Annotated in this window: 36 protein-coding genes and 1 pseudogene (1 of these 37 running past the window's edge); 12 read left to right on the top strand and 25 right to left on the bottom strand. The window is 69.8% G+C overall.

Annotation, left to right across the window (positions count from 1 at the left end; all coding sequences use genetic code 11):
• From NMN56_RS37145 to NMN56_RS37095, 11 genes are all read right to left on the bottom strand, one after another.
• Positions 1-10,213 carry part of the coding region annotated (locus NMN56_RS37145) for a type I polyketide synthase (RefSeq protein ID WP_283742549.1) on the bottom strand (this coding region is incomplete at its 3' end). 2,317 nt of the annotated region lie to the left of the window's left edge, so 10,213 of the 12,530 annotated nt are shown.
• Between the two features lie 334 nt (positions 10,214-10,547).
• Positions 10,548-11,327, bottom strand: coding sequence for an SDR family NAD(P)-dependent oxidoreductase (locus tag NMN56_RS37140; RefSeq protein WP_274047209.1), 780 nt, complete (start codon positions 11,325-11,327; stop codon positions 10,548-10,550).
• A gap of 101 nt (positions 11,328-11,428) precedes the next feature.
• Positions 11,429-11,620, bottom strand: a complete 192-nt coding sequence (locus tag NMN56_RS37135; RefSeq protein WP_274047246.1) for a ferredoxin — start codon at positions 11,618-11,620, stop codon at positions 11,429-11,431.
• A 125-nt stretch (positions 11,621-11,745) separates the two neighbouring features.
• Positions 11,746-12,972 carry a cytochrome P450 gene (locus NMN56_RS37130; protein WP_274047210.1) on the bottom strand — a complete coding sequence of 409 codons (1,227 nt, stop codon included), beginning with the start codon at positions 12,970-12,972 and terminating at the stop codon, positions 11,746-11,748.
• A complete protein-coding gene (locus tag NMN56_RS37125) occupies positions 12,969-14,210 on the bottom strand; it encodes an acyltransferase family protein (RefSeq protein ID WP_274047211.1) in 1,242 nt (413 codons plus the stop codon). Before NMN56_RS37125 ends, NMN56_RS37130 begins: the two co-directional genes overlap by 4 nt.
• 63 nt (positions 14,211-14,273) lie before the next feature.
• The gene (locus tag NMN56_RS37120; protein WP_274047212.1) at positions 14,274-15,911 is read right to left on the bottom strand and encodes a dipeptide ABC transporter ATP-binding protein; all 1,638 of its coding nucleotides are present in this window, start codon (positions 15,909-15,911) and stop codon (positions 14,274-14,276) included.
• A gap of 47 nt (positions 15,912-15,958) precedes the next feature.
• Positions 15,959-16,828 (bottom strand): ABC transporter permease, encoded by an 870-nt coding sequence (locus NMN56_RS37115; RefSeq protein WP_274047214.1) that lies wholly within the window; start codon positions 16,826-16,828, stop codon positions 15,959-15,961.
• Positions 16,828-17,778, bottom strand: a complete 951-nt coding sequence (locus NMN56_RS37110) for an ABC transporter permease (protein ID WP_274047215.1) — start codon at positions 17,776-17,778, stop codon at positions 16,828-16,830. Before NMN56_RS37110 ends, NMN56_RS37115 begins: the two co-directional genes overlap by 1 nt.
• Positions 17,778-19,409 carry an ABC transporter substrate-binding protein gene (locus tag NMN56_RS37105; protein ID WP_274047216.1) on the bottom strand — a complete coding sequence of 544 codons (1,632 nt, stop codon included), beginning with the start codon at positions 19,407-19,409 and terminating at the stop codon, positions 17,778-17,780. Before NMN56_RS37105 ends, NMN56_RS37110 begins: the two co-directional genes overlap by 1 nt.
• 66 nt (positions 19,410-19,475) lie before the next feature.
• Positions 19,476-20,519 carry an LLM class flavin-dependent oxidoreductase gene (locus NMN56_RS37100; RefSeq protein WP_274047217.1) on the bottom strand — a complete coding sequence of 348 codons (1,044 nt, stop codon included), beginning with the start codon at positions 20,517-20,519 and terminating at the stop codon, positions 19,476-19,478.
• A gap of 86 nt (positions 20,520-20,605) precedes the next feature.
• On the bottom strand, positions 20,606-22,081 hold the full coding sequence (locus tag NMN56_RS37095; protein ID WP_274047218.1) for a DHA2 family efflux MFS transporter permease subunit: 1,476 nt from the start codon (positions 22,079-22,081) through the stop codon (positions 20,606-20,608).
• A gap of 79 nt (positions 22,082-22,160) precedes the next feature.
• Between NMN56_RS37095 and NMN56_RS37090 the strand changes: the two genes are divergently transcribed.
• Entirely contained in the window at positions 22,161-22,817 is a 657-nt protein-coding gene (locus tag NMN56_RS37090; RefSeq protein WP_274047219.1) for a TetR/AcrR family transcriptional regulator, read from the top strand.
• Between the two features lie 78 nt (positions 22,818-22,895).
• On the opposite strand, the gene NMN56_RS37085 is transcribed toward NMN56_RS37090, so the two are convergent.
• The 6 genes from NMN56_RS37085 to NMN56_RS37060 all read right to left on the bottom strand — a co-directional run bounded on the left by NMN56_RS37085 (position 22,896) and on the right by NMN56_RS37060 (position 31,297).
• Positions 22,896-24,020: an alpha/beta fold hydrolase gene (locus tag NMN56_RS37085; RefSeq protein ID WP_274047221.1), complete on the bottom strand. Its 1,125-nt coding sequence runs from the start codon at positions 24,018-24,020 to the stop codon at positions 22,896-22,898.
• A gap of 17 nt (positions 24,021-24,037) precedes the next feature.
• Complete coding sequence (locus NMN56_RS37080) at positions 24,038-24,829, bottom strand: 2-oxo acid dehydrogenase subunit E2 (RefSeq protein WP_274047223.1); 792 nt, start codon at positions 24,827-24,829, stop codon at positions 24,038-24,040.
• Positions 24,826-25,053 (bottom strand): phosphopantetheine-binding protein, encoded by a 228-nt coding sequence (locus NMN56_RS37075; protein WP_274047224.1) that lies wholly within the window; start codon positions 25,051-25,053, stop codon positions 24,826-24,828. Before NMN56_RS37075 ends, NMN56_RS37080 begins: the two co-directional genes overlap by 4 nt.
• Positions 25,054-25,213: 160 nt before the next feature.
• On the bottom strand, positions 25,214-27,139 hold the full coding sequence (locus NMN56_RS37070; RefSeq protein ID WP_274047225.1) for an HAD-IIIC family phosphatase: 1,926 nt from the start codon (positions 27,137-27,139) through the stop codon (positions 25,214-25,216).
• Positions 27,136-28,185: a 3-oxoacyl-ACP synthase III family protein gene (locus tag NMN56_RS37065; protein WP_274047227.1), complete on the bottom strand. Its 1,050-nt coding sequence runs from the start codon at positions 28,183-28,185 to the stop codon at positions 27,136-27,138. The genes NMN56_RS37070 and NMN56_RS37065 overlap by 4 nt, the downstream gene beginning before the upstream one ends.
• A gap of 34 nt (positions 28,186-28,219) precedes the next feature.
• Complete coding sequence (locus tag NMN56_RS37060) at positions 28,220-31,297, bottom strand: allene oxide cyclase barrel-like domain-containing protein (protein ID WP_274047228.1); 3,078 nt, start codon at positions 31,295-31,297, stop codon at positions 28,220-28,222.
• A gap of 226 nt (positions 31,298-31,523) precedes the next feature.
• On the opposite strand from NMN56_RS37060, the gene NMN56_RS37055 reads away from it, so the two are divergent.
• Positions 31,524-34,268 carry an AAA family ATPase gene (locus tag NMN56_RS37055; RefSeq protein ID WP_274047229.1) on the top strand — a complete coding sequence of 915 codons (2,745 nt, stop codon included), beginning with the start codon at positions 31,524-31,526 and terminating at the stop codon, positions 34,266-34,268.
• On the opposite strand, the gene NMN56_RS37050 is transcribed toward NMN56_RS37055, so the two are convergent.
• The 4 genes from NMN56_RS37050 to NMN56_RS37035 form a co-directional block, all read right to left on the bottom strand.
• Entirely contained in the window at positions 34,205-34,918 is a 714-nt protein-coding gene (locus NMN56_RS37050; protein WP_274047231.1) for a 4'-phosphopantetheinyl transferase family protein, read from the bottom strand. The two genes, NMN56_RS37055 and NMN56_RS37050, sit on opposite strands and share 64 nt — an antisense overlap.
• A gap of 80 nt (positions 34,919-34,998) precedes the next feature.
• On the bottom strand, positions 34,999-35,760 hold the full coding sequence (locus tag NMN56_RS37045; protein WP_274047232.1) for a thioesterase II family protein: 762 nt from the start codon (positions 35,758-35,760) through the stop codon (positions 34,999-35,001).
• Positions 35,761-35,762: 2 nt separating this feature from the next.
• Positions 35,763-36,575, bottom strand: a complete 813-nt coding sequence (locus tag NMN56_RS37040; RefSeq protein ID WP_274047233.1) for an AfsR/SARP family transcriptional regulator — start codon at positions 36,573-36,575, stop codon at positions 35,763-35,765.
• Positions 36,576-37,165: 590 nt separating this feature from the next.
• Positions 37,166-38,110: a glycine betaine ABC transporter substrate-binding protein gene (locus tag NMN56_RS37035; RefSeq protein WP_274047234.1), complete on the bottom strand. Its 945-nt coding sequence runs from the start codon at positions 38,108-38,110 to the stop codon at positions 37,166-37,168.
• Positions 38,111-38,333: 223 nt separating this feature from the next.
• On the opposite strand from NMN56_RS37035, the gene NMN56_RS37030 reads away from it, so the two are divergent.
• From NMN56_RS37030 to NMN56_RS37015, 4 genes are all read left to right on the top strand, one after another.
• Complete coding sequence (locus NMN56_RS37030) at positions 38,334-39,647, top strand: hypothetical protein (RefSeq protein WP_274047235.1); 1,314 nt, start codon at positions 38,334-38,336, stop codon at positions 39,645-39,647.
• Positions 39,648-39,685: 38 nt separating this feature from the next.
• Positions 39,686-40,732, top strand: a complete 1,047-nt coding sequence (locus NMN56_RS37025; RefSeq protein WP_274047236.1) for a transporter substrate-binding domain-containing protein — start codon at positions 39,686-39,688, stop codon at positions 40,730-40,732.
• A gap of 286 nt (positions 40,733-41,018) precedes the next feature.
• Positions 41,019-41,606 (top strand): hypothetical protein, encoded by a 588-nt coding sequence (locus NMN56_RS37020; RefSeq protein WP_274047237.1) that lies wholly within the window; start codon positions 41,019-41,021, stop codon positions 41,604-41,606.
• A 342-nt stretch (positions 41,607-41,948) separates the two neighbouring features.
• A complete protein-coding gene (locus tag NMN56_RS37015; protein WP_274047247.1) occupies positions 41,949-42,542 on the top strand; it encodes a GOLPH3/VPS74 family protein in 594 nt (197 codons plus the stop codon).
• 672 nt (positions 42,543-43,214) lie between these two features.
• Here NMN56_RS37015 and NMN56_RS37010 read toward each other — a convergent pair.
• Complete coding sequence (locus NMN56_RS37010) at positions 43,215-44,201, bottom strand: NAD(P)-dependent alcohol dehydrogenase (protein WP_274047239.1); 987 nt, start codon at positions 44,199-44,201, stop codon at positions 43,215-43,217.
• 659 nt (positions 44,202-44,860) lie between these two features.
• On the opposite strand from NMN56_RS37010, the gene NMN56_RS37005 reads away from it, so the two are divergent.
• The 6 genes from NMN56_RS37005 (at position 44,861) to NMN56_RS36985 (ending at position 54,163) form a co-directional block, all read left to right on the top strand.
• A complete protein-coding gene (locus NMN56_RS37005; protein ID WP_274047240.1) occupies positions 44,861-45,220 on the top strand; it encodes a hypothetical protein in 360 nt (119 codons plus the stop codon).
• Between the two features lie 1,332 nt (positions 45,221-46,552).
• A complete protein-coding gene (locus NMN56_RS37000) occupies positions 46,553-47,551 on the top strand; it encodes a DUF6461 domain-containing protein (protein WP_274047241.1) in 999 nt (332 codons plus the stop codon).
• 307 nt (positions 47,552-47,858) lie between these two features.
• Complete coding sequence (locus tag NMN56_RS43465; RefSeq protein ID WP_430542812.1) at positions 47,859-48,242, top strand: DUF6207 family protein; 384 nt, start codon at positions 47,859-47,861, stop codon at positions 48,240-48,242.
• A gap of 77 nt (positions 48,243-48,319) precedes the next feature.
• On the top strand, positions 48,320-51,418 hold the full coding sequence (locus tag NMN56_RS36995; RefSeq protein WP_274047242.1) for an amino acid adenylation domain-containing protein: 3,099 nt from the start codon (positions 48,320-48,322) through the stop codon (positions 51,416-51,418).
• Between the two features lie 116 nt (positions 51,419-51,534).
• Entirely contained in the window at positions 51,535-52,947 is a 1,413-nt protein-coding gene (locus NMN56_RS36990; protein WP_274047243.1) for an enoyl-CoA hydratase/isomerase family protein, read from the top strand.
• A gap of 667 nt (positions 52,948-53,614) precedes the next feature.
• A complete protein-coding gene (locus tag NMN56_RS36985; protein ID WP_274047244.1) occupies positions 53,615-54,163 on the top strand; it encodes a hypothetical protein in 549 nt (182 codons plus the stop codon).
• 143 nt (positions 54,164-54,306) lie between these two features.
• On the opposite strand, the pseudogene NMN56_RS36980 reads toward NMN56_RS36985, so the two are convergent.
• The 3 genes and pseudogenes from NMN56_RS36980 to ltrA form a co-directional block, all read right to left on the bottom strand.
• Positions 54,307-55,123: pseudogene (locus tag NMN56_RS36980) on the bottom strand (IS630 family transposase); the annotation flags it as partial.
• Between the two features lie 94 nt (positions 55,124-55,217).
• Entirely contained in the window at positions 55,218-56,087 is an 870-nt protein-coding gene (locus NMN56_RS36970) for a methyltransferase domain-containing protein (RefSeq protein ID WP_274047245.1), read from the bottom strand.
• 16 nt (positions 56,088-56,103) lie between these two features.
• Positions 56,104-57,671, bottom strand: a 1,568-nt coding sequence (gene ltrA, locus NMN56_RS36965) for a group II intron reverse transcriptase/maturase (RefSeq protein ID WP_283742548.1), incomplete at its 5' end; no start/stop codon positions are given.

Here is a 57,671-nt window from a genome sequence, read left to right as displayed (position 1 = left end):
GGGCGGCGTGGAGTTGGGCGCCCATTCCGGGGCGTTGGCTGCCCTGCCCCGTGAACAGGAACGCCGTTCCGCCCGTGTTCTCGGCGCTGCCGCGCACCACAGCCGGGTCCTCGCGGCCTTCGGCGAGGGCCGTGAGCGCGCGCAGCGCCTCGTCCGGATCGGCGGGGAGCACCACCGCCCGGTGACCGAGCGCGGCCCGTCCGGTGGCCAGCGCGTGGCCGATGGCGGCCGGTGGGGCATCCGGACTCTCGCAGAGGAAGGAAGAGAGCCGCCGGGCCTGGTCACGCAGCGCCTGCTCGGTGTGACCGGACAGTGGCCACGGCGTGAGGGGGGTGACAGCGGGCGCGGATTCGGACCGGTCGGAGGCTTCATCCGCAGTGGGTTCGGGTCGGTCGAGGGCTTCTCCGGAGATGGGTTCCGGTTGGTTCGGGGCCTCTTCCAGGACGACGTGCGCGTTGGTGCCGCTGATACCGAAGGAGGAGACGGCTGCGCGGCGTGGGTGTCCGTTTCGTGGCCACTCGCGGGCCTCGTCCAGCAGCTGTACCGCGCCGCTTTCCCAGTCGACGTGGGGTGTGGGCTCGTCGATGTGCAGAGTGCGCGGCAGCAGTTCGTGGCGCATGGCCATGATCATTTTGATGATGCCGGCGACGCCGGCTGCGGCCTGGGTGTGTCCGATGTTGGATTTGAGGGAGCCGAGGTAGAGGGGTTCTTCCGCGGGGCGGTCTTGTCCGTAGGTGGCCAGGAGTGCTTGGGCTTCGATGGGGTCGCCGAGTTTGGTGCCGGTGCCGTGTGCTTCGACGGTGTCGATGTCGGCGGGGTCGAGTCCGGCGTTGTGGAGGGCTTGGCGGATGACGCGTTGCTGTGAGGGGCCGTTGGGTGCGGTGAGGCCGTTGCTGGCGCCGTCCTGGTTGACGGCGGTGCCGCGGACGACGGCGAGGATCTGGTGGCCGTTGCGGCGTGCGTCCGAGAGGCGTTCCACCAGGAGGAGGCCGGCTCCCTCGCTCCAGCCGGTGCCGTCGGCAGCCGCCGCGAACGCCTTGCACCGCCCGTCGGGGGAGAGCCCTCGCTGACGGCTGAACTCCACGAAGGTGTCGGGCCTGGCCATGACGGTCACTCCGCCCGCCAGCGCCAGGTCGCACTCGCCGCTGCGCAGTGCCTGGGCGGCCAGGTGCAGTGCGACCAGCGACGAGGAACAGGCCGTGTCCACCGTCACCGCCGGGCCCTCAAGGTCGAAGGTGTAGGAGAGGCGGCCCGAGATGACGCTCGATGTGTTGCCGGTGAGCAGATACCCCTCAAGCTCTTCCGGTGCCTGGAGGAGTCCCGATCCGTAGTCGCTGTACATGACCCCGGCGAACACCCCGGTGCGGCTGCCCCGGACCGTACCGGGGTCGATGCCCGCTTGTTCGAAGGTCTCCCAGGCCGTCTCCAGCAGCAGCCGCTGCTGTGGATCGGTCGCCATCGCCTCGCGCGGACTGATCCCGAAGAACTCGGCGTCGAAATCGCCGGCTTCGTAGAGGAAGCCGCCCTCGCGGGCATAGCTCTTCCCGGTGCGCTCGGGGTCGGGGTCGTAGAGTCCGTCCAGGTCCCACCCGCGGTTGGCGGGGAACGGGCCGATCGCGTCCGATCCGGAGGCGACCAGATCCCACAGGTCCTTGGGCGACGCGACACTGCCCGGGTAGCGGCAGGCCATGCCGACGATGACCACAGGATCGGCGGAGTCCGCTGCCCCGGCCGTCCCGGTCGGGATCGCGTGCCCGTCCGCGTGCGCAGCTCCGGGTAGCAGGCTGAGCAGGTAGGCGCTGAGCGATGCCGCGGTGGGGTGGTCGAAGACGGTGGTGGCGGGCAGCCTGAGACCGGTGGCCGTGCTGAGCCGGTTGCGCAGTTCGACGCCGGTGAGGGAGTCGAAGCCCAGCTCCTTGAACGCACGGCCGGTGTCGATGGCTGACGGAGCGGCATGCCCGAGCACCGCGGCTACCGTCGTCCGTACCAGCTCCTCCGCCGCGCGGTTCTGCTCAGCGGCGGAGAGTGCGGCGGTCAGCTGAGCCCAGGAGCCGTCCGTGCCGCCCCGCTCATCGGTGCTTCCGGCACGCGGTCGGCGCACGCGGACCAGGTCGCGTAACACGGGCGGCAGCGATTCCGTCTCGGCCCGGACGCCGAGCGCCCCCGGATTGACGCGTACGGGCACCAGGGCGGGCTCGTCCGGCGCGGCCAGCGCCGCATCGAGCAGGTCCAGCGAGGGCTGGACCGCCAGCGGCGCGATTCCGGAACGCGACCAGCGTGCCTGCTCCGTCGCGCTGAGGCCGCCGGCCATGCCGTCCGCCTCCGTCCACAGTCCCCAGGCGAGGGACGTGGCCGGCAGACCGAGGGCGTGCCGTTCCTGGGCCAGGCCGTCCAGGTAGGCGTTGGCCGCGGCATAGTTCCCCTGCCCCGCCGTACCGGTGATGCCGGTGACGGAGGAGAAGAGGACGAAGTCGTCCAGCGCTGGTGTCCGCTCCCGAGTGAGTTCGTGCAGATGGCAGGCGGTGTCGGCTTTCGGGCGCAGCACCGTGTCCAGCCGCTCTGTGGAGAGCGCGGCCACCGTGCCATCGTCCAGGACGCCCGCCAGGTGGAACACCGCGCCCAACGGTTGCCGGTCCGGGACAGAGCCCAGGACGCGGGCCAGGGCGTCGCGGTCTGCGGTGTCACAGGAGACGAAGCGGATCTCCGCTCCCAGCTCGGACATGTCGCGGGCCAGTGCGGCGGCTCCCGGGGCTTGTTCGCCGCTCCGGCTGAGCAGCAGCAGATGCCTGGCACCGTGACGTTCGACGAGATGCCGGACAACGCGGCGGCCGAGCCCGCCGGTGCCGCCGGTGACGAGGACGGTGCGGTCGGTGTATCGGGAGGAGCCCGCGGAGTCCGGTGGCATGGGCGCCGCCGGTCCGGTCGCGGATGTGGCGAGTACGAGCCGGGGAACGAGCAGGTTGCCCGCGCGGACGGCCAGCTCCGGTTCGGCTGCGACGTAGGCGGCGAGCAGGGGCAGAGCCGCCAGGGCGCCGCTGTCAGGGCACGGTGCCTGGTCTGTTCCGCTGCCGGCGGAAGGTGTCGGTTCTGTCCCGTCGGGACCGGCCGCCGCCGCGTCGGGACCGGCCGCCGCGAACTCGTCGAGATCGGCCACCGCGAACCGCGTCGGATGCTCAGCGCGCGCCGAGCGCACCAGCCCCCACACCGCGCTCGACCACGGGTCGGTGACCGCGTCTTCCTCGACGGCGGCCACGGCACCGCGCGTGAGGAACACCAATCGGGCGTCGGCCGACCGCTCGTCGTCCAGCCACTCACGCATCAGACGCAGGACGAAAGCCGTCGCCTGGCGGCCGGCAGGTACCGGCACGGCGACCAGGGAGGCCACGGAACGGCCCTCGCCCGTGCCTTCCAGGAGCGCGCGCACGGCGCAGTCGTCGGGCGCGAGGGCCGTGTCCTGCGGCAGCGGGCCGGCCGGGGGCGTGGCCGGCCCGCCGCTTCCCGTGGTCGGTGCCGGTGTCCGCCACGAGACACGGTGCAGCTGCCCGGTTGGGCCGTGCGTGCCCAACGACTCGGCGGCGAGCGGACGCAGGACGAGGGATTCGGCGGTCAGCACCGGCCGCCCCGCCTCGTCCGAAGCGCTCAGCGCCGTACCGCCGCTGGTCGCCGGGGCCCACCGCACCCGGAGGGTGCGCGCACCGGTGGCCCACAGCTCGACGCCCGACCAGACGAAAGGCAGCGGCCGGTCGGTCTCTGTGGCCTCGCGCATGACCAGCGGATGCAGAGCCGCGTCGAGGAGTGCGGGGTGCAGAAGGAACTCGTCGGCGCCGGCTTCGCCGTCCGGGCTCCGGAGTTCTTCGGGCAGGGTGAGCCCCGCGAACAGTTCTTCACCGCGCCGCCAGGCCGAGAGTGCGCACCGGAAGCCGGGCCCGTAGGAGTAACCGAGGTCGCTCAGCCGGGAGTAGAGCGCGTCCGGTGTGATCGGCTCGGCGCCGCTCGGCGGCCATGCAGCCGGCTCCGTCGTGGTGTGCGCCGCCTCCGAGGCCGGACTGAGCAGCCCCGACGCATGGCGCAGCCACTCGCCGTGCTCTCGTACCGGACGTGAGTGCACCGCGCAGGCGCGGGTGCCGTCCGGTGCGGGAGGGCCGACGGACAGCTGGAGGTCGAGCGGTCCGGCGTCGGCTGACAAGATCAGCGGCGCCTCCAGGGTCAGCTCCTCGACGCGGGGCGTGCCGGCGTGTTCGCCGGCCTTCAGGGCGAATTCGAGGAAGGCGGTGCCGGGCAGCAACACCGTTCCGAGGATCTCGTGATCCGCTGTCCAGGGCTGGGTGTCGGGCGAGATCACTCCGGTGAGCAACATTCCGCCGTCCTCGGCGAGTTCGACGGAAGCTACGAGTACGGGGTGTCCGGCCGCTTCCAGCCCGAGCGCCCCCGGGCCTGAGGACCGGGACGGCGGAAGCATCCAGTAGCGCTGCCGCTGAAAGCCGTACGTGGGCAGGTCGACCGGTGTGCCGGGCTGGCCGAGCATCGTCTCGTGGTCCAGCTCGGCGCCCTGGGCGCAGGCGGTGGCGAGCGCCGTGGCGAGGGTCTTGACCGCGGGGCGCCCCTTACGCAGTACGGGCACCGCTCCGGCGACCAGTGCGGTGAGTGCGGCGTCGGGGCCGAGTTCGATGAGGGTGGTGGTGTGGTGGTTGTGGAGGGTTTGGATGGTGTCGTTGAAGCGGACGGGGTGGCGGATGTGTTGGGTCCAGTAGGTGGGGTTGGTGAGTTGTTCGGTGGTGGCGAGGGTGCCGGTGAGGTTGCTGATGATGGGGGTGTGGGGTGGGTGGTAGGTGAGGGTGGTGGCGGTTTGGTGGAATTCGTTGAGGATGGGGTCCATGTGGGGGGAGTGGAAGGCGTGGCTGACGGTGAGTTGTTTGGTTTTGCGGCCTTGGGTGGTGAGGGTGTGGGCGAGGTGGTGGGCTTCGTCGGTGTTGCCGGAGATGACGAGGGAGTGGGGGGTGTTGATGTCGGCTAGGGTGAGGTTGGGGGTGAGGAGGGGGAGGGTTTCTTCTTCGGTGGCTTCGATGGCGATCATGGTTCCGCCGGTGGGGGCGGTTTGCATGAGTCGGGCGCGGGTGGTGACGAGGGTGGCGGCGTCGGTGAGGTTGAGGACGCCGGCGGTGTGGGCGGCGGTGAGTTCGCCGATGGAGTGGCCGGTGAGGTAGTGGGGGTGGATGCCCCAGTGGGTGAGGAGGTGGTGGAGGGCGGTTTCGAGGGCGAAGAGGGCGGGTTGGGTGTATTGGGTTTGGTTGAGGAGTGCTGCTTTTTCGGTGTGTGGTGGGGCGAAGAGGATGTCGCGGAGTGGGTGGGGGAGGTGGGGGTCGAGTGCGTCGCAGGTGTGGTTGAGGGCGTGGGCGAAGTGGGGGTAGGTGTCGTAGAGTTCGCGGCCCATTTGGGGGTGTTGGCTGCCTTGGCCGGTGAAGAGGAAGGCGGTGCGGGGTGTGGGTGTGGGGGGTGTGGTGGTCTGGATCAGGGCGGGGTGTTCGCGTCCCTGGGTGAGTGCGTCGAGTGCCTCCAGCGCCTGATCACGCTCATCCCCCAACACCACCGCACGGTGGTCGAGGACCGCACGGCCGGCAGCCAACGCGCCCCCGACAGCGGCGGATTCGGTTCCGGGGTGCCGGCGCACATAGGCACCGAGCCGACGGGCCTGCTCCCTGAGCGCGTCCTCGGAGTGCCCCGACAGCGGCCACAGCCGCGGGGCAGCGGCCGGCTCCCGCCGTTCCGCTGAGGGCTCGTCCGCCTCCTCCAGGATGACGTGGGCGTTGGTGCCGCTGATCCCGAACGACGAGACGGCCGCGCGGCGCGGCTGCCCGTTGTCTGGCCACTCGGCCTCCTCGGTCAGCAGCGATACCGCTCCGGTGGACCAGTCGACGTGCGGAGTGGGCTCGTCCACATGGAGGGTGCGCGGCAGCAGCCCGTCGCGCATCGCCATCACCATCTTGATGACCCCGCCGACACCTGCGGCGGCCTGGGCATGGCCGATGTTGGACTTCAACGACCCCACGCGCAAAGGCTGTCCGGCGGGGCGGTCGCTGCCGTACGTCGCCAGCAGCGCTTCCGCCTCGATCGGGTCGCCCAGGCGGGTGCCAGTGCCATGGGCCTCCATGGCGTCGACCTCCGGAGCCGTGAGTCCGGCGTTCGCCAGGGCCTGGCGGATGACCCGCTCCTGGGAAGGTCCGCTCGGTGCGGTGAGCCCGTTGCTGGCACCGTCCTGGTTGATCGCTGAGCCGCGTACCGTCGCGAGTACCCGGTGACCGTTGCGCCGCGCGTGCGAGAGCCGCTCCACCAGGAGCATGGCGACTCCCTCGGACCATGCCGTGCCGTCGGCGGCAGCCGCGAACGGCTTGCACCGGGCGTCCGGGGCCAGCCCGCGCTGCCTGCTGAACTCCAGGAACATCCCGGGGGTGGCCATCACCGTGGCGCCGCCGACGAGGGCCATGTCGCAGTCGCCCTGGCGCAGTGCCTGGGCGGCCAGGTGCAGTGCGACCAGCGACGAGGAGCAGGCCGTGTCGACGGTCACCGCCGGGCCCTCGAACCCGAAGGTGTACGCCAGCCGGCCCGAGGCCACGCTCGTGGTGCCTCCGGTGAGCAGATACCCGTCGAAGCCGTCGGCCGCCTCATCCAGCCGTGGGCCGTAATCCTGTGCGGTGCAGCCGACGAAGACTCCTGAAAGGCTCCCGCGCAGCGAGTCGGGCGCGATACCGGCGTGTTCGAGCGCCTCCCAGGAGGTCTCCAGCAGGAGCCGCTGCTGGGGGTCCATCGCCGTCGCCTCGCGCGGTGAGATCCCGAACGCGGCGGGGTCGAAGTCGCCTGCCGCGGCGAGGAATCCCCCCTCGCGGACATAGGTCGTGCCGGGTACGGCGGGGTCAGGGTCGTAGAGGGCCGCCAGGTCCCAGCCCCGGTCCGTGGGGAACGGGCCGATCGCGTCGGTGCCGGAGCGGACGAGGGACCACAGGTCCTCGGGGGAGGCAACTCCGCCCGGGTAGCGGCAGGCCATGCCGACGATCGCAATCGGATCGTCGGCGGCGGGGACGGGGCGGCCCGGGATGGGCCCCGCGTCGGTGCGGCCCTCGCCTGAGAGCCGCTCCCGCAACAGGCGGACGACGGCGGTGGGTGTGGGGTGGTTGTAGACCAGGGCGGACGGCAGGCTCAGTCCGGTCGCGGTCTGGAGCCGGTCACGCAGTTCGACGCCGGAGAGCGAGTCGAAGCCGAGATCCTTGAAGGCGTGGTCGGCGTCCACGGAGTCGGCCGTCACGTGCCCGAGCACGATGGCCACCTGGGCGAGGACCAGGTCGAGCAGGTCGGTGGGCGTGGCGGCGAGTGACTGTGGGCCCTCCGTGCTGTGGGCCGCAGCGGGTGGAGCCGTATCGGTTCGCGGGGCGGTGTCCGAGTCCGAGTCCGGTCCCGCCGCCGGCGCGGACGTCTCGGAGCGGGTGTCCAGCCAGTGGCGCTCGCGCTGGAAGGCGTAAGTGGGCAGCGCCACCGCCCGGCCGCGCCCCACCTCCGGGATGTTCGACCAGTCGACCGGGGTGCCGTGCGTGTGGGCTCCGGCCACTGCCGCCAGCAGGGTCGACGGCTCGGGCCGCCCCCGGCGCATCGAGGCGAGCAGGGCTTGTCCGGATTCCTGGAGGGAGTCGCGGGCCATGCCGGTGAGTGCGGCGTCGGGGCCGAGTTCGATGAGGGTGGTGGTGTGGTGGTTGTGGAGGGTTTGGATGGTGTCGTTGAAGCGGACGGGGTGGCGGATGTGTTGGGTCCAGTAGGTGGGGTTGGTGAGTTGTTCGGTGGTGGCGAGGGTGCCGGTGAGGTTGCTGATGATGGGGGTGTGGGGTGGGTGGTAGGTGAGGGTGGTGGCGGTTTGGTGGAATTCGTTGAGGATGGGGTCCATGTGGGGGGAGTGGAAGGCGTGGCTGACGGTGAGTTGTTTGGTTTTGCGGCCTTGGGTGGTGAGGGTGTGGGCGAGGTGGTGGGCTTCGTCGGTGTTGCCGGAGATGACGAGGGAGTGGGGGGTGTTGATGGCGGCGATGGTGAGGTTGGGGGTGAGGAGGGGGAGGGTTTCTTCTTCGGTGGCTTCGATGGCGATCATGGTTCCGCCGGTGGGGGCGGTTTGCATGAGTCGGGCGCGGGTGGTGACGAGGGTGGCGGCGTCGGTGAGGTTGAGGACGCCGGCGGTGTGGGCGGCGGTGAGTTCGCCGATGGAGTGGCCGGTGAGGTAGTGGGGGTGGATGCCCCAGTGGGTGAGGAGGTGGTGGAGGGCGGTTTCGAGGGCGAAGAGGGCGGGTTGGGTGTATTGGGTTTGGTTGAGGAGTGCTGCTTTTTCGGTGTGTGGTGGGGCGAAGAGGATGTCGCGGAGTGGGTGGGGGAGGTGGGGGTCGAGTGCGTCGCAGGTGTGGTTGAGGGCGTGGGCGAAGTGGGGGTAGGTGTCGTAGAGTTCGCGGCCCATTTGGGGGTGTTGGCTGCCTTGGCCGGTGAAGAGGAAGGCGGTGCGGGGTGTGGGTGTGGGGGGTGTGGTGGTCTGGATCAGGGCGGGGTGTTCGCGTCCCTGGGTGAGTGCGTCGAGTGCCTCCAGCGCCTGATCACGCCCATCCCCCAACACCACCGCACGATCCTCGAAATGGGTACGCGTGGTGGCCAGCGAATACGCCGTGTCCGACGGACGCGTGGCCGCGCCCTCCACCGAGACCAGATGCCCCAGCAGCCGTGCTGCCTGCTCGCGCAGCGCGGCCCGTCCGCGGCCGGAGACCGGCCAGAGAACCGTACTGCCCACCTCCGCCAGGTCGTTGGCGGACGGCTCCGGCGCCGGCTCGTCCGCCGGACCCGCGAGCACCATGTGGCAGTTGGTGCCACCCATGCCGAACGAGCTCACCCCGGCGATCAGCTCGCCCCCGGCCTCCTGTCCACCGGCGGGTACCGGCCAGGGGGTCTCCTCCGTCACGACCCGCAGGCCGAGCTCCGTCAGCGGGATGTCCGGGTGCGGCGAACGGAAGTTGAGGCTCGGCGGCAGCTTGCGGCGCGCGATGCTCAGCGCGGTCTTCACCAGACCCACCAGCCCGGCGGCGCCCTCCAAGTGGCCCACGTTCGTCTTGGCCGAGCCCACGAGCAGCGGAGACCCGGCGGGACGGTCGTGACCGAGCACGGCGCCCAGTGCCGCGGCTTCCACGGGGTCGCCAACCGGGGTCCCGGTGCCGTGCAGTTCCACGTAGCCGACGGACCGCGGGGAGGTACCGGCGCGGGCGTGGGCGGCCCGCAGCACTGCCTCCTGCGCGGCCCGGTCCGGCACGGTCAGCCCCTGGGAGGCGCCGTCGTTGTTGACCGCGCTGCCGAGGATCACGCAGTGCACCCGGTCACCGTCGGCCCGCGCGTGTTCCAGCGGCTTGAGGACGACGGCCGCGCCACCCTCGCCGCGCACATAGCCGTTGGCACGTTCGTCGAACGTGAAGCAGCGACCGTCCGGGGACAGCGCTCCGAATCCCGCGCTGCGCTCGCTGCTGTCAGGGGAGAGGATCAGATTCACACCGCCGACCACCGCGAGGTCCGTCTCGCCGCGCCGCAGGCTCTCGCACGCAAGATGTACCGCGACCAGTGAGGAGGACTGCGCGGTGTCCACCGTCATGCTGGGACCCGTCAGGCCGAGGGCGTAGGAGAGCCGGTTGGCGAGCAGGCTGCGGTGCAGGCCGGTGACCGCGTACCGGCTCGGGGACCGGCCACGTCGGTGGTGCAGGGCCGCGTAGTCGTCCCAGATGGCGCTCGCGAAGACCGAGGTTCGGCTGCCGGCCAGCCGGGCCGGGACGATGCCGGCCTCTTCCAGCGCCTCCCAGCCGAGTTCGAGCATCAGCCGTTGCTGGGGGTCCATGGCCTCGGCTTCGCGGGGCGAGACCCCGAAGAAGGCCGCGTCGAAGCGGTCGACCTCGTCGAGGAAGGCGCCGAAGCGCGGCGCGTCCTCCGCCCACCGCCCAGCGGGCGGTTCGCCCACCGCGTGTTCCCCCAGGGCCAGCAGCCGCCCGAAGGCCGCCACGTCCGGCGCCTTGGGCAGCCGGCAGGCGAGTCCGATGACGGCGATGGGCCCGGCGGCCCCGAGCGCCGGCGAGGGCGGGTCCCCGGGGCGGTTCCCCGGATCGCCGAGGGTGGCGGGGCGCGTGGACTTGCCGTCGGCAGTGGTGTGGTCGTTGGGCATCGCTGGCTACTGGCTCCCTCGTTGAGGACGACACGGCAGCGAAGGCGGCGTCGCGGTTTCTGGCCTCGCTTCGCGCCGGCTGATGGGCACCTGCCTGCGCCAAGCATCGACAGCTCGGCTAACGGGAGCCTTTGTGCGGTCTAAACCGACGCTGTCGGCGGCGCCGGGCCCGCTCGGCCTGCGGGGTGGCCGACGCGTCGGTGGTGCGGCCCCGACGTGAGGCCGCACCACCGACACTGGTGCCCGGGGGACACGGCGCACCGCGCGGCGGTGCGTCCCCCGGGCCGCGTTCCGAACCCGCTGCCCTGGACGGGCGGCGGGCCCCGCGAGCGTTCTAGAGGGTCTTGATCATCCCGCCGTCCACCACCAGGTCGGAGCCGGTGATGCTGTCCGCCTGGTGGGACGCGAGGAAGGCGGCCACAGCGGCCACCTCCGAGGGTTCAACCAACCGGCCCGTCGAGATGCCCATTTGGGAGAGCAGCGCCTGCAAAGGATCGGAGTCCCTGTCCTCTCCTGAGCCCTGGCTCGCCGCCATGTCGTCGAACGCGGCTTCGAAGGCGGGGGTCCGTGTGACGCCTGGCGTGATGGTGTTGAACCGCACCCCCTGGCTCGCGTACTCCTCGGCCAGTGCCTTGGTGAGACTGTTCAGGGCTGCCTTGGCCGCACAGTAGTCGTAAGTGATCTTTGGTACCCGGCCGCCGACCGAAGAGATGTTCACGACGCTGCCGCCGCCCTCCTCCTTCAGGCTCGGCAGTGCGGCCCGTGTCACGCGCACCGTGGCGAAGAAGTTCAGAGCGAAGGTCGCGTCCCAGTCCGAGACGTCGATGGCCTCGAACCCGCCCTTCATGGTGCCCCCGCCGCCGATGTTGTTCACCAGCACGTCCAGGCTGCCGAGTTCGCGCACGGTGAAGTCGACGCAGCGGGCCGGACCGTCCGCCTCGGTGAGGTCGACAGGGAAGTGCACCGCGTCCAGGTCGGACAGTTCGGAGGAGGCGGACCGCGAGGCCGCCACCACCCGCATGCCCTCGGCGGCCAGGGTGCGGGCGATGGCCAGTCCGATGCCTCGGCTCGCGCCGGTGACCAGCGCTGTCCGGCCTTTGAGTTCCAGGTTCATCTTCGATCCCTTTCCTTCGGATGGGGTGATGCGAACGGTCGGTAGCGGTTCCGCCGACGTGGACCGGTGCCCTGCCGGCCGGCGTCCTCAGCTGTCAGCCGTCAGCCCTCCACTGCGATGGCCTGCGAGGGGCAGAGCGCCACGGTCTCCTCCAGCCGCTGCCTGTCGTCTTCGGCCGCCGTGCCGGCGAGGACGACCACCGTCCCCTCGTCGGACTGGTCGAAGAGGTCAGGTGCGGAGAGCACGCACTGCCCTGCTCCCAGACAGCGGTCGGTGTCGGCGGTGATGCGCATGGTCGGTTCCCCTTCGGTCGCGGGGTGTTCGGCGGTGTGGACGTTCCTTCCGGCACTCGTGTGCGCGGCGTGAGGGCCGGGGTACGAGAGGCTGTGGTGTGCGGTCGCTCGGCGGGCGGTGTGCCTCACCATGTGACGGGGAGTTCCCAGACCCCCTGGACCCCGCCGGCTTCCTTGACCGGCAGTCGGTCGGCAGGTACGGCGAGCCGCAGACCCGGCAGTCTGCGCAGCAGGGTGCTCAGCGCGATCTCCATCTCCGCCCTGGCCAGGTTCTGTCCGATGCACTGGTGGACTCCGTGGCCGAAGGAGATGTGATGGCGGGCGCCGCGCGCTGGGTCGAAGCCCGCCCCGTCGCCGAATGCGCGCTCGTCCCGGTTGGCCGTGGAGATCACGACGATGAGCCCGTCGCCCGCCCGTATCCGGTGGCCTCCGAGCTCGGTGTCCGTGGTGGCGAAGCGGGCCACCCCGTCCGCGATCGCGGTGTAGCGCAGCAGCTCCTCGACGGCGGTGGGCAGCAGCGTGGCATCGGCGCGCAGCGCCGCGAGCTGGTCGGGGTTCTCCAACAGGGTCAGCAGCCCGAGCGCGATGGCGCTGGCCGTCGTCTCGTGCCCCGCGACGAGCAGCAGCAGCGCGATGTCGACCAGTTCCCTGTGAGTCAGCCTGCCCGGCTTGACCTGCTCCTCGATGAGGGTGTCCAGCAGTCCGTCGCCCGGGTCGCTCTCCTTGGTCCGGATCAGCTCCCCCAGATAGCTGCTCAGACCGGCGAAGGCGTCCGCGCTGTCCTGGAGGCTCGTACTGCCGGTGACGACGCGCCGCGACTGCTCCTCGAAGAATTCGTGGTCGCTGTACGGGACACCGAGCAGCCGGCAGATCACGATGGACGGCACCGGCAGCGCGAATTCCGGTACCAGGTCCACCACCGGGCCCTTGGCCTCGATGGCGTCGATGAGTCCGTCGACGATGCTCTGGATGCCCGGCCGCAGTGCCGCCACCTTCTTCACCGTGAAGCTGGTCAGCAGCATCTTGCGCTGGACGGTGTGCTCGGGCGGGTCCATCCCGATGAAGTTGCGTACCTTCCGGGCCGATTCGAAGCGGGGCGCGGTGGCCGGGTAGTGCGGGTGGACCCGGTCGGACGAGAAGGTGACCGCGTCCAGCAGGACCTGCCGTGCCTCGGCGTGCCCGCTCACTGCCCACACCTGGCGGCCGTTGTAGAGCCGCACCGGCGACACCGGTCCGTCTTCGGTGTAGCGGTCGTATCCGGCGGGCGGGTGATAGGGGCAGCCGCGTTGCTGCGGGTACGCGGGGATGTCCTCCGGGGGCGCGGGGAGGTGCACGTCGGCCGTGTCGGTCATTCGCTGGGCTCCAAGGTTCCGGGGCCGGCCGTCACCGGCCTGGTTGGCGGTGCGGGGGCAGCCGGCGGCGGCTCGGCCGACCGTCGGCGTGGGGTGCTGAAGCGTCGTGCGAGGGGGTTCTCCACCCAGGTGAACAGGGCGTGGGCGAGGACGAGGCTGAGGACGAAGGCGGCCAGGCTCAGGCCGGTGCCGGGCAGCAGCGACCAGACCTCGCTCCGGCCGATCAAGCGGTGCCCGTACTCGACCACCAGGGCGTGCACCATGTAGAACGCGAACGAGAGTTCGCCGAGCCGGACCAGGGTCCGGCCGCGGAAGCAGGACCGGTACCCGCGCAGGTCCGCGACGGCACCGGAGGCCACCAGCGGCACCAGCCACAGGGCGGCGGCCCCGGCGATGCTGAAGAGATAGGGGACATTGGACGCCACCACGTAGCCGGCTGCCGCGATGAGAACCGAGGGCGCGAGTCCCAGCCGCGGCCAGCGTCCGGTCTGTACGATCCGAGCGACGATCATGCCCAGGACGAATTCCAGCGCACGGGCCGGCGGGAAGAAGTAGACGGACCACACCTGCTGAAAAGAGAGCGAGCCGTCGCCTATGAAGGGAAGCTTCGGCTGGTCGCTGATGAGGTACTGGCCGACGAGCGGCAGTGTGAGCGCGAGGACGGCGACGATCCCGGCCGCCGTCCACAGACGGTGCACCGGCACGGCGTTGAGCATCCGGAGCAGTAGCGGGAAGCACAGGTAGAAGAACATCTCGCACGCGAGCGACCAGCTCACCGTGTTCATCGAGTTGACGGTGGCCATGTCCGGCGCCCAGGTCTGTACGAGGAAGAGGTTGGCCAGCGCCCTCCAGACGGGAATCGGCTGTGACACGGCGAGCATCAGCAGCCCCGCCAGCACGAGCGTCACGACGTGGTTCGGGAAGATCTTCACCAGACGCCGGCGCCAGACGCGCGGCGCGGTGTCGTCGGCCCGCGCGGACCAGGTCAGCACGAACCCGCTGAGGACGAAGAAGAAGCACACGCCGTAGAAGCCGGCCTTCGCCGCCCAGGTGCCGAGCACGTCGCCCGTGCCCCCGCCGTAGAACCCCGTCTGCGGGAAGGTGACGTGAAAGGCGAACACGAGCAGCGCGGCGATGAAGCGCATCCCGGTGAGGGAGGGCAGCTTCGCGGGGAAGGTGGGCGGTGCGGTCTCCTGGACGGTGGCAGAAGTGGCGGGTATGTGCGGTGGTTGAGGCACGGTGGTTCCCCCGGCTCGATCGGACCTGGCGGGGCGAGGCTCGCAGGCCGTGATTGGCCGGATCTAAAGCCGTCCTTGTGCAGGCTCGGCCGCATCCGCGAGACGGAGCGGGGCCTTCGGGTGCCGGACGGCCCTGAGCCGCCGGGGCACCGCCTCCAGCAGCGCGCGGGTGTACGGGTGCCGGGGCGCGGCGAAGACCTCGGCAACCGGGCCTGATTCCACGATCCGCCCGTCATGCATCACCATCACCCGCTCGCACACCCCCCGGAGCGCGGTCAGGTCGTGCGAGACGAAGAGCGTGGCCAGGCCCAGTTCCGCCCGTAACTTCCGCAGCAGGTCGAGCACTTGGGCCTGTGCGGTGACATCCAGGGCGGAAACCGGCTCGTCGCACACCAGCAGGCGCGGCCCGGAGGCGAGCGCGCGGGCCAGTGCCACCCGCTGCCGCTGCCCGCCGGACAGGGCCCGCGGGGAGTACGTCACATGCTCCGGGGAGAGGCCGACCCGCTCCAGCAGGGCCCGCGTCAGGGCCGCACGGTCCCGGCGCGGTCGCCCCGCCGCGGCGAGCGCCTCTCCGATGACGCGGGCCACCGGCCAACGCGGGTCGAAGGAGCTGAGCGGGTCCTGCGGCACGAGTTGCAGCGCGTGCCGCCGGCGACGCCGGTCGCGCTCAGGTACCGCGCTCCAGGGCTCGCCGGCCAACCGCACGGAACCCGCGTCAGGCTCCAGCAGGCCCAGCACCATCCGGGCGAGAGTGGACTTGCCGGACCCGGACTCCCCGACCAGGCCCAGTGCCTCCCCGTCGCGCAGGCTGAACGACACCCCGTCCACGGCTGTCCTGCGCACGCCCCTGGACTCCTGAAAGGTGCGCACCACATCCGTGACCTGGAGCAGCGGCGTGCCGCCCGTGGCCGGGCCTGGTGGCAGAGCGGTGCGGCGCCGGGCGCCCGTGACGGCCGCCAGCAGTTTCCTGGTGCAGACATGCCGGGGTGCTTCCAGCACGCGCGCCGTCGGCCCGGACTCCACGATCCGCCCGTCCTGTACCACGGCGACCTCGTCCGCCAGCGCCTCGACCACCGTGAGGTCGTGCGAGATCAGCAGCAGCGCCATCCCGTCGCGCGTCAACTCGCCCAGGAGCCTGAGGATGCGTGCCTGTACGGACGCGTCCAGTGCCGTGGTCGGCTCATCGGCGATCAGCGTGTCGGGATCAGCGGCCAGCGCCGAGGCGATCAGGGCCCGCTGCCGCTGCCCGCCCGACAACTGGTGCGGACGGTCCTTGGCCCGGGCCCCCGGCTCCGGCATGCCGACCCGGTCCAGCAGTTCCAGCACCCGGGCTCTCACGGCACGCCTCGGCACGATGTGGTGGGCGAGCAGCGGTTCGGCTATCTCCCGGCCCACGGGGCGCACCGGGTCGAGGGCGGTCAGGGCATCCTGAGCAACGAGCCCGATCCGCCTCCCCCGGACGGCGCGCCATTCGCGGGGCCCGAAGGAGCGGGCGTCGTACCCGGCGATCCGCAACTGGTCGGCCGTGACCGTCGCGTCGGGTCCTGCGAGCCCCAGCAGGGAGCGGGCGAGCACGGACTTGCCCGAGCCGGACTCGCCGACCAGGGCCAGACAGCGGCCGGCGTTCAGTGAGAACGAGGCATCCCGTACGGCGTGGACGGGCGTGGGGCCGTCGTCGAAGCGGACATTGAGTCCTGTCACGTCCAACAGCGGGGGCGGCGCCGTGTTCGTCCGGTCCGAGGTGGCCGTCAAGAGAGAACCCGCCCCCTTGCATGGCCGCCCACGTGCCCGCCGACCGCGGTGACGGCGAGGACCGTGGCCACCAGCAGCAGGCCGGGGAAGAGAGCTGTCCACCAGCCCTGTTGGAGATAAGCCTGGCTTTCGGTCAACATCGTTCCCCATTCGGGCGTCGGCGGCTGGAGGCCGAGGCCCAGGTAGCTCAGGGCGGCCCCGGCGGATATGGACGTGCCGAGAGAGACCGGCGCCAGCACGAGCAGCGGGCTCAGCGCGTTGGGCAGGATGTGCCGCAGCACCGTCAGCGGTGTGCGGACGCCGAGTGCGATCGCCGACTCGACGTAGCCGGACAGCCGCACCACCAGCGCCTGAGCCCTGACGACACGGGCGAGCCCAGGAGCGGTGCCGGCGGCGACCGCCGCCGTGGTGCTCAGGGCGCCCTTGTCCATGACAAGGATCACCATGAGCGCCAGCAGGAGGCCGGGCAGCGCGAGGAACACATCGGCGACGCGCATCAGGACCGCGTCGGCGAACCGGCCCAGCAAGGCCGCGGCCAGTCCCCACACCGTCGCCGTCACCATCGCGATGGCGGTGGCGGCTGCGCCGATCGCGAGGGAGTAGCGGGTGCCGTGCACGCTCCGGGTGAGTACGTCGCGGCCGAGCTGATCGGTTCCGAAGAAGTGCTGGGCGCTCGGCGGTGCGAAGGCGTGCACGGGATCGGTGTCGGCCGGGTCACCGCTGGTGAAGAGCGCGGGGAACAGCGCGAACAGGACGACGAGCGTCAGGAAGGCCGCCGCGAGAAGGACGGCGGGCCGCGACCGGCCCTGTCCTCCCGGCCCCGGCCGGCTGCACCGTCGGCCCGGTCCCCGGGTTCCTGCGGACATCACGCGGCCCGCACCCCCGTCCCTCGGCGCAGCCGGGGGTCCACGGCCACGTACAGCGTCTCCACCACCGCGCTGATGACGACGAACACCACGGCGGAGAGCAGCACCACGCCCTGCACGACGGGCAGATCGCGGTCCCTGACCGCCTGGAGCGTGATGCGTCCGATGCCGGGCCTGGCGAAGACGTTCTCGACGACCACCGCTCCGCCGAGCAGGGTGCCGGTGAACCAGCCGGCGAGCGTCAGCGCGGGAAGCGCGGCATGGCGCAGCGCATGCCGGGACCGCACCGTGTGCTCGGCCAGCCCGCGTGCGCGGGCCGACAGCACGAAGGGCTCTTCCATGGCCGTGAGCAGCCCCTCGCGCATCACTTGGGTGAGCAGCGCAGCCATCGGCAGCGCCAGCGTGACCACCGGCAGGATCAGCGAACGGCCGTCGCCGCTGTCCGAAACGGGCAGCCAGCCCAGCCGGAAGGAGAAGACCGTCAGAAGCATGATCCCGAGCCAGAAGGACGGGGTGGAGATGATGACGAGTTCCACCACCGTACTGATACGACGCGGCCGTTGCGACCGGCCTGAGGTCAGGATCGTCACGAGCACGGCGCCCAGGATCGCCGACAGAGCGGTCCAGAAAGTGAGTTCCGCGGTGGGTGGGAGCTGATGCGACAGCACGGCGGAGACCGGCTGCTGGAGTTGGTAGGAATCGCCCAGTTCGCCGTGTACGACATGACGCAGGTATCCCACGTACTGATCGAACAACGGCTGGTCGAGGCCGTACTGGCGGCGGATCGCGTCCCGTTGCTCCGCCCCGACCATGGCGTCGCTGCCGACGATGGCGTTCACCGGGTCGCCAGGGACGAGCTGGAGGATGAAGAAGGCGCAGCTCGCCGCGCCCCAGAGGACCAGGACGGCAGCCGCGACCCGGCGCGCGACGAGGCGTACGGCTGCCGCCATCAGCGGTCCTCCACCCACACTTCATAGAACTCGGGCCATGCCGAGATGCTCAGCCGGAGACCGTGGACCCGTGTGCTGTGGGCCACCGACCCGGTGGGGATGTAGGCGGGCACCGCGACCGCTTCGTCGAGGACACGCTCTTGGATCTTCGCGTAGTACAGCGTCCGCTGCTTCGCCGAACGTGCGGTCTGGGCGGCTTTGAGCCAGCGGTCGAGGAGGGGGTCGCTGAGCGCGGAGAAGTTGCGTCCGCCGTACGCGGGGTCCGCGGTGGACAGGAGGAACTGGCTGAGGACGTCGCCGTCGCCGCGTGCCCAGGAAGTCTGCACCACGTCGTACCGCCCCTGGCTCAGGCGGGTGGAGACCTCCGCCGCGTCGGCGGACTCGACGACGTCGAGGTGGATGCCGGCCCGCTTGAGGGCACCCTGTACCGCCTGGGTGAAGAGGGATGCCGTGCCGTACACCGGGGCGACCACGGTGAGTCGGTCTCCGTCTTTGGTCCGATAGCCCTCGGCGTCCCGCCCTGTCCAGCCCGCCGCGTCCAGCAGACGTGCCGCGAGCCGCGGGTCGTACGGTCGGCGCCCTGCCTCGGCGGGCGCGTAGCCGTTCGGCGTGGAGGGAGAAAGCAGGGACCAGGCACGAGAGTTGGCGCCCTGGAAGATCGCCTTGGCCAGCGTGCTGAAGTCGATCGCGCGCTGGAACGCCTTGCGCACGCGCGGGTCGGAGAAGGGACTGCTCCTGGTGTTGAGGTAGAAGGCGTTGACGGCTCCGGGTATCGCTTTGCTGACCGTCTTGAGCTGCGCGTTCCTGGTGAGGATGCCGACCTGATGGGGTGGGATCGCCGCCACCGCGTCGACCTGGTCCGAGGTGAGCGCGCCCACACGGGTGGTGTCGTCGGTGAGGAAACGGATCGTCAAAGAGTTCAGCCGGGCCGGGCCGGAGTGGTTCGCGCTCTGGGGAGGCCAGGCGTAACGGGGGTTTCTGGCGTAGGCGCGCTGCTGTCCCCGCACGTAGCGCCCGGCCTTGAACGGGCCGGATCCGACGGAGCCGGTGCCGGCGCACAGCGCAGCCTGACCCGCCTTCAACGAGGCGGGTGAGGCGATGCCCAGATAGGTCGTGCTGGCGGCCTGGAGAAATGGTTCGAACGGCCGGCTGAAGCGGACAGTGACCCGGTACGTGCCCTCCACCGTGGTGCCCTCGTAGGGACCCAGCAGCCCTGCTGCGTACTGGGAGCGGGTGGTCTTGGCGGTGATGTGGTCGAAGTTGGCCTTGACCGCGGCGGCGTCCATCCGCGAACCGTCGTGGAAGATCACATCGCGGCGCAGGGTGAAGGTGTAGGCACGTCCGCCCTTGCCGGTCCGCCACGAGCTGGCCAGCCACGGTTCCAGTGCGCCGTCCGGAGTCTGGTGGACGAGCGAGTCGAAGACGGGGCGCTGGACGAAAGCGGTGCTGTCCTCGGAACTGCTGTGCGGGTCCCAGCAGCCGGGTTCCTGGCTCTCTGCGTAGGTGAGGCTGCCACCGTCGCGTGGCCGCACGGCGTCCGGAGAGCTTCCGGTGCCACCGCTGGAGCCGCACGCGGTGACGGCGAGGAGGGCGAGCGCGACAAAGGTGGACGGGGGCGTGGCTCGTTGCATGGTGCGACACGAGTCCATTCCTGCTCCGGCTGCGCGTGGTGGGGTGCGGCATTGTCACCGGCGGTTCTAAAGCCGCGCTGAAGCGCCCTCGGCAGACACGGGCCGCACTCCGGCGGCGGCTTCCGCGAGGAGGGCGAAGGAGCGCAGTCGGTCCTCCTGGTCGGGGACGATCGTCAGCGCCATCACCTCGTCGGCGCCGGTGTGCTGGAGGAGGGCGGTGAGTTTGTCGCGTACGGTCCGTGGCCCTCCGATGAGTTGTGGCTCGGCGAGGTCTTGGAGGAAGGTGCGCTCCGTGGAGCTGTACGTGTGCGCGGCGGACGTCCCCTCGGAAGGGAAGGCGTCGAAGCGCTGGACCGTCTGCATCCGCAGCTTGCCGAGCAGATAGGGCGAGGCCACCCGCCATGCCGCCTCGTCGGTGTCGGCGACGGTGGTGAGGACGGCGATCAGGTTGCGCGGCCGGTCGAGCTGCGCCGAGGGCCGGAAGGCCATGCGGTAGTGGTCGAGGGCGGTGGCGGTCGCGTGCGGGTTGATCTGATGGGCGAAGGCGTACGGCAGTCCGAGCGCGCCCGCCAGCTCAGCGCTGGACGGGCTCGACCCCAGAACCCACAGGTCCGGCCTGCCGTCCTCTGCCGGGACCGCGGTGATACCGGTGGTTGGGGTGCCGGGGGCGAAGTAGCCGCTTAACTCCCTGATCCGGGACGGGAAGTCGTCGTCGGTGCCCTCCGGTACGCGGCGCAGCGCGCGGGCGGTGATCGGGTCGGTGCCGGAGGCCCGGCCCAGTCCCAGGTCGATCCGGCCGGAGTACAGCGCCTCCAGGGTGCCGAACTGTTCTGAGACCACGAGCGGAGGGTGATTGGGCAGCAGCACGCCCCCGGACCCGACACGCAGCGTGGTGGTGGCGGCTGCGAGGCGCCCGACGAGAATGGCGGGCGCTGAGGTGGCCAGGCTCGGGATGTTGTGGTGCTCGGCGACCCAGTAGCGCAGGTAGCCGAGTTCCTCGATCCTGGGCGCGAGGGCGACGGTGTCTCGCAGCGCGCCGGTCGCCGAGCCTTCCTCGAAGACGGGAACCACATCAAGTACGGACAGGGGGACATCGGCGGATCTGGCCATGCTGGGCTCCTTGGCAAGGGCCGGGCGGCGCCCGGCGGCGTTGGGGGGCGGGGAGAGAGCGCCCCGTGGCGGGGCCGCCGCCGTGGTCAGGTCCGGTCGGGCACCAGATCGTCGTGCGGGGCCGGGGTGTCGGACGGTGCGGGGTCGCCGGACGGGGTGGGGCGGGGTTTGCCGGGGAGGAGCAGTCCGGTGAGGAAGACCACCGCGGCGGCGGCGAAGGGCCACCAGAAGGCGTTGCCGAAGGACTGGACGGTCGGTGCGGTGTGCGTGCCGTTGCCCTGGAGGATCAGCACGATGACGGCGATGCCGAGTGAGGCGCCGATCTGGTTGAGGATGAAGATCGCGCCGGTGGCGCCGCCGACCGCGTCGCTGGGAACGGTGCGGTAGGCCGAGCCCATGGTGGGTGCGCCCACCAGTCCCATTCCGAATCCGGCTGCCAACTGGGCGAGGGTGAGCGGGAGTTGTGAGGTGTCGGGCCCTGACTGGGTGAAGACGAGGGAGCCTGCTGCGATGAGTACGGCGCCGGTCGGGACGAGGCGCCTGGCTCCGTAGGTGTCCGCGAGCTTGCCGGCCACGGGCATGCCGATCAGGGTGCCGAGTCCCAGCGGCGCCAGCAGCAGGCCGGACTCCAGGACCGAACGCCCGTGTACGTCCTGGTAGTAGAGCGGCAGCAGGAAGAGCAGGGAGAACAGTCCGCCGCCGAGCAGGAACATGGTGGTCACGCTGGCTGTGAAGCCCTTGCTGGAGAAGAGCCGCAGGTCCAGCAGCGGGGTCTTGGCAGTGCGCAGTGCGTGGAAGGCGTAGCCGGTGAAGAGCAGCAGGCCGCCGGCGAGCCCGGCGATCACCTGAGGGCTGCCGAAGCCGCCGGCGCCCGCCTGGGAGAGGGCGAAGACGAGTGCGGCGAAGCCGGGGCAGAGCAGCAGCACGCCGAGGATGTCCAGTGGTTCCGGGGTGCCGTCGCGCGGTGGGTCGGCGGGCAGTACGCGGAGTGCGAGGAGGATGGCGGCCAGTGCGAAGGGGAGGTTGACCAGGAACAGCCACTGCCAGGAGAGCTGTTCGAGCAGTACGCCGCCGATGAGGGGTCCGACGACGGGGCCGAGGGTGATGGGGATCGAGATGAGTCCCATCACGCGGCCGATCCGCTTCGGTCCTGCGGCGCGTGCCACCACGGTCATCATGATCGGGTCGACCATGCCGCCACCGAGGCCCTGCAGGATGCGGAAGGCGATCAGGCTCTCGGCGTTCCATGCGAGGGCGCACAGTGCCGATCCGGCGAGGAAGAGCGTGAGTCCCAGCAGCCACATGCGTTTGGCGCCGAAGCGGACGGTGGCCCAGGAGGCGAGCGGGATGGCGAAGGCGACCGCGAGCAGGTAGCCGGTGGTGACCCATTCGATGGTCGCGAGCGGTGCGTCGAATTCCCCGCCCAGAGTGCTGATTCCGACGTTGACGATGGTCGCGTCCAGATACGACATCATCCCGCCGAGCACCATCACGCCGACGACGGTGAGCAGCGCGGCGTCGAGCCGCGCTGGAGCGCTCTCCTCCGCTTGATTTACAGACACGGGGACTCCTTTGTACTTCGCGTCCAGTAAGAATGAACTAGGTAGTTCAATTCCGTTGCTGGGACGGTAGCATGGCGGCATGATTGCTGGCGATCCCGCGAAGCGAAGTGGAACTCCCTCGGCAGAACGGGGCCGACTGGACAAGCGGCGGGCGATCGTGGAGGCGGCGCTCCGTGTCTTCTCGCAGGTCGGCTACGCGCAGGCGAGCGTGGACGCGATCGCGGCCGAGGCGGGGGTCGCCAAGCCCACGATCTACAACCACCTCGGCTCGAAGGAGAACCTCTTCCGCCACGTCATGACCGAGATGGCGGCCAGGGACAACGGCAAGGCGCTGGAGGCCCTGGAGTTCTTCCCGACCGGCCCCGCCGACCTGCGCACGAGCCTGGAGGCGGTCGCCCGCAAGCTGGTCGACTGCTACCGCGACGAGCAGTCCGAGGCGGTGCGCCGACTGCTGTACGCGGAAGTCGTCCGGTTCCCGGACCTGTTCGACGCGGTACAGGCGAGCGGCCCCGACCAGTTCATCGAGGCTTTGGCCGGCCGCCTCGCCCGGCTGGCCAACGCCGGGCTTCTGTCCCTCAAGGATCCGGTGCGCGCCGCCCACCAGTTCATCGCCCTCGTCTACGACGAGTTGCCCCGGATGAGCGCGTACGGCACCCGTTCCCTGGGTCAGACGGAGGTCGACAAGGTCGTGGCGGACGGCGTGGACACTTTCCTGCGGGCCTTCCGCATGCGCTGACGGGAAGACGGCGGGAGAGGAGCAGTGGGCGGCGAGCACGCCACACCCCCGGCGCCGCCGGTCAGCGCCCCCGCTCGTTCACGTGCCGGCCGCCGCGTGGATTCCCTTCGCATGTGCCTCGCGCGCCCCTTCGGGCCGGTACCGCAGGCGGGCGAACTCCCTGTTCAGTGCCGCCCGTTGGTCCGCGTGGCCACCCCTCATGCGCAGCACGGACAACAGGGTCCACAGCCTGGTCTGCGCGAAGTGCGACGGCGAGCCGTGCACGTCGTCATGGGTCAGCAGCCGCACCCCGCGTACCCGCTCGCGCAGCAGCCGCGCATCACCGGGCGGAATGATCTCATCACGCAGGCTGGTCACATGGGCCACCGGTATGCGCAGTGCCGCCAGTTCCTTCCCGGACAGTGCCCAGTCCCGAATGAGGCCGTAGACCGTGTCCGGTCCGGTGCGGGTGATGTGGGCCAGGGTGTCGGTGGTGACCCGGGGCACGCGCCGCTGCCAGTCACTGTCGGTGAAGAAGTGGTGCAGCGGTGCGCCGGCGCTGACCACTCCCTTGATCCGGTCGTCCTCCAGCGCGCAGCGCAGTGCCAGATGCCCGCTGAAGCTGAGCGCCAGCGCGTAGCAGCGCGCGGTGTCCGCGCGGTTCCCGACCGCGTCGAGCACCGCCGACAGCATCCGTGAGCTGTCCGGCCCGTACACCATCGAGTTCTCGCCGACGCCGGGCATCTCGGTGACGACGCCGGCGAACCCCAGTTCGGCGAGCTGTGGCAGAACGGGCGCCCACTGCTCCTTGATGGAGACGATGCCCCCCGTCATCACCAGCAGCGGCCTGGGGGCGGCCGGGTCCAGCCCGGCCGTCCAGCAGCGGACCCGGCCTCCGGGCAGCTCCACGTCGAGCCGTTCGACGGCCGGGAACGACGTACGCCAGCTGTCGAACGCCGCGATGCACCGGTCCAGCGCCCGCTGCCGCGCCGGGCCGTCGACGAACGGGAAGCGCGCCATGTTGTAGTGGGCTCCGGCCTCCAGCGGCTTGCCCTGGTCCGCCAGCCGGGCCGCCTCGTCGCTCCACTCCCGCACCCACGATCCGGCGGTGCCGTCCTCGTCGTTCCGGATACGGGCCAGCAGCGGGTCGTAGTGATCGGGTCGCAGCGCCTGCGATCGGGCGTGTGCCACGACGAAGTTCTTGAGTTCCGCGAGATCGTTCATCGTCTCCCCTTTCGCGCCTACTGGTCCTGGTGGACGTCCTCCAGCGCTTCCTTCACTTCGGTCAGTACGTCAGCGGCCTCTGCCCCGTCGATCACACGGTGGTCGAAAGAGAGGCTCAGCCGCAGCACCGGCGCCACCGCCGGCCTCCCGTCCCGGGCCACGGCCCGGTCCGTGATCCGCCCGACTCCGAAGGTCGTGGTCGTACCGCCCACTGAGTGGAAGGAGTCGACGGCCCGGTGCCCCAGTGAGGTGACGGCGAAGGTGCCGGTCAGATGTGGACGCAGCGCGAGTGACCTGGCCGCCTTGCGGAACCTGGCCCGGCCGCGTGCCCAGGGTGCCCGGTGCAGCGCCCGTACGGCCGCGAATTCCGGCAGCTCCTGCGGGTCGCCGTCCCTGACCCGTTCCAGATGCCGCTGGATGTCGCTGAGTTCTGCGATGTGGAGGTCGGGTATGACCGTACCGAGCACCACACGCCGGCCTCCGAGCGTCCGGTCCAGCGTCAGCTTCCCGTTCACGTACGGATAGTGCGCGATCCGCGGCCGTCGGCTGCCCTGCACAGCGGCGTTGGCGTCGGGGTGCCCGGCCAGCACCCGCCCGGCGGCACGGAGTACGTACGCGGTCATCGCGTAACGCGTCCCTTCGGCCTCCCGGGCTGCCTTCTGATGGGCGAGCACCTGGGTCATGTCGACCTCGGTGTCCAGGAAGACCGGGGAGAAGTCCCTGATGACCTCCAGAAAGAACAGCGTGTGACGGCGTTCCCTGGGGACCGGTGCCGACGTGGACGGCGGTGCGGCGGGCCGCGTGCTCACGACGCGACGGCCAACCGGTAGACCGCTTCCAGATTCGGGGCTTCCAGCACCTCGGAGAGCGGCATCGGGCGTCCGGTCTCGCGCTCCAGGAGAGTGCACAGCGCCAGCATGTGCACCGAGTCCCAGGCTTCCACGGTGTCCAGACCACGGTCGAGGTCCGCGGCGGTGAGAGGGAGGGCGAGCTCGTCACGCAGCAGCGCGACGAAGTCCTCGACGTTCTTCACGGGGTTGTCCTTACGGTCGAAGGCGGTCTGGGAGTGAGGTGGTTCCGGGACCTGGCGAAGCCAGGCGTGATCCTGCGCCGTCGGTCACGAGGCCCGGCCGCCCCGTCACCACCCCCGGGCACGGCTCTGCGGGCGCGGCGTTCGCCCCCTCCGGGGCGGCTCACGCGGACGGCTGGGGAGCATCGTGGAGGGCCCTCTCGAAGCACGCGGTCAGACGGATGTGACCGACGGGGCGGGGGAGGGGGCCCAGCATGTGCCGGAAAGCGGCGTGGGACGCGTCCTCGGCCACCACCTCGAATCCGGCCCGCGGGTAGAACCCGGCGACCTTGCCGTTCTTGGCGGTGCGCCGATATTCGGCCCGCACCTCCTCGGCCCCGCTCTCCCCGGCGTGGCCCAACACCGCGGCGATCACCGCCTGTTCGATCCCGCGCCCGAAGACGCGGCAGCTGAGCAGGAAGTTGTCGATGTGCAGCACCTTCCCTTCCCGGTGCAGCAGGACAGCGCCGACCAGCCCGTTGTCGCCGAATCTGTCGGCCGACACGACCGCGAGCACCAGTGCCGCCGGGTCCTCGGCGAGCGCGTGCGTCTCGGCGGGCTGGAGGCGCTGTCCGGTCAGATTGAACTGGTTGGTGCGCAGGGAGAGCTGGGAGACGCGGGCCAGCTCCTGTGGGCCGGCCGGTGCGAGACGCACCGTGATGTCCAGCTCGCGCAGGTAACTGTCCAGCGAGTCGAAGGTGTGCAGGAATTCCTGCCGGGCATGGTCCTCGCGGTAGCGCCGAGGGCGCACCAGATCGTCGTCCGTGAGCTCCCGTACGTCGAACCAGCCGTCCCGCAGCAGCCGCTCGACATGGAGCGCCGGCTCCGAGCCGACCTGTACGACCGCTGTCCCCGGGAGTTCGCGCCGTACCAGACCGCACTCGAAGGGGCTGTCATCGACGAAGACGAAGCTGTCGGGGGAGAGATTGAGGTCACCGGCCTGCTCGGCGAGGTTGCTGTGCTTGGGCCGCCAGTTGGCGCGTATATGGACGAAGTCCGCCTCCCGGAGCGCCAGTCCGGGATGCTCGCGCAGCGTCTTCACCACCGTTTCCCTGTCGTTCTTGCTGACCGCGGTGAGCAGCACGCCCTGTGAACTCAGCTGTTTCGCCACCCGCTGGAAGCGCTGGAATGCTTCACCCCGGTAACTGCCCTCGGTGGCGATGCCCTCGGGGCCGACCTCGCCGAGCACTCCGCCCCAGACGGTCTCGTCCAGGTCCAGCGCCAGCACCTTCTTCGTGCCGCCCGCGGACCGCCGGGCCAGATGTCCAGCCTCGCGGGCGTACGCCGAGAGCAGACCGTCGGACAGATGTGCCTTGGCGTAGACGCTCTGCCGTACATCCCTGGCGGGTCCGCCCTCGGCCAGCAGCGGATCGAGATCGATGACCAGGGCCTCGGGGACGTCCAGCGACAACCGCAGCAGCCGGGCATTCGCCTCCCGCCACACCGCGCCGAGCTGTGCCCTGGCCTTGAGGTCCACCAGTTGTCCGGTCAATTCGCGGGGCAGCGGCAGCGTGTTGAGGACCAGGGTGCCGCCGGGAGCCGTACGGACGAAGGTGCCGACGAGCCGCTCGGCGAGGGCCAGCTTCTCCTCAAGAACGCGCTCCACGTCCGCCACCCGCCACGGCAACGGCAGTTCGTCCGCCACCACCGCCGGATCCAGTACACACAGGGTGACCGAGGGGCGCGCCGCGTACAGCGCGCTCCCGGGGTCCGCCAGGTCGAGCACCCAGCCGTCGAAGTCCGAGAGATGGACGCGGGCCAGCAGACCGTGCCGGGCCAGTTCCGCCGTGAGCGCGGGCACCAGCGCGGAGAGGGTGCCGTGGCCGGTGACCGCTATCACCGGGGCGGGTGTGTCCGGGTGGGCGGCGAGCACTTCCCCGGGATCGAGTCTGGCCAGCAGCCGGCCCGCCCGCCCCAGTGCGTCGTCGGACAGCCCCGCGAGCAGCCGTCCGACCCGGGGATACTCGGCTGCCAGGGTGCCTTCCCGGAGCAGCGCGGCGAGTTCCTCTGTGCCCTCACCGGGCGCGACGGTGGGCGGTGCGTTCGTCACGGCGCCGCCTTCCTTCCCGCGCCCTCCAGCGCGAACCCGGCCTTGATCCATTTACTGGACTCGATGGAGATGCCCACCGCCCGCTGCTCCGCCTCCAGGGTGGCGAGGGCGCGCTCGATCTGCAGGAAGACGATGGCGTTGCCGCAGTTCCCCGCGTCGTCGACACAGCTGATGTCGAGCGCGCCCGGCAGCGCCAGCCGCTCGGTGATCAGACGGGTCATCCGGCCGGAGAGCTGGGGCGGCAACAGCAGATCGACGTCGGTCTCCTTCCAGCCGGTAGCGTCCAGCAGTTCGTGGAGCACCTCCTCGGTCATGGGGGGCACGTGTGCCTCGATCGCCTTGTAGTCCTCGGTCGCCGCCGGACGGTCCGCGTGCCGGTCGACCGGGCCGAACCACTCAAGTACCGCGCCCGGCTCCCGGCCCCGTCCCACCAGGCGGGTGAACAGCGACCGGACCACGGCGGAGCCGGGCGCGGGGTCGGCGGAGACCACCGCCGCCCCGGCGGCGTCCCCGAACAGCACGAAGCTCACCAGCTCAGCGGGGGCGGCCTTCCGCAGATCGACGGTCAGGTCGTAGAAGCGCGCGATCACGTCGCCACCGAGCACCAGAACCCTGCGGCCGTTGCCGCTGAGCACGATCTGACGCGCGACGTCCAGCGCCTGTACCGCGCCCGAACAGCCCGACTGGAGCTGGAAGGTGCGCACCCCGTCGATGCCGAGCCGGTCCGCCACCATGTTGACCGTGGCAGGCATCAGCCGGTCCGGAGTGGCGGTGCCCAGCACGACAGCGTCCACGTCCTTGGGCCCGAGCCCGGCAGCGGCGAGTGCCTTGCCGCCCGCCTCCTCGGCCAGGTCGGTGAGCGAGGAGCGGATCTCACCGGACTCCAGATCCACCGCGAGATGCCGGGTCTTGGTTCCGATGAAGACATCGACCCACTGCTCCCAGAGCGCGTCCATGCCGAAGCGCCTGGCCAGGGCGGCATTGTCCACGGCAGGCCCGGGGAGGGCGGAGGCCGCTGACAGGATGTGTACGTCAGGACCGGGCATGAACGCCCCTTCCTCGCCAGTGCGTGCGCACCGGTCAGTCGCAGAGCAGGAGCCGGGACTCGGCCGACGCGCGGACACCGGTCATCCGCCACTTGCGGAACCCGCTCAGGCCCTCGTACCGGCCGCTGGTGCCGGTCAGCGGGTAGTAGACCCACACGCTGGTACGGACGTCGTTGAAGTCCGCCCAGCCTTCGGCGTGCAGTGTGCCGTCATCAAGGGTGATGTCCTCGGTGTAGTAGGACATCAGCCCGCCGTCGCCCGGCCGTACGTACTCGATCCGGAAGAAGCCGTGCGAGGTGCCGATCAGCTTTCCGTTCTCGTCGTGCAGTTCATCGTCGAACGTTCCGCTCTGACCCACCTTCGGGTCGGAGACCTCCACGTCGTCGACGACCTTCGTCACGATCTCCTTGGGTACCTTGACCACGATCTGCTTCGGCATCAGGTGTGTGTCCTCTCTGGGTAACGGTGAACTGTCGGATGCTGTGCGGTGAGTGGGCCGGAGGCCGCCGGCGATCAGGGGTGTCCGGTCGGGGGCGACGCCGGGGCCCGTGGAGATCCCGGGTGTCGGTGGCGCCGTCCACTCGGGGGGTTCGGGGAAGAAGGTCGCGACGGCTGTCTCCGGTGGGCCCACCAGCGCCGACCAGAAGTCGTGCCGCGTCCATGTGCCGCTGTTGACGGGGTCGTTGTCGGAGAAGGTGTAGGGCGCGTACTGCCGCCGGGTCGGGTCGGGCTGTGTGAACCGGCCCCAGAACCCGTTGTACAGATGGTGATCCAGGACATGCGCGCTGCGCAGGAGCTGGTACGCGCCGCGGTAGCGGAACGGGTTGGCAGCCGCGGCGTCGCCCGAGGCCGTCACCGCGCCGTGCGGCGTGTAGCGGTAGCGCGCGGCAATGTGCCCGTCCTCGTCGAGCAGCGCCAGCACGGAGCCCTGCTGATCGGTCACCGCCCAGTAGTGCCGCCCCTCCGGAGTGAGGACGGCCAGGAGCGTCCCGGCCGGAGTGCGAACGAAGTCCGTGGGTGAGCCGTCGTCGGCGACCCGCACCACGCCCAGTTCGGAGTGGGTGAGCACGTGGGTGACGCGGCGGCCGTCGAGCGCGGTCTCGGTGATGCGGCGGGGCCTCTCCTGCCCCAACTCGTCGTAGTCGGCTGACACGACCGGCTGTCCGCCGAACACGCCGGTCAGTGTCTGATGGGTGGCGCTGTAGGTGAACGCGCCGGTCGGATTGACCTCTTCGGTGAAGTCGCCCGCACCGTCGTAGGTGAACTCCGTCTCGCCGAACCGCACGACCTGGCCGGCGGAGTTGAGCGTGAAGCGGATGTCGCCCAGCCGTACGAGATGGTGGGCGTCGTCGTACGCGTACTCCGTCTCCCCAGCGCGTCGCAGCCGCTTCAGCCCGTCGTAGGAGAACTCCACGGTCTCGCCGTGCACTTCCGCCGCACGCAGGACGTCGCCGTCCGCTCCGGTTTCCGAGCGGTACTCGTACGTGGCCCGGAGCGACTCCTCGCCTTCAGGGCCGTGCACCGTCAGGGACACCCGGCGGCCTGAGGCGTCGTAGCGGATTTCTTGGGTCGCCTGGCCGCAGTCCACCCGGGTCAGGCGCCCCGAGGCGTCGTGGGACAGGTACGCGATGCGTCCCGAAGGTCCGGTCACCGACGTGGGCCGGCCGGCCGCGTCGTAGGTGTACCCGACAGTGCCGCCCTCGGTCGTCAGCGAGGTCAGCTCTCCTGTGGGGGTGTACGTGTACCGGACCTCCTCCGTGGCGCCGCCCTCGGTCCGTACGGCCGCCGCCAGTCGGCTGCCGCCGCCCGTGCGGATCCACGTGTAGTCGTACGACCACCCCTCGCCCGCCTTGTGGACCACCCGCCCCAGCGGATCGTGGGCCAGGGTGAGCAGGACCCTCCCCGCGGTTTCGTCGGTGACTTCGGTGAGCCTCCCGGCTGGGTCGCGCCGGTATCCGGTGCGGGTACCGTTGCCGCTGGTCACCGCGGTGATCCGGGACAACCCGTCCCGGTGGTAGACCATGGGCCCGAGCGGCCGGGGCGGGGTCACGCCGATCAGATGCCCCGCGTCGTCGCGGTCGAAGTAGGTGGTGTCGCCGTTCCCGTCGGTGAAACTGGCCAGAGAGCCGTGCGAGGGGTCGTACGCGCGGGTGTCCAGCGGGCGCTCCCGGGACGGGGCGCCGACACGGACCAGCCGCCCCGCCGAGTCGTACGACAGCAGCAGTTCGTTGCCCAGCGGGTCACGCAGAGCGGTGGGCACCAGGGGATTGCGGTGGTCCGCGTAGTCGACGGTCGAGTGCGCGGAGGTGGGCAGCCGCAGTCCCACCGGCCTGCCGGCCATGTCGTACTCGTACGTGGTGGTGTGTCCGTCCGCGTCGGTGACGGCCGTGCACAGACCCCGGTCGTCCCAGGTTCTGCGCCACACGTTGGCGGCCGGATCGGTCACCGAGACGAGTCGGTCCTGTGCGTCGAAGCGGAGCACGGTGGAGCGGCCGGACGCGTCGGTGACGGTGCCGGTCCCTGGGCCGTACGTGAACGCGGTCCTTCCGGCCGCGCCGTCGCCGCTCCACTCGACGGCCGCCACGGTCGGCCTGCCCTCGGGCGCGCCTGTCGTGTACGTGAGGGAAACGGCACCGCCGGCCGGGTCGGTGAGGCGCGAGAGCCTGCCCTGCGCGTCCCAGTCGAACGCGGTGAGGCGGCCTGACGCGTCCGTGTGCGCCACCAAACGGGCGGCCCCGTCGTAGCCGAACGCCGCTGCGGTGCTTCCCAGCGGGTCCACGATCTCGGTGACCAGTCCTCGCCGGTCGCGGAGCAGCGTGATGACCCGGCCCTGCGGGTCGGTGACGGTCAACGGCTCACCGTCGCCAGGGGGAGGCGTCGCCCGGCCCACGCCGTGGGAGAGGTGCCAGCCCGGACCGAAACCGACGGTGGCCCGGGAGTGACCGCGGTGTTCCCGTGTGAGTCGCAGGTCCCCACCGGCGTTCTCGATCTCCAAGTCCGTCTGCCGTACGATGAGTTCGCCCTTCGCGAGATCTACCAGCACATCGATGCGGTCCCCGACGGGTAGGGACCACGCGATGGGGTGGGTGCTTGTATCCCGGATAGTGGGCACGGGGAAACTCCTCGGTCAATTGATGAAGTGCCAGGTTCGGCCGTCCTTCTAAAGCCGCCCTTAACCAGTGCTTTGTTCGCATGTGGTGACGGGCGTCCTACCGCTGACGAAGCCAGTTCTGACAAAATCGCTTGCACTATCACATTCAGCGCCTGTTGTGTGTGTGCCTTCTCTTCGACGGCAGGCGCTACCTCGGGGCAGGGAGTGGGGAAGGGGACCCGCAAACATGGCCGCCACTGAGATCTCCGGACAAGTACCGCTCCGAAGCGGGGAGTTGAGTCGACTGGTGTCTTTGGTTGGGGCCGCGGGCACGGGGGCGCGTGTCGCAGCGGAGCTGGCCGGAGGCCCCGGCGCCGGAAAGACGCGTTTACTGACGGAACTGGCCCGGGAGGCCACAGGGGAGGGGAAGTGCGTACTGCGCGGACTCGGCTCGGAAGCCTTCCGTCATGTGCCGTTCCATCCGTTCATCGCGGCGTTCACGAACTGGCGGGACAGCGACTCCGGTACGACCGTGCCGGGCGCGGCGGCATTGATCCGTACCCTGACCACCGGCACTGCCTCGGATTCTCAAATACCGGACGCTGTCTCTCTGTTCACGGAATTCCGTAAGTCTCTGGCCGAGTGCCTGCCCGCTGCCTCCGGCGGACTGCTGCTCCTGCTCGATGATTTCCACTGGGCCGACCCCTGCTCCGTCGAACTGCTCGACATGCTGGTGGGCCACCCCACGGGGGGAAGGCTGTCCGTGGTCATGGCGCACCGTCCGCGGCAGTCGCCCGTGGCGCTGCGCGCGGCTGTCCAGCACGGCGTCGAGTCGGGAACCGTCCGCACCGTGGAACTGGGCCCGCTGACGCTCCGGCAGAGCGCGGCACTCCTCGGCCGGGCCCCCGACAGCTCCGGCCTCGCCCGGCTCCACGAACAGGCCGAGGGGAACCCTCTCTACCTCACCGCTCTGGCCGAGGCAGGAGCGAAGTCCCCGGCCGAACTCCCCGAAACCCTCGCCCGCAGCGGCCCGGGCGCCCGCCTGCTCGCCGAGACCACCTCGCTGGGCGAGCGCACCAGAACGATCCTGCGCGCCGCCGCCGTGCTCGGAAACACCTTCGATGTGACCGCCGTCGCCGAAGTGGCCGAAACCGACCACCAGGAGACGTCCCGGATACTCGACGACCTCAAGCGCAGGGATCTGATCCGCACGGTCCCGGACGGGTGGCGCAGGCTGGGCTTCCGTCACGAGCTGCTGAGGCACTGCGTGTACGGGGACACCGACGCCTCCTGGCAGATCGGCGCCCACCGCAGGGCACTGGCCCATCTGAGCAGTACGGGTGCGCTGCCCACAGAACTCGCGCCGCACATCGAACGCTCCTGTGCCGGAATCGAGCCGTCCGACGCCGCCGTGCTCGCCTCCGCCGCCCGGACGGCGTTGCACGCGGGCCGTCCCGTCGACGCGGCGCGCTGGCTGGCCTACGCCCTTCGGCTGCAGCGTGCGGTGGGCGCCCTCGACAGCCTGGAGTCCGTGGGGCCGGGGCTGTGGCGGCCGGTGGTACAGGGCCTGGCAGCCGAAGGGGAGGTGCGCTGCATACAGGCGCTGGGCAACGAGATCCTCGCCGGCCCGTCAGGCGCCGGTGACGGCACCCGTGCCGACACGGTCGCGTTCCTGGCCACCGTGTCCGCTTCGCTCGGTCACGGCGAAGAGGCCCAGGCCCTGCTCACGGCCGAACTGCCCGCCGATCACAGCAGAGCGACCAGTACGAGGAGGCTGCTACAGGTGCAGCAGCAGCTCACCAAAGTGCTCGCCGGGGCGGCCCTCGCCCGCGCGGACATCGAGATGCTCGTGGTGGACACCGGGCACTCCGACCCGCTGACCGCCGCCGGTGCGCTGGCGCTGCGCGGACTGTGCGCCGTCATGGACACCGATGTCGACATCCGTCTGGCCGAGGGCGTGCTGGACGCTTCGGCGCAGGCGTTGGACGGGTTCACGGCCGGGGGCGCGGCAGCGCAGCACCTGCCGGGTCATCTGCTGGTACTCAGCTGGGCCGAGGCGTTGATCGGGCGCTACGGACCCGCACGCGCCCACGCGGAACGGGCGCTGGCCACGGTCCGCGAACGCGGTGACGCCCACTTGCTGCCCCCGCTGCTGAACACCCTCGGCTACACGCACTACCAGTCGGGGCAGATGGCGGAGGCCCTGACCGCGGTGGACGAGGCACGCACCGCCGCCTTCGCGTTGGGCCGCGCGGATCATGTCGGGCTGGCGGAGGCGGTGAGCGCGGCTGCGTGGTCGCAACTCGGGCGGTCGGGAGAGCCGCCTCGTGAGCAGCACTCCCCGCGCCTGCCCGACGAGGACAGACCCCCCAGGACGTCGCTGGACGCCCTGCTCTACGCCGAGGCAGCCCTCGCACGCGGCGACGCCGAAGCCGCCCTGGCGCTGCTGCTGCCGGAAGGCGACAGCGCCTGGCGGGTCTCCGAGCCGGTGGCGGTGCTGGCGGCCCGTGGCTATGAACTGCTCGCCGCGGCTTCGGCGGACCGGGGGCCGGACGACGCCCGCACCGAGCAGTGGGCGGAACGCGCCGTCGCCGCGGCGGCGGCCGGTGATCTGCCCGAGCAGCGTGGCCACGCACTGCTGGCACACGGTCACGTGCTGCGCTGCAGACAGCTCATCGCGGAGGCCACGCGCTGCTACGAGGAGGCCGAGGAACTGCTCGGAGGCGAAACCCCCGCCGGCACCAGGGCCCGGGAACTGGCCCGAGCACCCGAGCAGCCGGCGGGCCGGGGCGAGGAGGACGCGCTCACCGAACTGACCCAGCGTGAGCGCGAGGTAGCCGGTCTGGCGGGAAGAGGGCTGAAGACGAAGGACATCGCCCAGCAGCTACGGGTCAGCCCGCGCACCATAGACGTACATCTCTCCCGCATCTACGGAAAGTTGGGGGTCAGCTCCCGGTCGGGGCTGGTCCGGCTGATGGCCCGGTCGAACTGAGGGACGAAGGCAGCTGTGATGAGCAAATCGTCGTCGGCGGCCCAGCGTCCGCTGAAGCTCCGCACCTCCACGCCACCGACTCGGGGGCCCGGCGTCAGCAGCCCGGCCTCGAACTCCCTGTGTTCGGCGTCGAAGGTGATGTCGGCCATGGAGAAATCCAGAAATCTGCGGGTCAGAGGGAACCATGCCTTGTAGACGGCCTCCTTGGCGCTGAACAACAGCCGGTCCCACGGCACGTCGGGGTACGCAGCCCCGAGCGCGAGAAGCCTCCGCTGCTCGGTGGGCAGCGAGATCACCGGCAGCATGCCGGTCCACAGCGGCTTGGCGGGCTCGGCGTCGATGCCGAGTGCCGCCAGATCCCGACCGTGGGCGGTCGCGGCGGCCCGGTAGCCGGGGCAGTGCGTCATGCTGCCGACCACCCCCTCCGGCCAGCGCGGCGCACCTCTCTCTCCGGGCACCAACGGCTCGTAAGGGACGCCGAGTTCTCGCAGCGCCGTCCTCGCGCAATGCCGTACGGTCGTGTACTCCCGGCGCCGGGAGGTCCCCGCCAGAGCCACGGTGGGTTCCTCTTCCGGCAGCAGTCGGGCCTCCGGCGGGTCCCCGTGGACCTCGGCCACCGTCACCCACCCGGGCAGCAACTTCCGCATCATGAGACGTGCTTGCCTGCCTGCCTGGGCATCGCCAGGACGTGCCGGAGCCCCGAACCTGTCGCTTCCCACCGCTGTGCCGGTCATGCGGGCGCGGGCAGCAGGCCGGCCACCAGCTCGGCCACAGCGGACAGGTGATCGGTCACGAAGAAGTGCCCCCCGCGGAAGACATGCAGCCGGAAGCTGCCCGTGGTGTGATGCCGCCAGGCGCGGACGTCCTCGACGGACGCTTCGGTGTCCTCGGCGCCCGCCAGTGCCACTACGGGACAGTTCAGCGGCACGCCGGAGGTGTCCCGGTACGCGGCCAGCGCGCCGTAGTCCCCACGCAGCGCCGGGAGGATCATGTCCACGATCTCGGGATCCTCCAGCACATCCGATCCTGTGCCTCCCAGTGACTTCACCTTGTCGATCAACGCCCGGTCGTCGCCGAGGAACCGGGCCTCCGCGCGGCGCCGGGACGGGGCGCGGCGCCCTGAGACGAAGAGGGCCGACGGCCCTCCGCCTGACGTCCGCTCCAGTCGCGCGGCCACCTCGTAGGCGAGCGAGGCACCCATGCTGTGCCCGAAGAACGCCAGCGGCCGGTCACTTCCGCCCGCCAGCGCCTCGGTGATCCTGTCGGCCAGCAGATGCAGATCGCTGACGGGTGCCTCGTGGCGGCGGTCCTGCCGTCCGGGGTACTGCACTGAGGACACGGCGATGCCCGGGCCCACAGCGGCCGACAGCCCATACCAGTAACCGGCGGCTCCACCCGCGTGAGGGAAGCAGATGAGTTCGGTGGCGGCTGCCGGATTCGGGTGGAAGTTCCGCAGCCACCTCTCCCGCGGTTCCGTCTCTTGTCCGGTCATGGTCAGCTCGCCACCGGGAGGTCGAGGGTCCGGTCAGAGGTGAGGATCGCGTGATGCACCCGGCGCAGCGAACGGCAGGGCTCCAGCCCCAGTTCGGCCCTGAGCACCCGTTGCGCCGACCGGTACACCTGGAGTGCCTCGGCCTGTCGCTCGGAGCGGTAGAGCACCAGCATCAGCTGCCGGTAGAAGGTCTCCCTCAGCGGATATTGCGCGATCAGCCCATTGAGCAGACTGAGCACTTCGCGGTGTCGGCCGAGCGCGGTGTGCGCGTCGACGGACAACTCCAGGCACTCCAGGTGCTCTTCCTCGGCCCACGCGGCGAACGAACTCAGAACCTGGCCCTCCGCGAGACCGTCCAGTACCGGCCCGCGGTTCAGCGAGTGTGCCCGGTCGAAACATTCCAACGCTTCCTCGTAGCGGCCCGCTTGCTGGTGCTCCCGACCATTGCGCATTGCCGTACGGAACTCCGCCACGTCGTATTCTGCGCCGTTGAGGTGGAAAAGGTAGCCGGAAGACTTGGTGGAAATGGCCCGCCCCTCTCGATCACCCGCCGACACAAGGAATTTACGTAGCTGTGATATGTACACATGCATGGCGGCGGCCGGCCGCCGAGGGGGGTGCGAGCCCCATATGTCCGCGATTAGCTGCTCTTTGGTGGTTACCCGGCCTGCCCCTATGAGCAAGGAAGCCAGCGTGATCTCGGTTTTGGGGGCGCTGAGCGAATGACTCTCGTGCCCTCTGCGCACCTGCAGGGGGCCCAGCATTTCGTAACGCATCGACACCTCGGGCGATTCGGGAACTTGCTCGCGTTCCAACGTGACGACTCTCATGCCACGACCGACTGATGCGCATCAGGGAAATTACGTACGCGATCCTAAATGGCCGAAACTCCCCCTGACACAGGAGGCGCGGCTCGGACGGGCCGCGCAAGGGCCCCGCGCCACGCTGTCCGCCGTGGCGCGGGGCCCGCACGCACCGGCAGGGCGAGGCCCGGCCTGCCTCGATACGGCGTCGGAGGCGGGCGTGAGACGGCTGCTGTCCCTCTGCGCCGCGGTGACGTCAACCGCCCCCGCTCATCGAGGGCTTGTCTCCGCGCCTTCGTCCGGACGACCGCTGCCGCCGCTGTTGTGTCGCCGGGGGGCGGGGACCGGGGCCTGAAGGCGACTACGTGCCGAGGCTCTCCCTCTCTTCGCTGGACCGTCCGGCCGATGTTCGCCCGAAGCCGTCCGCCCGGTCCTTGGCCTGGAGCCCCAGCTGCGCCATCAGGGAATTGTCGTCTCGGCCCATCGCGTGGGAACCGCGCTGACGAGGCCCCCGCGCGTAACGCCGCGGTGGCATGCGATCGAAGGCCGCGTCGTCCATCCCGGCGCTGATAAAGGGCCCCGTCCGGCTCACCCGGATCGGGTCAGATCGGGAGCCACTGTTTGACCAGGGGTTGGTTGTCGCCGATCCAGGACTCCACCGTGGCGGTTTTGTGCTCCGCGCCACCGGCCTGCTGGATCGCGGCCTCCAGGCCCTGTAGCTGGTCCGGGGTCACCCGGAAGTTCCGCAGCCACTCCAGGGCTTCGTTGTCGCGTCGGTCGTGGAACTTCCGGGAGACGAGTGTGTGGAGCTTGTCGGGGTCGCCAAAGGCATCGGCGGGGTCGTCGAGGTAGCGGATGTCGTACTTGGAGAACGCCCAGTGGGGGCGCCACATGCCCACCAGGACGGGGCGCTTCGCGGCGTAGGCGGTGTCCAGGGCCTGCAGCATCGTGCCGGTGTTCTTGGCCTTCTGACGGTACCTGCCGGCCAGGCCGTACTCCGGGATCACCGACTTGTTGACGGTTCTGGTCAGCCCCGCGGTGGGCTCTATGCCGACGATCGTCCCGTTGAAGAGGTCGGCGTGCTCCGGCAGATCGACCAGGGAGTCAACCTCATCCACGTAGTCGGGCACGGCCAGGCCCAGATCGCCGGGCTCGTACCAGGGGCCGAGGTCCACCATCGAGCCGCCGTACCGCGCCCATTGCTCGGTGTGGACGCTCGGCAGCCAGGCGTCCATGAAGACGTCGAACCGGCCTTCGGCCACCTCGCGGAACAGGTCGGGAACGGCGTTCTTCTGTACGGCTTTGACCCGGTAGCCCTTGGACTCCAGCAGTTGCTTCCACAGCTCGGTGACCGCGATGTCCTCGTCCCAGGCCACATAGCCGATGGTGATGGTCCCCCGGTCCTTCTTCGCCGCGGTCTTCGTCCGGCCCGGTTCCCGGTCGGTACCGCAGGCGGACAGGGCGGCGGGCGCCAGCGCCCCTGCGGCCAGGGTTCCCAAGAACCTGCGTCGATCCCACGTGTGTGCGCCGTTTCCCCCGGTGGACATGCCGTCAGCCTAGTGCCGTTCAGGATGGGCGCACTAGTGTTCCCGGCAGCGGTGCCGCTGCGGGGAGTCAGGCGGGAACTGTCGAACGGCAAGGGGAAGGGCCGGTGTGGTGACGCCGACAAAAACGGGGGGCGCATTCGGACCGGATGCGTCCATGCACGTGTCCGCACCGATGGGGGTGGCCGCGCAGGCTGTTCCGGAACGGCGGCGAGGGAGGGCGCGGGTGGCGGCCTCCGTAGTACTGGGGATCGTCGGGACGGGTTCCCCACCGGCCCGGTTGCGGCTGGCGACGCTGATCATGACGCTGGTGACAGTGCTCTTCGGAGCACTTTTGGCCACGTCGGTGTACGAGCGCCAGACGGCGGCCGGGAATGTGGCGGAGCAGTCCGCGCCGCTGAGCGCGGACGCGGCGGAGATCTACCGCTCGTTGGCGGACGCGGACGCCACGGCGGCGGTGGGCTTCCTGCGGAGCAGCGAGAAGTCCCACGCGGACCGCGTCGCCTACGAGGCGAACATCCGTACCGCCTCCCGGCTGCTCTCCAAGGCGGCGGCCCGCACGGGGGACTCCTTCGCCGCGCAGCGGCAGATCACCATCCTGAACAAGGAACTGCCCGGCTACACCGCCCTGGTGGAGGCGGCGCGCTCCGCCGACCGGGAGAACAAGCCGGTCGGCAACTCCTATCTGCGGTACGCCTCGGAGCAGATGCGCTCCACCATGCTCCCGGCGGCCGAGGACATGTACCACGCGGAGACGCGGCGGATGGCCGCGATCCGCGCCGACGCCACCGAGCCGCCCTGGGCGGCCTACGGCGCCGGGCTGCTCGTCCTGATGGTGATCGGTTTCTGCTCCTACCGGCTCTACCTGGCCACCAACCGGCTGCTCAACCTGGGTCTGGTGGCAGCAGCCGGGGCGGTGCTCGTCTCATTGGTCTGGCTGACGGCAGGCCATGCCATGACCCGCTCCTCGCTGGAGAACTCCGACACCCATGGCTCGGCCTCGGTGCAGTTGCTGACCCAGTCCCGGATCGCCGGCCTGAAGGCCCGCGGGAACGAGAACATGGCCCTGGTGGCGCGCGGGGAGGGTGCCGCCTATTCCCAGGAGTTCGACTACTGGGCAAGTGCGATGGACGACAAGGACAAGGGGCAGCGGCTGATGCAGCGCTCCGAGCGGCAGGCCGAGGACAAGGCCGGGCGGGGGCTGGTGGCGGATGCCTGGGCGGAGCTGAAGAACTGGAAGAAGCTGCACAACCAGGCCCGGAAGCAGGACGACGGGGGCGACTACGAGGCAGCGCTGGCCCGCACCATCGGCGGGAAGGCCGACGGCAAGACCGTCAAGAACACCACCGAGCGCAGCTTCGCCACCATGGACCGCAAGTTGGCCGCTGCGGTGGACCACGAGCAGAAGCAGTTCCAGGAGCAGGCCGAGAGCGGGCGCGGCGCGCTCACCGGACTGCCCGTCGGTGGCTCGGTGCTGTGCCTGCTCGGCGTGGCCGGCGTATTCCTGGGCGTCGGCAAGCGGCTGTCGGAGTACCGGTGACCGCTGGGGGCCGTGGCGGGATGAGGGAGGGGACAGTAGTGGGGAACCCAGGTGCTGGGTCCGGCGGTTCGGCACGGGATGCCGTGCCGCAGCGCGACCGGCGCCGTGTGGCCGGGGGGCGGGCCGCGGTATGGCTGGCCGCCGTCACGCTGGTGACGGTGTCCACGGTCAGCTGCGCCGCATCGCCGCAGGCGCCGACGGCGGGAGCGCGGTCCGGGGCGCAGGCGGGGGCGCCGGAGCAGGGCCCACGGCAGCCGACGTCCGCCGGAGGTGACTGCAACACCAAGGTGAGCCCGGACCCGAAGAGCGGCAGCCAGAACGGAGCGGCCGTCAAGAAGATCAAGGACCGGGGCAAACTGATCGCCGGGGTGGCACAGAACAGCAACCTGTGGAGCCACCGCAACGCCAAGGGCAAGCTGGTGGGCTTCGACATCGACCTGGTCAAGCAGCTGGCCGACTCCCTGCTCGGCGACCGCGAGGCGGTGGAGTTCCTCACCGTCCCGGTCGACCGCCGCCAACAGGCATTGGAACACGACGAGGTGGATGTGCTGGTGCAGGCCATGCCGATCACCTGTCGGGCGCTCAAGGGCACCCCGGAGGAACCGGCCGTGGACTTCTCCAGCCCCTACTTCGAGACCGGGCAGCGAGTCCTGGTCCCCGACTACTCCGACATCACTGGCTTCAACCGCACCCTGAAGGGCAAGACGGTGTGCACCGCCTACGGCTCCAGCGGTTACGAGCTGCTGAGTGGCGAGGGCCAGAAGAAGTACGGCGCATGGATGCGGGGACGGCCCAGCGTCCTGGACTGCCTGATGCTGCTGCAGCTTTCCCGGGTGGACGCGGTCCTGACCGACAGCGGGCTCGCCGCGGGCCTGGCTGCCCAGGAGGACGGCGCTCGGCTGGTCGGGCCGCAGATCGGCAAGGACTCCTACGGCGTCGCCGTCAAGCACGGGACGGACGACCTGCTGCGGGTGGTCAACGGCACCCTGGAGAAGGCCGGCGAGGGCGCCTGGCAGAAGAGCTACGACCGGTGGCTGAAGGCATGGCTGGGCCCGGCCAAGCCCCCGGCTCCGCAGTACGGCTGAGGTCATGACGGCACTGGCGGAGACCACCGCGCCTCAGCCCGGGTCTTTGGGACGGTCTCCCAGACGTCCGATGACTGTTCCGTAAGTTCGGCGGGCGTGGTGGGCGGACCACGCCAGAGGCTGCCGGTGAAAGTCCGTGCGGACACGACATCCGATGCGGTCGATCTGCCAAGCAGCAACGGAGAGTTGAGAGTCTCGGGGGACGGGGCATGCGATGGCTTCGTCGTAGCGGGTTCGCAGCTGTTCCTGCCCCAGCTGCGCCCTCACGCACACAGAAGGAGAGCGAGTGTCTGACGGCATCCTGTGGCTGCCCGATGTCTGGTACAGCCCGAACCTGTTCGTCACGTTCGCCCGAGGCTTGAGCCCGTACGATCTCGCCGTGCGGCTCGGCGCCGGTCCGACAGGCGTCCTCGACCCGATCACCATGGACGAGGCGGAGTCCCTGACCGGCCGGGAGGGCCCGGCGCGGATAGCCCGTTTCGGGGAATGCGCAGGCTGGTCCTTCGCGGTCGAGCAAGGCTGGTCGTCCAAAGCATGGTGGGCCCACCCGCCGATGTCAGCGGGCGGGGTCGAAGTGCTGCACCTCACGCCGAAGCCCGACGACCCGCCCAAGGAGGTCTGGTACTACCGCGACGGTGCGACAGTCGGGTGGTTCAACATCGGCGAACGCCCGGACGACGGTACGGAGTTCCTGATCCCCGCCCTGGAAGAGGCCGGCTTCTTCGACACCGCATCGCACGGGGACGAGGTGCTGATCACGCTGCAGGTCCTACAGGAGCACTTCGGGCTGTCGCTGCCGCGCCGGCAGATACTCACCGGGCGCCTTCCCGCCGCAGTGACCGCGACGACGCCGCCGGAAAACCTCGGAGACTGACAAGCCGTTCATGCCCGACCAGCGCAACCACGCAAGGCTCGCACCCTGATCCTCGGCTTCGCCTCACGCACCGCCGCAGCCGCCGTTCTGGCCGGCTGCGACAACACCGCCACTGCGGCGGCGCCGGACAGCAGGCCGCACACCACCCACTCCAGCACGGCGAGGGCCCGCTGTTGTGATGTCGCCGGAACACCCGCCCTCCTGCGAAGGCTTCCACGGCACGGGCGGGGCGATACTGATCGTGACAGCCGCCCCGCCGCGGGGCCAGCCTCGGACGTGGGCCGGTCCGGTAGGGGCGTGCCCCTTTGTCGATGTCTTTGAGGGGAGTCGTTCATGACCACCATGACCACGGCGAGGGACCTGTTCATCATCGCCATGGACCCGCAGCAGTCCGTGGGACAGGGTGACTTGTCGCTCGCACTCGCGGGAGCCGAGCTGCTCGATCTCATCGGTGCGGGGGCTGTCGCCGTGGACGGCGACCGCATCGTGCCGGGTGGAGCGCTGGTGCCGGACGATCGGCTCATGGGCGAGGCCGCGGCGGGGCTCACCCGGCAGGCACCCTATGAACGGATCGAGGACTGGCTCTGGCGCCGGGGCCGGGACCTCTCGGCCGCGTATCAGGCCGCCCTGGAGGAGGACGGCGAGCTGACGCGGAAGCGCAGTGGCCGGTTGCCCTTCGGCCCGGAGCGCCTGGAGCCGGCCGATACCGCACACCGCCGGGCAACCGACCGCTGGAAGGAAGAGCCCGTCCTGGCCGCCCTCGCCTCGGTCGTCGGTATCGACGGTGAACGGCCCGAGGAGGAGCCCGGTCTCGAAGACGAAGTGGTGACGACCGTGGTGGCCGTTGTCCAGGACGCGGTGATGGAGCTGGAGGCCGTGCGCCAGAGGCGGTCCATCGAGAAGGCGGCCTTCGCCAACGTCTGGCGCGGACCGTGAGTCGAGCCCGGCGCGGGGTCGAGTCCGACGACCAGACCGTCACTGTGGCTGCCACCTGGGCTCTGTCCATAGAGCGCGCCAACCAGATCTGCCCGGTGGGCTTGGCGCGTCCCAAGCTCCACCTGGCAGCCCCGCTCGACCCCAACGGCATACCCGCAACAGTCCTCACTGCGAAACCCGCCCTCACACACCTCACCGAGCACCGCACCTCAACCGGCACGGGCGACAACTCTCCCTCGGCTCAGGTCTCAGCCGAAGACGCCGTGCTTGCGCTGCGGGCCCTCCACCGACTCAGTCCTATCGACCACAGCCCGACAACCCCGCACCACGCCGTGCGCGTCCACCAGCTCATCCAGCGCGCGACCCGCGACACGCTCACCCTGACCAGCACGACCACCTCGCCCACACCGCTGCCGAGCACTCACCGCTGCCGAGGCACTCACCGCCGCCTGGCCCGCCATCGAGCGGGACACCGACCTAGTCTCGGTAATCCGCCGTTGCTGCTCATACGGCAGCGACGCTGTTCGGGAACCGTGCTGGGCAGTAGCGACGAGGGCCCCGAGGCCAACGCCGAATCATCCATGCGAGGGCCAACTGGGGTGCTCGAAGTGGCCAACTGGGCTGCTCAGCCACACTGTTGTGACTGAGCACTTCAGTTGGCGAGTGTGCAGGCTAGGTGGCGGGAGCTGAAGACATGGTCACGACGAGCTTGCCTCGGGGGTGACCCGTCTCCAGGTGCTTGATCGCGGAGACGGCTTCGGAGAACGGGTAGGTGCGGTCGATGGCCGGTGCGATCGTGCCGGCCTCGGCGAGCCTCTTGAGGGTCAGCAGGTCCTTGTGGCGCACAACCGCGATCAGGCTGCTCAGCGTCTGGCCGAGGAACGGTGAGAGCGCGTAGCCGCGCAGCTGGCGGCCCAGGCCACCCAGCCATTCGCCACCGCCTTCGCCTCCGGCCATGACCAGGACGCCCTTGGGAGCGAGTACGCGGCGCAGCAGGGACAGCGGGCGGTTGCCGGCGGCGTCGAGGACGATGTCGAACAGGTGCTTGCCTGCGGTGATTTCCTGGCTGGTGTAGTCGATGACCTCGGTGGCACCGAGGGCCCGGACGAAGTCCGCCTTGCCGGGGCCGCAGACGGCGGTGACCTCGGCTCCGTACGAGACGGCGAGCTGGATGGCGTACGTTCCGATGCCGCCGGAGGCGCCGATGACGAGAACCTTCTGCTCCGGTGCCGGGTGCGCCTTGCCACTGAGGGCCTGGTAGGCGGTGACACCGGAGACGGGGAGAGCTGCCGCTTGTTCGAAGGTGAGGTTGCCTGGCCTGGGCGCGAGCTTGTCGGCCCTGGCGCAGGTGTACTCGGCGAACGAGCCGTCACCGCTGCCGAAGACCTCGTCACCCGGTTGGAAACTCGTCACCTTCGCACCGACCGTCTCGACAACTCCGGCGACGTCCCAGCCGCGAACCGGGTTCCTGGGCTTGCGGAGTCCCAAAGCGAGGCGGGCGATGTAGGGCTTGCCCGTCATGAGGTGCAGGATGCTCGGGTCCACCCCGGCGGCACGCACCTTGACCAGCACTTCCTTGTCACGAGGAACGGGGCGGGCGATGTCGCGTAGTTCCAGGCCGTCGGCGCTGCCGTACGCGTCCTGGGCGATGGCCTTCATGGGTCCCCCTGGTTGGTGAGGCTGCCCATGAGCATCCCGCCGGTACGAACTACTGACCAGCCTCCGCCCCCCCCATATCCCAGCGCAAGCTGGCCGCCTGCACACTCGCCAACTGAAGTGCTCCTTCACACGTGCTTGTTGGCCAGTGCGGTGCTTCGCTGACCGGCGGTGGCGCTCCTCGAACGCCTTGCACAGCGCCCGGTACACCGGCACCAGCTGCGCGGGTCCGACACGCGTGGTGTTGGATTCCGCCGCGGTCCAGCCGGGGTTGCTGTCCGCAGGCCCGCGCGCCAGTGGTGTTCCTCGGCGAGGGTCGGGAACGGCGTGAACCGTATGGGAGTCGGCGCCGCCAGTGTGTGCCGGACGGGACCTGGCCGAAGGAGCAGGTGCCCTCCAGGCGTAGCTGGTCCAGGTGCACGGTCCCGGTGAACAGGCCCCCGACAGGTCGACGTCGGCGAGGACCAGATGGGCGGCGTCCACCCCGCGCAGCGAGGAGATCCGCACCGTCGTGTCGGGCCTGTCGGCGAGGGCCTGTTCCGCCACCGGTTGCCCGTCGGCCATGACGAAGGGTCGGACTCCGCTACGAAGGGGTCAGACTCCGCGGCGATCGTGAGGGGATGTTCGGGCAGCGTGCGTGCCACGAACGGGGAGGCACACCCATGTTCTGTGCCTCCGACAAGCAGGCCGATGCGGCCTTCCCGGCGGTTGCCGCCGAGCTGACGGCCGTCCGGCCCGAAGTACGGCCTTGGCTGCTGGCCGAGGCTGCCACACATGGGATCGTGATCACTCGCGAGACGCCGGGCGAGGTGCTCGCCCCGCCCGGTGAGTCCGCGAGGGCAGAGGAGTGCGGCACGGAGAGTTCGCCGCCGCGGCCGGTGGCCGGGCCGGTGGTGGCAGGGTCCGGGGCGCCGGTATGGCGTGAGGGGCTGGGCGTCTCGGCGTTGTCGGTGGACTACCAGCGGATCGTGGCGGTTCTGTCCGACCGTGAACGCACGGGCGAGGACGGCGCGTTGACGTGAACGGAGCTCGCCGGCGCACGGGGACCGGAGCAGACGGCGGCGAAGCGGGAAGGGGCGCGCTCGAAGGCGAACCGCCTGGTGGCGCGGGGCTAAGGGCTGTCCCGCAACCCCCGGCGGGCTCCCGACGCCAGCTACGGCCACTCACGGCGTTGGCGAAACATCCGAACAGACCCACTATGAGGACGCTTCGCTGCCTTGCGATTGACCGCATCTGACGCCGCTCGCTGATCCACCGGGGATCACGGGACAGCCCTTGGGTCGGTCAAGGACGTGAAGGGGCGGTTCCGGCTTGCCGACGGCGAGCGGGCCGACGGGTCGTGATCGTACTCATCGAGATCGGGATCATCGCTTCGGCACTGCCGGTGCGTCTCGTAGTCGCGGGCCGGGCGGCGTGAGCGCATCAGCCACCCCAGTGCCCTCTCCACCACCGACCAGCGCGGGAGTACCACGAACCCCTGCATGTCATCGGTTCGCTTGAGGACCTGCAGCACCAGCTGCAGCAGCGCGTGCGCCCAGGTGACCAGCGGCCCGGTGCATCCGCCGTCCGCTCAGATAGGTTCCCGTCGCGCTAAGCGGGCCCGTGCCCGGTCCATTCCGCGTCCGCCGTGTCCGGGTCGTAGACCCGCACCCGCTCGGCCTGACCGGCGGCGTTCCCGAACCGGTGAGCGAGGCAACCGCACGACACAACGGACGAGTCGAACCCGGCAGGCGCAGGCGCAGGCGCGTACAACAGGGACAACGGGGCCTCCCGGCGCAGCTCATGGCTTCAACAACCTCTGAGCCCCCGAGAGGCCCTGCCCTCATGCGCCGCCGACCAGAAACCACCGGAACCGGCGCCTCACCCCGCCCTCCCGATCGAGACGCACGACGCTGGGAGCCGACCTCGGCGGAACGGGTACTCGCCGAGGGCCTGGTCCGGAGCGCCTGGAGTCCGCACCATTTCCGGGCCGCGCTACGGGAGACCCCCTCTCCTCTGGGAGAGGCACCTGATCACTGTCCTCGACCCGGCGACCGGCGTGCGACGTGCTGGAGCAACACGGCCCGAACGCCGCCGCCAACAGCGCCGTACGGCGACTACGCATCCCGCTCGACAGCCTCACCACCACTCCCTGAACGATGCCCGTTCACTTGATGAGGCCATGGCTTCCGGCACGGATGGGAACGAACCTTCGAGTATCCACCCGGTCCAAGCATCTCCACCGAACGACCGGGCACGCAGCGGATGCCTCGCTGTCAGTGGTGGCGGCGAGAATCCCTGGCATGACTTCTCCTCAGCGACTCCACAGACTCCTCACTGACTTAGGGCTTCGGGAGGCGGCCACGTTCACGGCCGTGGACGGTAGTGATGTGGACGAGGACGCGGTGGTCCGGATCTTCGGCGGCGACCCCGGCGCGGCCCGCCCCATGGGACTGGAGGAGCTCGGTGCGTATTACGCGGAGGAACTGGTCCTGGTCTCGCGGTCGCGATCGGCCGTGGTCGTCGTGGAGAACAACGGCTATCAGGGGTCCCGGGAGGAGGTGTTGCGCCCGCTCTCCCGTCTCGGCCGGACCGTCAGCGCGTTTTGGAACGTCAACGCCGTGTCCCGGCTGAACCTGGCCGAGGACGGGCTGATCGCCTCCGAATTCGACATGATCGCGCCCGAGGAGGAACCGTACGGGTCCAGACCCGACGCGTGGGAGCCCCTGCTGAAGGGCCTGGTTTTCGAGTCCGGTGCCCGGTGGGGGGCGGGTCTCGCGGCGATCGAGCGCGCGACGAGCGCGCGGTTCGACGATGCCTGGCTGGATGGCCCGCACCGGGCCGTGGAGATCACGCCGGTACCGGAGTATCTGCTGAAACAGCACGCGTACGGCGACTCGCCGCTGCTGGAGCGCGAGCCCTTCGTGAGCTACCTGGCGGACCTCGGGCCCGCGGTGCTGGAACGGATACGCCGCCACGCCCTCGACCTGGCCCTGACCCACGCGGACCTGCGCGAACACCCCCTGGCCGTCGCTGCCCTGGCCGCGCACGAGCTCCCGGCCACCACCAGGGCACGGTTGCGGGACGACCTCACGGCCGCGGCCGACAAGGCGCGCGCCCGGTTCGAGACGCTACGGGGCGAGGAACTCGATGACTTCGGCCCGGTCCATGAACGTCCCTCCCACCCCGCCTTCCGGCAGGCCGCCGTCTTCCGCGCCCTGGCACGCTGCGTCGTCGCGCAGCTGCCCACCACGAGGGACCATCTGCCAGACATCGTCAGCTCCCTGGCCACGGCGATGACCGGTGAAGGCGAGCGCGTGGCGGAGTTCTGGCTGCTCGACCGTCTGCACGACTTGGCACAGCGAGAGACCTGACCAGCACCGCCCCGCTGCTTCAGACGGCAACACTCAACGCTCACCTTCCCGGTCATGTGAACCCCTCGCGGACACCGTGCGTACCCCTACGGTGTTCATCGTCCGCGCCCACGCCGTCCAGCCCAAGCAAAGGGGGCGGGCCTCCGCTCACCGCTGCGCTACGACCTTGGAGCCCCCGATCAGTTCGGCTGTCCGCCGCCCGAGACCACCGCAGAACGACCTGACCCGCCGCGTACCGCGACGACTGCGATGCCACCCTGCTCTGTTGGGCGGGGGGTGCCCCTATGGGTTTGGTAGGCCGGTGGTCATGGCCCTGATCAGCGGTCTGTCAGTGCCTCCGGAGCCGGCCCCCCCGGGGCCGTCGGTTCGACAAGGGAAGGTAGTCATGCCCACTCCGAGGGCCGATGTCCACGACGACCAGCCCCGGTTCCGCTACATGTTCATCTCTGATCAGCCTCTCGCGGACCACGCCAGGAGGGACCCGGGCCGGCCAGGTGTGCGGCTGCGGGCCTACCTGGATCTGCGCCGGCGAGACGCGTGCCGACTCGGGGCGGTAGGCAAGGCACAGACGTGGGGAACGCGTGCGCCTGATACGCGCTTGCCGTCTCGTCTGCCGCGTTCAACGCGTTCACGCTTCCGCGTCGACGCCTTGCCCACAGGGCTCAACCGCTGTTTCAGGGTGGGTTGGTGAGGACGGCCGCTACAGCGAGATCCAGCGAGTGGCGTCGAGCACGAAGTCTCTGTTCGCCCATGGCAGGAACGAAGGTAATGAGTACTCAGGTTGCGTCCCCGCCCGACCAGACAGCACCGATTCAGGAGTGGAACGCCACTCGCACCGACTACCCGCGGGACGCTCTGGTTCATGAGCTGTTCCGCGAGCAGGTCGAGCGCACGCCGGATGACGTGGCGCTCTCGCCGGAGGGAGCCGAGGACATCAGCTACGCCGAGCTTCGGCGCAGGGTCGATCATGTGGCGGGTCTGCTGCAGGGGGCCGGAGCCGGTCCTGGCGAAGTCGTGGCCGTGGTGATCGAGCGCTCCGTGGCCGGCTATGTGGCCTTGCTGGCGGTGTTGCGGTCGGGAGCGGCGTACGTACCCATCGACGTCCAGTTCCCGCAAGAACGGATCGAGCGGGTGGTCCAGGACGCTGGTTGCCGCATCGCGGTTACCGTCGCCGCGCACCGGGACAAGGTTCCCGAGCCGTTGTCGGTGGTGGACATGGACGCACTGCCCACGGACGCGCCTCCCCCCAGGGACCATGAACAGCCGGCCACAGCACCGGCGTTCATCATCTACACCTCGGGCTCGACGGGCACGCCCAAAGGTGTGACCGTGACGCACCGCGGGATCGTACGGCTCGTGCGGAGCCCCGGCCTCCTCGCCTTCGGTCCTGACGATGTCATGTGCGGCACCGTCAATCTCACCTTCGACCTGTCGCTGCTGGACGTCTTCGCTCCGTTGCTGAACGGCGGGCGGCTGTGCGTACCGGCACAGGAGACGCTGCTGTCCCCTGCCGCGCTGGAGGCGATGCTCCAGGGTGAAGGGGCTACGTGGATGTGGCTGGGCGCCGCGCTGTTCCACCAGATGGCCGCAGCCCGGCCGGCGATGTTCCGTACCCTGCGCTGCCTTCTGGCCGGAGGTGACGCTCTCAACCCCTCGGCGGTGCGGGCCGTGCTGGAACACGGGCCGCCGGAGCGGTTCATCGACGCCTACGGTCCAGCGGAGAACTCGGTGCTCACCACGGCACACGTCGTCGAAGACCTGCCTCCTGAGGCGGAGTCGGTACCCATCGGCCGTCCACTCGCCAACTCCACCGCCTACGTGCTGCGGGAGGACCGCTCGCCGGCGGACATCGGCGAGGAGGGCGAGCTGTGGGTCGGCGGGGACGGAGTGGCGCTCGGCTACCTCAACCGTCCGGACCTGACCGCGGAACGATTCGTCCCCGACTTCTTCTCCGACCGCGACGGCGATCGCCTGTACCGCACGGGCGACATGGCCCGCTGGCGCACGGACGGTGTGCTGGAGTTCCTCGGCCGTCGTGACCGCCAGGTGAAGCTGGGCAGTTTCCGGGTGGAGCTGCGCGAGGTCGAAATCGTGCTGGCGGCCCACCCGACCGTCAAGGAGGCCGTGGTGATGGTCGCGCCGGACGGCGAACGGCTGCACGGGTGGGTGGTGGCCGACCCCGGACATGACGACCGGCAGCGCGAACTGCCCATGCGGTTGCGCAAGTACCTGGGCGACCGGCTCCCGGCGTTCATGGTGCCTGCACGCATCGCCGTGGTGGACACCATGCCGCTCAACTCCAGCGGGAAGGTGGACCGCGGCGCACTTCCTGAGATGGGCGGGGGCATGGAGCTGCCCGAGGCCGAGCGCCCCCGGGGAGAACACGAAGAAGCCGTCGCGTACGCCTGGCAGCAGGTACTCGGGCTGCCCACGATCAGCCGCGACGACAACTTCTTCGATCTGGGCGGCCAGTCCCTCCAGGCAGCCCAGGCCGTCACCGTCCTCACCGAGCACCTGGACCTCGCGCCGGAGGTGGGGTCCCGGCTCATCCGCATGCTGCTCGGCAACCCGGCGCTGACCTCCTTCGCGGAGCAACTCGAAGCGCTGCGCAGTGCACCCGGGAGTGCTCAGCCGCGTCGCCGTATCGATTTCGAACAGGAAGCCGCTCTCCCCGCCCACCTGCGCTTCGACGCGCCCTTGGCCTGCGAGCCCACCGCACCGCAGCGCGTCCTGCTCACCGGCGCCACCGGCTTTCTCGGCGTCTTCCTCCTCGACCGGCTGGTCGCCGCGGGCATCCCCGAAGTGTGGTGCCTGGTACGGGGCGACACCCAGGAGCACGTCCTCCGCCGCATCGCCGGCCGCATGCGCCGCTACGGCCTGGACTACGAGAGCGTCGCAGACCGCGTCGTGCCGGTGGTCGGAGACGTCACCGAACCCCGGTTCGGTCTCGGCGAAGAAGGCTTCGATCATCTGGCCCGGCGTGTCGACACCATCGTGCACTCGGGCTCATTGATCAACTTTGCCTATCCGTACGAGACGCTGCGCCGCCCCAACGTCGGAGGGGCCCAGACCGTTCTCGACCTGGCCACCACCCACACGCTCAAGCCCGTGCACCACATCTCCACCATGGGCACCATCGTCGGCTCCGGTACCGCAGGGGTCGACTACGTCACCGAAGACCAGCCGCTGGCCCACGGAGACCGCGTGTCCCTGGGGTACGGGGAGAGCAAGTGGGTCTCCGAGCGCATGATGGGTCACGCGGCCGAGCGCGGCCTGCCGGTCGCCGTGCACCGCCCCTACGAGATCACCGGGACCCGGGACCGCGGCATCTGGAACACCGACACCCTGATGTGCGCCTGGTTCCGCACCATCGCCGAGACGGGCCTGGCACCCGATGTGGAACTGCCCCTCGACTTCGTACCGGTGGACTACACCGCCGAGGCCATCGTCCATATTCTGCGCACCCAGCAGCCCGACGGACGCACTTATCACCTCACCAACCCGCACGACGCACGGCTGAGCCTGCTTGTCGAGCGGCTGCGGAAGATGGGATATCCGGTCCGCACCATTCCGTACACCGAGTGGGCTCAGAAGGTCACCGAACTCACCCGCAAGGACCCGCAGCACCCCATGACGCCGTACATGCACATGTTCCACGACGACGCTGCGGAGAGCGACATCACGGTGAAGGAGATGTACTTCGCCGACACCTTCCCCAAGTTCGACCGCAGCAACATCGAGCAGGCCACCCGGGGAGCGGGCCTGGACCTGCCGCCCGTGGACGGCCGCCTCATAGATCTGTACCTACGGCACTTCATCGAGACCGGCTTCCTCACCCCGCCCGCTCAAGAAGGCGAGGCCGCGTGACGCGCGCTTCCTAGCCGCGCCGTACCTGTACGGCGACCTGTTCGCGCGGGGTACGACAACGCCTGGGAGCCACTGTCCTTGCCCCACGGCGTGAGCCGACCGAACGGAGACACACCGTGTACGCCTCCACTCTCTCCAAGGGCGCCCCCACGAACGCCGCCCGCACCCAACGGCCGGTGCCCAGTCCTCCGCCCGCACCCACCGGACGGTACGCCGCCGATACGGTGGCCGTCACCAGCTACCTCACATGCACGATGCGGTACTTCGCCCAGCTCCCGCCGCCCGGCGAGCGCACCGACGGCCGGCAGCGTGAGGCGGCAGCCGTTCACCACGACGCCAACACCCTCCGCCGCTGCTTTCTGAGCCTGCACGCCGAGCGGGCCTACGACGAACTCACAGACGGCCGTACCCGCCCGCTGCGCCTGGATGAACTCGTCGGCCTGGCCGCCGAACGCTTCCCCGGGCTGGTGCCCTCCTCAGCTCAACTCGCGGACGAGGCCCAGCACATGCAGCGTGACAAGGAAGGATGGGAGATCGCCGTCGGCATCTTCCTCCAAGCCGTTCTGCACGTCCCCACAGCAGGTGATCATCTGCTGCGCTCCATGCTGCGGCCGACACCGCGTGCCTGCGCCGCCCTGCACGGCTACCAGCTCACCGGCCGCGCCGACCTGGGCCTCGCGACCGTCGTACGCAACGAGGGCGTCGCCCGCCTCGAATTGTGCAACCCCGCATTCCTCAACGCCGAGGACGAGGCCGCAGTCGAAGCACTCGAAACCGGCACCGATCTGGTGCTGCTCGACCCCGCCAGCCATGTCGGCGTCCTGCGGGGTGCGCCGCAAACCCATCCCTCGTACGCCGGGAGCCGGGTCTTCTGCGCGGGCATCAATCTCACCCACCTCTACGGCGGCGACATCTCGCTGCTCGGCTTCCTGCTGCGCCGTGAGGCCGGCTACATCGCCAAGTTCGTCCGCGGCCTGTGCCTGGACGACACCGCGCGGGACGGCTGGTGGCCGGACGCCGACAAGCCGTGGGTCGGCGCCGTCGACTCCTTCGCCATCGGCGGCGGCATGCAGATCCTGCCCACCATGGACCGCGTCGTGGCCGACGACGACTCCTGGTTCAGCCTGCCCGCCATGGAAGAGGGCCTGGTGCCGGGCGCCGCCAACATGCGGCTGCTGCACCAGGTCGGCGCTCGGCTCTCGCGGCGGCTGATCTTTTGGGGCCGAAAGCTGCACGCCACCGACCCCGAGGCGTCGCTCTTCATCGATGAGACCGTAGCGGCCGACAGCATGGACATCGCCGTCCGCAAGGCCGCCGAACGCCTCGACAACCCGGCGGTCGGCGCCAACCGCCGCATGCTCAACCTCGCCGGGGAGCCGCTCGACCACTTCCGCCGCTACCTGGCGCAGTACGCCTACGAGCAGGCATGCCGACTGCACAGCCCCTCTCTGATCAACGCCCTGGAACGCACCTGGATCAACCGCGACCGGGACCCCGACCCCTCCGCGAGCGCCGGCGATCCGCTATGACAGCACGACATGTCAGCCCCACGCTCGGGCTTCCCCACCGTCTGCACGCGGCGCCCCCGCAACGACGACGCAGCACGCCCGCGACTCAGGAATCGGAAGACCGTCATGACCCATCCCTTCGAGGGCGCTGAGGGCGTCTCTCCACTCTTGGCCGCTACGACACCCGACCGGGACATGCCCGTCCCCATGGGCACTCGGCACCACGGACGAGGCGAACACCTGATGCTTGAGTCGCCCCCGGGCCCGGGGACGTCCGCAGGCGTGATCGTTGCCTTGACAACATTTGGCGTTGATGGCGTGAAAGCGGGGAACTGGGAGTACGCCAAGACGGGGAAGAGCCTTGCCTGGGCATTCGCTGGGGGTATGTGGCGGCAAGAATGGGAGGGGGGTGGTGGGAAAGGGCCATGGTGAGGCGCAAACGGGTCGAGCACGTGAATATGGCCGATGGAAAGGTTTGTGAAATACGGGTATCGCAACAGGGTGGAATTCGGAGGAACCTACGCCAATATGAATATTAATGTGGCGAACTCGGGGCCGTTCTGCTCCAGGGGCTCTGTCGGCCCCTGGAACGGTGCGAAGATGTGCTGAGGGCGGCTGGCACGGGAAATTCAGCAAAGGTGAATAAGTAGATTCGATGCAGACGGAAACCAAGTGGAGGAGGCGCCGCGTGAGGGAAATCGTGCTGCGGCGGATATCTTGGCAAGTGCTTTTCGGCGTGATTTCCCTGGGGATCGGCATTGGCATGGTCGTCGCTATATGGAGGGTGACTTCGGTAAATGGGTTCCGAATGGGCTGGCAGGGGATACCGGTGTATTTGGCGCTCGTGGGATTTATTGGGCGGATAGCGAATTGCAAAATTGTTCTGCGTGACGAGGTGCTCGTCGTGGTCAATCCCTTGCAGATCCATGTCATTCCGAAGTCGGCGATCCGAGACATCTTTGTTGATGATGGCGGGACGCTCGGAGTCGGGATCGGTGAGGAGCAAGAAATCTCGGTCTTCGCGTTCGCTGGGTCTCTCATAGATCACTTCCGTGGAACAAGTGACAAGGCTGAGCGGAGGATAAATAGGTGGCTTTCGTCGGGGGGCGTTGCAAGTGAAACCGAGGCGACCCCCCAAGTCACCTGGACCCGTTGTCTGCCGGCCGATCTGTCCCTCGCTTTCTGCGTCGCGATCACGGGAATAGGCTTGATTGGGATGGCTATTACCAGTGGCTGAATGCCACGACTGTCCCACTCAGCTCCGGCGAAACGAGGGCTTTGTGCTGGCGTAATGGGTGGAGAAGTCGTAGACATGTCCTTGGCGACAGCCACGACCGGTGCCTGTGTGAACCTGTCGGCGGCTGGCTCTGGGGAGCGGCGTTACTGAGTTTGAACTCGTGGGGTCGTCGGGGTGAGGGGTAGGCCGGTTCCGGCGAGGCATCCGTCGTTGAGGTCGCTGCGGTATTGAATCGTGCGCAGGCCGCGACGGACTGTCTGGATGAGGTGCTCGGGGGTGGTGAAGGCGACGTTGCTGAGCCAGCCGCGTCGCAGCAGGGGCCAGATGCCCGCGACCGGGTTGAGATCCGGTGCGTAGGTGGGCAGTTGGTGGGCGGTCAGCCAGTCCCGGTCCGCGGTCCAGGTGCGGAGTCCGGTGTCCAGGTGGACGTTCAGATTGTCCCGGATGAGTACGATCGGGTCGCCGAGCTGGTGGTGGGCGGCCCGGAGCACGTTGCGGTAGTCGGTCCAGGCGAAGCTCTTGCGGCCGTCACGCTGGCCGTCGTCGCGGCGGGCCGGTAGATCAGCCGGGAGCGTTCGCCGGGCTTTTAGCAGGTCAGGGCAGCGATCGGGACGCGGCGCCTGGAGCGGCCACGGACGCGGACGACGGGGGTGTGCCCGCGCCGGGCCCAGGTGCGGGCGATGGGCGGCGTCATCGGGAAGCCTGGATCGTCTTCGAAGACGATCCGGGCCCCGGGCGCCGCCGCGATGCTTCCACGTGTGGCCAGGTCTCTTTCACCCAGCCATAGATCGCCGGATCGTCGCGCCCGACGGCACGTCTGGCCGGAACCTGGCAGGAATAGCCGTGCCGGACCAGCAACTTGCGTACACCCTGGACGGTGCAGCTGTTGTGGAACCGACGGCCTATCAAGGTCTTGATCCGTGAGAGCGTCCAGGTCCGGTCCTGTCGGCCGCTGGTGGCGCTGCTGCCGGAGGACTGGCCTCTTTCAGCCTGCTCAGGGTGAGTGGGTTGTGCCGTGCCCTCGCCGTGGCGCGTGGTGGGGGCTTCGTCGTGTTCACCCACGCATGGCGACCGGTTGGTGTGGGTGGTCGAGCCAGGTGTGTTGCCCGTGGTGGTCGATGGTGAGGCCGTAGCGGTCGTGTCCGGGGCGTCCGTGATCCTGCCAACGCTGGTGCGCGGACTCGACCTCTTCGAAGAGGCGCCGGGGCCCGCCTTGCCAGACCTTCGCCGGCTGCCCGTCACGCCAGGTGGCAGCGGCCCAGGAGAGGTCGGTGAGGGAGTACCACCAGCCGGATGCTTCGTCGGGGGTGCGGTGGCCGATGCGGTGAACGAGGCCGGGGAGAGCAAGGGCAAGTGCCCATTCGCCGGGGGAGAGGAGTTCGTCGCCGAGGTCTTGGGGGGTGAGCCGCGTGGTGCGGGGCGGGTCGACGCCGGCCCAGTCGGTGGGTACGTAGTCGGACCTCCTGGGCCAGGTGCCGCGTTGTCCGCGGGCCTTCATGAACTCCAGGGGCCGGAGGAACGGGCCCACTGCGGCGCCTTCGCCGTCGGCGGTGAGCTTCACGAGGGCGTCCTGGTTGGCGTAGTCGCTGCCCCAGGGGGCGAGTAGCAGGCCGCCGGGGCGGAGTTGGCGCAGCAGGACGGGCGGGATCTGTCGCAGTCCGACGGTTGCGATGATCCGGTCGTAGGGTGCGCCCGCGGGGTGCCCGGCGAGTCCGTCGCCGACGAGGAGCGTGGGGTGCAGCCCGGTGTCGTGCAGTCGCTCGCGTGCGGTGTCGGCGACCGTCTTGTCGACTTCGACGCTGACGACGTTCTGCTCGCCGAGCCGGTGGGCGAGGAGCGCGGTGGACCATCCGGTGTCGGGTAGGACCGCCGCATTGCTGCGGCGGTCCCCCCTAAGAACCGTGCGTGCCACTCGTCGCGGCACACGGCTCAAGCGAGTCCTATTGGCCTGGGAAAGGCGATGCTCGCGGGTGCGCGGGAGGCTGCCGCTCCAGCCGTTTCCCACAATGTGCGTGGATGAGTTGTTCCCGTGGAACCTTCCGATCGTTTGCCCTGATGGTCTCCGTAAGCGATGCGACCGCCTGAAAGCGGATCGCTTTGCGGATTCCGGTGAGCCACGTCACCCAATCCTCCGGGTGTTGTGGTTCGGTGTCGGCGTAGAGCAGGTATTCGCCGCAGAGCGGGCACTTTCCGTGTTGGCGTTGCATCATCCGGATGCGTCCATCACTGAGCGGCGGCTTGTGTTTCTTCCGTCGCTGCGCCCAATAATCGGCAAGATCTGGGTCATCCGGGGAGGCGTTCCCGTTGACCATCACGTGCCGGACGATCGGTGTCCAGGCAAGCTTGGTGAGGTATCGGCCCGTGGCTCGGTCGCCGAAAATCCACCGCGCATGACTGGCGGAGTTGAACGCACCAAAGTAGCGGTCGCTTACCCACGTCTTCGATTTGTTCGGGTGGCTGCGAGCTGCCCAGCGAAAGACGGCCCACCAGAGGTAGTCATCAATATCGCTGAAGACTCGCTTGGATACTCCGTTCCGGTAGTAGGCGGCCCACCCTCGAAGGATCGGATTCAGCACAGTGATCACTTCGAGTGCGTTGGTTCCACGAAGCATGCGCAGTTCGGTGCGCAGCCTGTTGCGGAACCGGGCCACCGCCGCGGGACTCGGCTTGATCAGCAGCTTGTTTCCCTTATATCGGCGGACGTTGTACCCGAGGAAGTCAAATCCTTCGTCGAGGTGGACGATGCGCGTCTTCTCCTTGTTGAAGGCTAACCCTCTCGGCGTCAGCCATTCGGCAAGCCGCGCCTTGACCTCTCGCGCCTGGTCATAGGAATGACACAGGGCGACATAATCGTCAGCGTATCTGATCAGTACCGGGCTGCCAGGTGCCGTCTTCCCGGTATGGACACCATCGGTGCGGTACCTGACGCCTGCGGCCTCTTCCATTCCGTGGAGAGCGATGTTCAACAACAGCGGACTGATGACTCCCCCTTGCGGGGTTCCTTCCGCAGTCGGAGCGAACTTGTCGTTCTCGATCACTCCGGCCTTAAGCCACGCTTGTACAAGTTCCCTGGCTGGGAAGGTGCCGAGCGAAGCAATAAGGCGCTGGTGATCGATGCGGTCGAACGCTGCCGCCAGGTCGGCATCGAGCACCCACCTGCGCTTGGAGAGGCGTCCCCTCGTCACGCGGAAGATGGCTTCGATCGCGTCGTGGCAGCCACGACCGGGCCGGAATCCGTAGGACCTCGGCTCGAACCGCGCCTCCCATTCGGGTTCCAGCGCGTTCAGGACCAGGGCCTGCATGGCCCGGTCCCGGACCGTCGGAATGCCCAGCGGACGCTGTCTCCCATTGCTCTTCGCGATATACACGCGCCTGACCGCGATCGGCTTCCAGGTTCCCGCCCGGGACTGTGTCCACTCAGCCAGAGCCGACTTGGATCTATCCCGCAGAACGGTGTACCCGTCCACTCCAGGGGTCTTGCGCCCTGCGTTGATTTCCGTTACGCGTC

Origin of the sequence: Streptomyces iconiensis, assembly GCF_028657195.3 — a bacterium.
Taxonomy (GTDB): domain Bacteria; phylum Actinomycetota; class Actinomycetes; order Streptomycetales; family Streptomycetaceae; genus Streptomyces; species Streptomyces iconiensis.
This window is presented reverse-complemented; position numbering and strand designations above follow the sequence as displayed.

Excerpts from the sequence above, each read along its gene's own strand:
- NMN56_RS37140 (WP_274047209.1), bottom strand. The coding sequence starts at position 11,327 with ATGAACCTGGAACTCAAAGGCCGGACAGCGCTGGTCACCGGCGCGAGC.
- NMN56_RS37135 (WP_274047246.1), bottom strand. The coding sequence starts at position 11,620 with ATGCGCATCACCGCCGACACCGACCGCTGTCTGGGAGCAGGGCAGTGC.
- NMN56_RS37130 (WP_274047210.1), bottom strand. The coding sequence starts at position 12,972 with ATGACCGACACGGCCGACGTGCACCTCCCCGCGCCCCCGGAGGACATC.
- NMN56_RS37115 (WP_274047214.1), bottom strand. The coding sequence starts at position 16,828 with ATGTCCGCAGGAACCCGGGGACCGGGCCGACGGTGCAGCCGGCCGGGG.
- NMN56_RS37110 (WP_274047215.1), bottom strand. The coding sequence starts at position 17,778 with ATGGCGGCAGCCGTACGCCTCGTCGCGCGCCGGGTCGCGGCTGCCGTC.
- NMN56_RS37105 (WP_274047216.1), bottom strand. The coding sequence starts at position 19,409 with ATGCAACGAGCCACGCCCCCGTCCACCTTTGTCGCGCTCGCCCTCCTC.
- NMN56_RS37100 (WP_274047217.1), bottom strand. The coding sequence starts at position 20,519 with ATGGCCAGATCCGCCGATGTCCCCCTGTCCGTACTTGATGTGGTTCCC.
- NMN56_RS37090 (WP_274047219.1), top strand. The coding sequence starts at position 22,161 with ATGATTGCTGGCGATCCCGCGAAGCGAAGTGGAACTCCCTCGGCAGAA.
- NMN56_RS37085 (WP_274047221.1), bottom strand. The coding sequence starts at position 24,020 with ATGAACGATCTCGCGGAACTCAAGAACTTCGTCGTGGCACACGCCCGA.
- NMN56_RS37065 (WP_274047227.1), bottom strand. The coding sequence starts at position 28,185 with ATGCCCGGTCCTGACGTACACATCCTGTCAGCGGCCTCCGCCCTCCCC.
- NMN56_RS37055 (WP_274047229.1), top strand. The coding sequence starts at position 31,524 with ATGGCCGCCACTGAGATCTCCGGACAAGTACCGCTCCGAAGCGGGGAG.
- NMN56_RS37050 (WP_274047231.1), bottom strand. The coding sequence starts at position 34,918 with ATGATGCGGAAGTTGCTGCCCGGGTGGGTGACGGTGGCCGAGGTCCAC.
- NMN56_RS37045 (WP_274047232.1), bottom strand. The coding sequence starts at position 35,760 with ATGACCGGACAAGAGACGGAACCGCGGGAGAGGTGGCTGCGGAACTTC.
- NMN56_RS37035 (WP_274047234.1), bottom strand. The coding sequence starts at position 38,110 with ATGTCCACCGGGGGAAACGGCGCACACACGTGGGATCGACGCAGGTTC.
- NMN56_RS37015 (WP_274047247.1), top strand. The coding sequence starts at position 41,949 with ATGACCACGGCGAGGGACCTGTTCATCATCGCCATGGACCCGCAGCAG.
- NMN56_RS37010 (WP_274047239.1), bottom strand. The coding sequence starts at position 44,201 with ATGAAGGCCATCGCCCAGGACGCGTACGGCAGCGCCGACGGCCTGGAA.
- NMN56_RS37005 (WP_274047240.1), top strand. The coding sequence starts at position 44,861 with ATGTTCTGTGCCTCCGACAAGCAGGCCGATGCGGCCTTCCCGGCGGTT.
- NMN56_RS43465 (WP_430542812.1), top strand. The coding sequence starts at position 47,859 with ATGGCCCTGATCAGCGGTCTGTCAGTGCCTCCGGAGCCGGCCCCCCCG.
- NMN56_RS36995 (WP_274047242.1), top strand. The coding sequence starts at position 48,320 with ATGAGTACTCAGGTTGCGTCCCCGCCCGACCAGACAGCACCGATTCAG.